The 57,671-nt window shown below is 60.0% G+C and carries 50 protein-coding genes (2 of these 50 cut by a window edge); 23 read left to right on the top strand and 27 right to left on the bottom strand.

Annotated elements, in window-relative coordinates; translation table 11 throughout:
- The 11 genes in view from QK296_RS01680 to QK296_RS01630 are tightly spaced (at most 39 nt apart) and all read right to left on the bottom strand, a layout consistent with a single transcriptional unit that may run on beyond the window.
- Positions 1-1,234, bottom strand: partial view of an aldehyde dehydrogenase gene (locus QK296_RS01680; protein WP_169912817.1) — the 5' portion only. The gene continues 263 nt to the left of window position 1, outside the view; the window shows 1,234 of its 1,497 coding nt (coding positions 1-1,234); the start codon lies at positions 1,232-1,234; the stop codon falls past the left edge of the window.
- 9 nt (positions 1,235-1,243) lie between these two features.
- Positions 1,244-2,047 carry an aspartate dehydrogenase gene (locus QK296_RS01675; RefSeq protein ID WP_003195676.1) on the bottom strand — a complete coding sequence of 268 codons (804 nt, stop codon included), beginning with the start codon at positions 2,045-2,047 and terminating at the stop codon, positions 1,244-1,246.
- Positions 2,048-2,057: 10 nt separating this feature from the next.
- Positions 2,058-3,743 carry a thiamine pyrophosphate-binding protein gene (locus QK296_RS01670; protein ID WP_032900944.1) on the bottom strand — a complete coding sequence of 562 codons (1,686 nt, stop codon included), beginning with the start codon at positions 3,741-3,743 and terminating at the stop codon, positions 2,058-2,060.
- Positions 3,736-4,533 (bottom strand): SDR family oxidoreductase, encoded by a 798-nt coding sequence (locus QK296_RS01665; protein ID WP_003195673.1) that lies wholly within the window; start codon positions 4,531-4,533, stop codon positions 3,736-3,738. Before QK296_RS01665 ends, QK296_RS01670 begins: the two co-directional genes overlap by 8 nt.
- 1 nt (position 4,534) lies before the next feature.
- Positions 4,535-5,368, bottom strand: a complete 834-nt coding sequence (locus QK296_RS01660; RefSeq protein ID WP_003195671.1) for an IclR family transcriptional regulator — start codon at positions 5,366-5,368, stop codon at positions 4,535-4,537.
- Entirely contained in the window at positions 5,365-6,243 is an 879-nt protein-coding gene (locus QK296_RS01655) for an alpha/beta hydrolase (RefSeq protein WP_034134084.1), read from the bottom strand. The genes QK296_RS01660 and QK296_RS01655 overlap by 4 nt, the downstream gene beginning before the upstream one ends.
- 4 nt (positions 6,244-6,247) lie before the next feature.
- Complete coding sequence (locus QK296_RS01650) at positions 6,248-6,787, bottom strand: cupin domain-containing protein (RefSeq protein ID WP_014720525.1); 540 nt, start codon at positions 6,785-6,787, stop codon at positions 6,248-6,250.
- A gap of 13 nt (positions 6,788-6,800) precedes the next feature.
- A complete protein-coding gene (locus tag QK296_RS01645) occupies positions 6,801-7,568 on the bottom strand; it encodes an SDR family oxidoreductase (protein WP_034134083.1) in 768 nt (255 codons plus the stop codon).
- The gene (locus QK296_RS01640; protein WP_034134082.1) at positions 7,565-8,341 is read right to left on the bottom strand and encodes an ABC transporter permease; all 777 of its coding nucleotides are present in this window, start codon (positions 8,339-8,341) and stop codon (positions 7,565-7,567) included. Before QK296_RS01640 ends, QK296_RS01645 begins: the two co-directional genes overlap by 4 nt.
- 27 nt (positions 8,342-8,368) lie before the next feature.
- Positions 8,369-9,361 (bottom strand): ABC transporter substrate-binding protein, encoded by a 993-nt coding sequence (locus QK296_RS01635; RefSeq protein WP_282390531.1) that lies wholly within the window; start codon positions 9,359-9,361, stop codon positions 8,369-8,371.
- Positions 9,362-9,400: 39 nt separating this feature from the next.
- Complete coding sequence (locus QK296_RS01630) at positions 9,401-10,237, bottom strand: ABC transporter ATP-binding protein (RefSeq protein ID WP_050499539.1); 837 nt, start codon at positions 10,235-10,237, stop codon at positions 9,401-9,403.
- A gap of 461 nt (positions 10,238-10,698) precedes the next feature.
- Between QK296_RS01630 and QK296_RS01625 the strand changes: the two genes are divergently transcribed.
- Genes QK296_RS01625 through QK296_RS29025 form a run of 4 tightly spaced genes read left to right on the top strand, consistent with a single transcriptional unit; the run spans position 10,699 to position 15,726 of the window.
- Complete coding sequence (locus tag QK296_RS01625) at positions 10,699-11,643, top strand: DUF4123 domain-containing protein (RefSeq protein ID WP_282390530.1); 945 nt, start codon at positions 10,699-10,701, stop codon at positions 11,641-11,643.
- Entirely contained in the window at positions 11,640-14,843 is a 3,204-nt protein-coding gene (locus QK296_RS01620; protein ID WP_282390529.1) for a T6SS effector BTH_I2691 family protein, read from the top strand. Before QK296_RS01625 ends, QK296_RS01620 begins: the two co-directional genes overlap by 4 nt.
- 2 nt (positions 14,844-14,845) lie before the next feature.
- Entirely contained in the window at positions 14,846-15,139 is a 294-nt protein-coding gene (locus tag QK296_RS01615) for a hypothetical protein (RefSeq protein ID WP_282390528.1), read from the top strand.
- Positions 15,127-15,726, top strand: coding sequence for a DUF6708 domain-containing protein (locus QK296_RS29025; RefSeq protein ID WP_348775203.1), 600 nt, complete (start codon positions 15,127-15,129; stop codon positions 15,724-15,726). Before QK296_RS01615 ends, QK296_RS29025 begins: the two co-directional genes overlap by 13 nt.
- Positions 15,727-15,825: 99 nt before the next feature.
- On the opposite strand, the gene aspA is transcribed toward QK296_RS29025, so the two are convergent.
- Positions 15,826-17,250, bottom strand: coding sequence for an aspartate ammonia-lyase (gene aspA, locus QK296_RS01605; protein ID WP_003195657.1), 1,425 nt, complete (start codon positions 17,248-17,250; stop codon positions 15,826-15,828).
- 181 nt (positions 17,251-17,431) lie between these two features.
- On the opposite strand from aspA, the gene QK296_RS01600 reads away from it, so the two are divergent.
- From QK296_RS01600 to QK296_RS01570, 7 genes are all read left to right on the top strand, one after another.
- The gene (locus tag QK296_RS01600; protein ID WP_003195655.1) at positions 17,432-18,352 is read left to right on the top strand and encodes a LysR substrate-binding domain-containing protein; all 921 of its coding nucleotides are present in this window, start codon (positions 17,432-17,434) and stop codon (positions 18,350-18,352) included.
- A 169-nt stretch (positions 18,353-18,521) separates the two neighbouring features.
- A complete protein-coding gene (locus tag QK296_RS01595) occupies positions 18,522-18,902 on the top strand; it encodes a helix-turn-helix transcriptional regulator (RefSeq protein ID WP_032900943.1) in 381 nt (126 codons plus the stop codon).
- A complete protein-coding gene (locus tag QK296_RS01590; RefSeq protein WP_282390526.1) occupies positions 18,899-20,203 on the top strand; it encodes a type II toxin-antitoxin system HipA family toxin in 1,305 nt (434 codons plus the stop codon). Before QK296_RS01595 ends, QK296_RS01590 begins: the two co-directional genes overlap by 4 nt.
- A gap of 195 nt (positions 20,204-20,398) precedes the next feature.
- The gene (purE, locus tag QK296_RS01585; RefSeq protein ID WP_003195648.1) at positions 20,399-20,890 is read left to right on the top strand and encodes a 5-(carboxyamino)imidazole ribonucleotide mutase; all 492 of its coding nucleotides are present in this window, start codon (positions 20,399-20,401) and stop codon (positions 20,888-20,890) included.
- An 11-nt stretch (positions 20,891-20,901) separates the two neighbouring features.
- Positions 20,902-21,987: a 5-(carboxyamino)imidazole ribonucleotide synthase gene (locus QK296_RS01580; RefSeq protein ID WP_003195644.1), complete on the top strand. Its 1,086-nt coding sequence runs from the start codon at positions 20,902-20,904 to the stop codon at positions 21,985-21,987.
- A gap of 105 nt (positions 21,988-22,092) precedes the next feature.
- Positions 22,093-22,338, top strand: coding sequence for a GlsB/YeaQ/YmgE family stress response membrane protein (locus tag QK296_RS01575; protein ID WP_005792540.1), 246 nt, complete (start codon positions 22,093-22,095; stop codon positions 22,336-22,338).
- 77 nt (positions 22,339-22,415) lie between these two features.
- Positions 22,416-22,952, top strand: a complete 537-nt coding sequence (locus QK296_RS01570; protein WP_003195640.1) for a DUF3299 domain-containing protein — start codon at positions 22,416-22,418, stop codon at positions 22,950-22,952.
- 115 nt (positions 22,953-23,067) lie between these two features.
- On the opposite strand, the gene QK296_RS01565 is transcribed toward QK296_RS01570, so the two are convergent.
- Both QK296_RS01565 and QK296_RS01560 read right to left on the bottom strand, forming a co-directional pair.
- Positions 23,068-23,967: a D-hexose-6-phosphate mutarotase gene (locus QK296_RS01565; RefSeq protein WP_003195637.1), complete on the bottom strand. Its 900-nt coding sequence runs from the start codon at positions 23,965-23,967 to the stop codon at positions 23,068-23,070.
- A 58-nt stretch (positions 23,968-24,025) separates the two neighbouring features.
- On the bottom strand, positions 24,026-24,430 hold the full coding sequence (locus QK296_RS01560; RefSeq protein WP_003176975.1) for an acyl-CoA thioesterase: 405 nt from the start codon (positions 24,428-24,430) through the stop codon (positions 24,026-24,028).
- Between the two features lie 561 nt (positions 24,431-24,991).
- On the opposite strand from QK296_RS01560, the gene QK296_RS01555 reads away from it, so the two are divergent.
- From QK296_RS01555 to QK296_RS01525, 7 genes are all read left to right on the top strand, one after another.
- A complete protein-coding gene (locus tag QK296_RS01555; RefSeq protein ID WP_282390554.1) occupies positions 24,992-26,272 on the top strand; it encodes an MFS transporter in 1,281 nt (426 codons plus the stop codon).
- 186 nt (positions 26,273-26,458) lie between these two features.
- Positions 26,459-27,445: a phosphate ABC transporter substrate-binding protein PstS gene (locus tag QK296_RS01550; protein WP_003195633.1), complete on the top strand. Its 987-nt coding sequence runs from the start codon at positions 26,459-26,461 to the stop codon at positions 27,443-27,445.
- A gap of 484 nt (positions 27,446-27,929) precedes the next feature.
- Positions 27,930-29,963, top strand: a complete 2,034-nt coding sequence (locus QK296_RS01545; RefSeq protein ID WP_169855745.1) for an ABC transporter permease subunit — start codon at positions 27,930-27,932, stop codon at positions 29,961-29,963.
- A 15-nt stretch (positions 29,964-29,978) separates the two neighbouring features.
- Positions 29,979-31,649 (top strand): phosphate ABC transporter permease PstA, encoded by a 1,671-nt coding sequence (gene pstA, locus QK296_RS01540; protein ID WP_003195629.1) that lies wholly within the window; start codon positions 29,979-29,981, stop codon positions 31,647-31,649.
- A gap of 164 nt (positions 31,650-31,813) precedes the next feature.
- Positions 31,814-32,647: a phosphate ABC transporter ATP-binding protein PstB gene (gene pstB / locus QK296_RS01535; protein WP_003195626.1), complete on the top strand. Its 834-nt coding sequence runs from the start codon at positions 31,814-31,816 to the stop codon at positions 32,645-32,647.
- A 70-nt stretch (positions 32,648-32,717) separates the two neighbouring features.
- Positions 32,718-33,479 carry a phosphate signaling complex protein PhoU gene (gene phoU / locus QK296_RS01530; protein ID WP_003195624.1) on the top strand — a complete coding sequence of 254 codons (762 nt, stop codon included), beginning with the start codon at positions 32,718-32,720 and terminating at the stop codon, positions 33,477-33,479.
- Between the two features lie 164 nt (positions 33,480-33,643).
- A complete protein-coding gene (locus QK296_RS01525) occupies positions 33,644-34,543 on the top strand; it encodes a response regulator (protein ID WP_003195622.1) in 900 nt (299 codons plus the stop codon).
- 132 nt (positions 34,544-34,675) lie between these two features.
- Here the strand turns inward: QK296_RS01525 and QK296_RS01520 are convergent, their stop codons facing one another.
- The 3 genes from QK296_RS01520 to phoB all read right to left on the bottom strand — a co-directional run bounded on the left by QK296_RS01520 (position 34,676) and on the right by phoB (position 38,345).
- Positions 34,676-36,016, bottom strand: coding sequence for a hemolysin family protein (locus QK296_RS01520; RefSeq protein WP_003195620.1), 1,341 nt, complete (start codon positions 36,014-36,016; stop codon positions 34,676-34,678).
- A 257-nt stretch (positions 36,017-36,273) separates the two neighbouring features.
- Positions 36,274-37,560, bottom strand: a complete 1,287-nt coding sequence (phoR, locus tag QK296_RS01515; protein ID WP_186354319.1) for a phosphate regulon sensor histidine kinase PhoR — start codon at positions 37,558-37,560, stop codon at positions 36,274-36,276.
- Between the two features lie 95 nt (positions 37,561-37,655).
- Positions 37,656-38,345 (bottom strand): phosphate regulon transcriptional regulator PhoB, encoded by a 690-nt coding sequence (gene phoB / locus QK296_RS01510; RefSeq protein ID WP_003195617.1) that lies wholly within the window; start codon positions 38,343-38,345, stop codon positions 37,656-37,658.
- A gap of 152 nt (positions 38,346-38,497) precedes the next feature.
- Here phoB and QK296_RS01505 point away from each other — a divergent pair, with 152 nt between their 5' ends.
- Complete coding sequence (locus QK296_RS01505; RefSeq protein WP_003195615.1) at positions 38,498-38,875, top strand: hypothetical protein; 378 nt, start codon at positions 38,498-38,500, stop codon at positions 38,873-38,875.
- Between the two features lie 122 nt (positions 38,876-38,997).
- Here QK296_RS01505 and ubiA read toward each other — a convergent pair whose 3' ends face one another.
- Positions 38,998-39,888 carry a 4-hydroxybenzoate octaprenyltransferase gene (gene ubiA, locus QK296_RS01500; RefSeq protein WP_094774010.1) on the bottom strand — a complete coding sequence of 297 codons (891 nt, stop codon included), beginning with the start codon at positions 39,886-39,888 and terminating at the stop codon, positions 38,998-39,000.
- Positions 39,888-40,451 carry a chorismate lyase gene (locus tag QK296_RS01495; protein WP_003195610.1) on the bottom strand — a complete coding sequence of 188 codons (564 nt, stop codon included), beginning with the start codon at positions 40,449-40,451 and terminating at the stop codon, positions 39,888-39,890. The genes ubiA and QK296_RS01495 overlap by 1 nt, the downstream gene beginning before the upstream one ends.
- Before the next feature lie 195 nt (positions 40,452-40,646).
- Here QK296_RS01495 and QK296_RS01490 point away from each other — a divergent pair, with 195 nt between their 5' ends.
- From QK296_RS01490 to QK296_RS01475, 4 genes are all read left to right on the top strand, one after another.
- Positions 40,647-40,814: a rubredoxin gene (locus tag QK296_RS01490; protein WP_002555879.1), complete on the top strand. Its 168-nt coding sequence runs from the start codon at positions 40,647-40,649 to the stop codon at positions 40,812-40,814.
- A gap of 36 nt (positions 40,815-40,850) precedes the next feature.
- Positions 40,851-41,999: an FAD-dependent oxidoreductase gene (locus tag QK296_RS01485; RefSeq protein ID WP_003195591.1), complete on the top strand. Its 1,149-nt coding sequence runs from the start codon at positions 40,851-40,853 to the stop codon at positions 41,997-41,999.
- Between the two features lie 190 nt (positions 42,000-42,189).
- Positions 42,190-42,465, top strand: a complete 276-nt coding sequence (locus tag QK296_RS01480; protein WP_003195589.1) for an HU family DNA-binding protein — start codon at positions 42,190-42,192, stop codon at positions 42,463-42,465.
- Between the two features lie 274 nt (positions 42,466-42,739).
- Positions 42,740-43,834 carry a type III secretion effector protein gene (locus tag QK296_RS01475; RefSeq protein ID WP_014720506.1) on the top strand — a complete coding sequence of 365 codons (1,095 nt, stop codon included), beginning with the start codon at positions 42,740-42,742 and terminating at the stop codon, positions 43,832-43,834.
- Between the two features lie 222 nt (positions 43,835-44,056).
- On the opposite strand, the gene QK296_RS01470 is transcribed toward QK296_RS01475, so the two are convergent.
- The 8 genes from QK296_RS01470 to tssE all read right to left on the bottom strand — a co-directional run.
- Positions 44,057-44,818 (bottom strand): pentapeptide repeat-containing protein, encoded by a 762-nt coding sequence (locus QK296_RS01470; RefSeq protein ID WP_169855613.1) that lies wholly within the window; start codon positions 44,816-44,818, stop codon positions 44,057-44,059.
- Positions 44,815-49,197: an RHS repeat-associated core domain-containing protein gene (locus QK296_RS01465; RefSeq protein WP_282390525.1), complete on the bottom strand. Its 4,383-nt coding sequence runs from the start codon at positions 49,195-49,197 to the stop codon at positions 44,815-44,817. The genes QK296_RS01470 and QK296_RS01465 overlap by 4 nt, the downstream gene beginning before the upstream one ends.
- 14 nt (positions 49,198-49,211) lie before the next feature.
- Positions 49,212-49,646, bottom strand: a complete 435-nt coding sequence (locus QK296_RS01460) for a DcrB-related protein (protein WP_282390524.1) — start codon at positions 49,644-49,646, stop codon at positions 49,212-49,214.
- Positions 49,647-49,661: 15 nt separating this feature from the next.
- Positions 49,662-51,608, bottom strand: coding sequence for a type VI secretion system Vgr family protein (locus QK296_RS01455; protein ID WP_282390523.1), 1,947 nt, complete (start codon positions 51,606-51,608; stop codon positions 49,662-49,664).
- Between the two features lie 157 nt (positions 51,609-51,765).
- Complete coding sequence (tssH, locus tag QK296_RS01450) at positions 51,766-54,420, bottom strand: type VI secretion system ATPase TssH (RefSeq protein WP_212613636.1); 2,655 nt, start codon at positions 54,418-54,420, stop codon at positions 51,766-51,768.
- A complete protein-coding gene (tssG, locus tag QK296_RS01445) occupies positions 54,413-55,456 on the bottom strand; it encodes a type VI secretion system baseplate subunit TssG (RefSeq protein WP_003195566.1) in 1,044 nt (347 codons plus the stop codon). The genes tssH and tssG overlap by 8 nt, the downstream gene beginning before the upstream one ends.
- Positions 55,420-57,279 (bottom strand): type VI secretion system baseplate subunit TssF, encoded by a 1,860-nt coding sequence (tssF, locus tag QK296_RS01440; RefSeq protein WP_282390522.1) that lies wholly within the window; start codon positions 57,277-57,279, stop codon positions 55,420-55,422. Before tssF ends, tssG begins: the two co-directional genes overlap by 37 nt.
- On the bottom strand, positions 57,276-57,671 hold the 3' portion of the coding sequence (tssE, locus tag QK296_RS01435; RefSeq protein ID WP_282390521.1) for a type VI secretion system baseplate subunit TssE. It continues 120 nt past the right edge of the window; the window shows 396 of its 516 coding nt (coding positions 121-516); the start codon falls outside the window, past its right edge; the stop codon is at positions 57,276-57,278. The genes tssF and tssE overlap by 4 nt, the downstream gene beginning before the upstream one ends.

The following is a 57,671-nucleotide window of genomic DNA, read 5'->3' as shown; positions in this document are numbered from 1 at the left end:
AGACGCTGTCGTTGGCCTGCTCCAGCAGTTGTGCTTCGTCGTCGAACGGCATGGCGACCAATACCGGCCCGAAGATTTCCTCCTGGCACACTTGCTGGTGGTTGCTCAGGCCCTCCAGGATGGTCGGCGGATAGAAGTAACCCTGGTCATACACATTACCGCTGGGGCGCTGCCCACCCAGGCGCAGGCGCCCACCTTCGGCCAGGCCGAGGGCGACGTAACGCTCCACCGATTCGCGGTGGCTGGCGCTGATCAACGGGCCCATCTGTGTATGCTCGTCGGCCGGGTCGCCCACCCGCAGGTTCGCGGCGGCAGCGACCAGGCGCTGCATGAACGGCTCGTACAAGGCGCGGGCGATGAACAACCGGGAGCCGGCGATGCAGGCTTCGCCCGACGAACTGAAGATGCCGTACAGCACCCCGGCCACCGCATGCTCAAGGTCGGCGTCCTCGAGGACGATGGTCGGTGATTTGCCGCCCAGCTCCAGGGACACCGGCATCATCTTGTCGGCGGCGATATGGGCGATGTGCTTGCCCGTGCGCGTACCACCGGTAAACGACACGCGCTTGATCAGCGGGTGGCGGGTGAGCGCATCCCCCAGCAACGAACCCTTGCCCGGCAACACGCTGATCAAACCCTTGGGCAGGCCGGCCTCTTCACACAGACGCGCCAGGCGCAGGGCCAGCAGCGGGGTGATTTCCGCCGGTTTGATCACCACCGCATTGCCCGCCGCCAATGCCGGAGCGACCTTCTGCGCCTCGCTGGCAATCGGCGAGTTCCACGGGGTGATCGCAGCGACCACGCCCATCGGCTCATACACGCTCATGCTGATGAAATCACCGCGTGACGGGGTGATGGTTTCTTCCAGGGTTTCGCAGGCCGCGGCGAAGAACTGAAAGGTGCCGGCCGCACTGGCTACCAGGGCGCGGGTTTCATTGATCGGTTTACCGTTGTCCTGGCGCTGCAGTTGCGCTAGCTCTTCGCTGTGCAGGCGGATCAACTCGGCGATGCGATACAACACGCCGGCCCGCTCGTGGGGTTTGCGCTGGGCCCAGCCGCTGTGCAAAAACGCCTGGTGCGCGCCCTGAATGGCTTCTTCCACATCCTGCAGGTCGGCGGCATTGAGCCAGGCCACGGCTTCGCCGGTGGCCGGGTAGCGGCTGGCATAACGCTCGCCACGGCCTGGGCGCCACTGGCCGGCGATGCAGATGGGTAATGTCTGTTCGGTGTTCATCGACGGCTCCTAAATGGAAATCGCGTGGGCATGGTTGCCCAAGGCACGGACCACGCTGTACACGGTCAGCGCCGAGGTCTTCGGGTTGGCCAGCAAGGGCTTGCCGCGCAGACTCAACTCGAAACGGCCAAAGGCGCCCCGGGCTTCGAAGTGGTGGACGTTTTCATCGCTGTGGGGGTCGGCGATCAACGTGACATGGGTGCGGTCCAGGCCCAGGCCGGCCAGCGACAGAGTGGCCGCGACGTTGGCGTTCTTGGGGTACAGCCGCGCCGCTTCGCGGGCGCTGCCCTGGAAGATCACCGTGGCTTGCTCGATGGTGTCCAGGTCACAGGCCTGCTCGCCGGGGGTGTTCTTCCAGGCGCGGGCCGGCTTGCGGCCGGTGTAGTTGACCGCGTCCAGCCCGCCGACCTTGGCCGCCGACAGCGCATCGATGCCGCCGATGGCGCCAGGCAGCAATTCGATGCGGGTCTTGCCGCGTTCCGCCGCCGCCTCCAGGCGCTCCACCAGGCCGATCTCGGACAACGCGCCCACCGACACAATCAGGCAGGCAATCCCACGCTCCAGCGCCGGCAGCACATGCTCTTCAATGGCGCGATGCCCGGCGCACTCCACCAGCAAATCCGGGCGGGCATCGGCGGGCAAGGCCGTCAGCACCTGCGGCGGCTGTTTGAAACTGGCCAGGCGCTGGCGCACCAAGGCTTCGGAGCCCTCAGACGCGATGACGTAATCCACGCACAGCTGTGGGTCGTTCTCCAGCAGCTCCAGCACACCGACGCCAATGGCACCGCAGCCGATCATGGTGATATGCAACATGGTGCGATCCTCAGGCGGTGGCCTTCTGGGCTTTGGTTTCGCTGTTGGGCGGGCCGGCAAACTGGGTGGCGAAGTTGCCGACGCTGAGCATGTCCACTTCCAGCAGGAACGGGCCTGGCTGGCTCAGGGCGCTGTCCACCACCGTGCCGAAGTCCTTGAGGTCGGTGACCAGGCCATGGCGCAGTCCCAGGGACTCGGCGAGCTTGGTGTAGTCCGGGGTGTGCAGGTCGACGTAGCAATGGCGGCTGCCGTAGACCGCGTCCTGGATATTGCGGATCACCCCGTAACGCTGGTCGTTCATCAGCAGGATCACCAGGTTGGCGCGCTCCTGGACCAGAGTCGCCAGCTCACCCAGGTTGAGGATGAAACCGCCGTCACCTGCGATTGCGAACACTTTGCGCTCCGGCGCCGTTTCCGCTGCGGCGACGGCTGCGCCGATGCCCATGGCCAATCCCTGGCCAATCCCGCCGCCCAAGGCATGCACACCCGCGCGTGGGTGATACAGGGTCAGCAGGCGGTTGCCCCAGATGCTGTTGGACAGGGTCACGTCGCGTACCCAGGAGAAGTTGCGCCCGGTCACGGCCTGCAATTGCTCGACCATGGCCGAGTACGGCCCGAGGTCGGCCATCAGTTGGCTACGTGATTGTTCGCGCACGGCTTTGAGTTCAGTGAGAAAGCTCGGGTCGGTGTGCAAGCGACCTTCCAGGCGATCCGCCAGGCCCTCGAGCGCCAGCGCCGCATCGCCGCAGACAAACAGTTCGCTGGCGTAACTGCGCCCTTCGATCGCCGGGTTGGCGTCGATGCGCAAGAGATTCGAAGGCAGTTTCAGTGCGTACTTGAAGGTTTCGTTACTGCGCAGGCGCGAGCCGGCGATCAGCAGCGCATCGCAGGTTTGCAGGAACTGTTCGACCCGCTTGTTCTGCGAAAAAGCCCCCAGGCAACGCTCGTCGTCTTCATTGACCACGCCGCGACCTTGCGTGGAGGTGATCACGCCCACGCCCATCGCCAGCAGGCGCTTGACCTGTACGCCGGCATGGCGGGCGCCGCCGCCGAGCCAGAGCATCGGTCGCTTGGCGCTGGCCAGGCGGTCGGCCATCAGGTCCAGGGCATCCGGCGCGGGCACGGCCACCGGGATCGGCAGGGGCGACAGGTCGGTGGGCATCGGGATAAAGGTGGACTGGATGTCGATGGGGATTTCGACGCTGACCGGCCCGGTGGGCGCGGTCAGGGCGGTCTGCACCGCGAGCTTCATGGTGCTCAGGGCGGTCTCGACACTGCGTACGCGAAAGGCGGCCTTGGACACGGCCTTGAGCATGTTCAGCTGGTCGCGGGCTTCGTGGATGTAGGCCAGCTCCTGGTCCAGGTACGGCGTTTCGATCTGGCCGGTGATGTGCAGCAGCGGGGTGCCTGCAGTTTGGGCTTCGACCATCGCGCCTGCGGCATTGCCGGCGGCGGTGCCGGTGGACGTCAGGCACACACCCAGGCCGCCGGTGGTGCGGGCATAGGCGTCGGCCATGTTGGCGGCGCCGGCTTCGCCCCGGGCCATGACGAAGCGGATATTGCCGCGCACTGCAAAGGCATCGAGAATCGGCATGTTGTGGATCGAGATCACGCCGAACACAGCCTTGACGTCGCATTGCTCGAGAAAGGCGGTGATGGCAGCGCCCACGGTGACAGTGTTGTTTTCATTACGCATGGCGGGACAGGCCTCCGGATACATCGATATGGCTGCCTGTGGTGTAAGCCGACAGAGGCGAGGCCAGAAACAGGATCGCGCGGGCCGCTTCAATCGGCAGGCCCAGGCGCCCCAAGGGAATGTGTTTTTGTTGTGCCAGCCGTGCGGTCCATTGCGCCCAGCCGAGGTCGCGTTCTTCGCGCGCTTCGAAACGCCTGCGCCATTGCCCGGATTCCACCAGGCCGATCAGGATGCCGTTGACACGGATGCCCTGCGGGGCGAATTCAGTGGCCATCGAGCGCACCAGGTTCTTGAGTCCGGCGCGTGCGGCAGAGGTGGCGACCATGTGCGGTTCGGGCTGGCTGGCCAGCAGCGAATTGACGCAGACGATGGCGGCGTCAGGCTGGTTTTCCAGCTGAGGCTTAAACGCGCGGACCGGGTTGATCACCGAGAAAAACTTCAGGTTCAGCTCTTCGGTCCAGGCGCTGTCGGTGGTGTCGGCAAAGGTCGAGACCCGGCCTTGCCCGGCGTTGTTGATCAGCACATTGGCCGCTCCCAGCGCAGCCAGGCTGGCGGCGGCAAACGCGTTGACCGACTCGGCATCGAGCACATCGCAGGCCTGGGCCAGCAGGCGGGCCTTTGGGAAGCGCTCGCGCAAACCGGCTTCAGCACCGCGCAGGCGCTCTTGATCACGACCGCAGAACGCCACCGCCGCACCGGCTTCCAGCAGCAGTTCGACACAGGCCAGGCCAATGCCCGAAGAACCCCCGGTGACAATGGCGACGCGGCCCTGCAATTGGTAAAGGCTCATGTCAGTCTCTCATCAAGGCGGTGACGCGGGGCTGCCCGTTGTGGGCGCCGCCGTTGTAGTTGAGCAGGCGTGACAGCTCGTCGGCGCTGCGCCGGACCTGATTCAAGAGTTCTTCAAAGTTGACGTGGCCGATCTGCGCGGTAGGGATGGTCACGCCCAGGGCTGCGACAATGCCGCCGCTCTGGTCACGCACCGGCGCGGCCACCGTGGAAATCGCCGACTCGAAAAAGCCTTCGCCGCTGACAAAACCGCGCTGGCGGTCGGCCTGGACCAGGTCGAACAAGGCCATCACGGTTTTTGGTGTGCAGGGCGAGTGTTGTTCCAGGTGCTCTTCGGGGTACAACTCACGCAACTCGGCCAACGACAGGTCTTCGAGCAGGATGCGCCCCAACACAGTGGCGTGGGCGGGCAGGCGAGTGCCGACGTTGACCGCGTTGGAGAACACCGACGGCGGTGAAACCTTGGCCACGTAGACAATCGAGCGACCATCACGCACCACCAGGTTGCTCGGGTAATTGACCCGGTCGCACAGGCGCGCCAGCAGCGGCTGGCCAAGCTCGGTCAGCTCCAGCGACGCCAGGTACTCGAAGCCCAGGCGCAGCACGGACATGCCGAGGCGGTATTCATTGCCGCTGCGGGTGACGAAGCCCATGGTCTCCAGGGTGGTCAGCAGACGGAAGATGGTCGAGCGAGGCAGTGCCAACCGGCGTGCCAGCTCCGGCGCGGTCAGGGTGCGGTTGCGTCGGCTGAACTCACAGAGCAGGAGCAGGCCGCGCTCCAGGCCTGGAACGATGTATTTGTCCTGAGCGTCTTTGAGCAGATCGGAATCGTTCATAGGGTTCTACCTGTCAGGGATTGATGAATGGCGCAGGCCAGGCGCCCGGCTACCACTTGGGGTTGCTCGATGGGGCTGGCGTGGCCGGCGTCGGCAATCAGGTTGAAGCTGGCGCCCAGCGCCTTGGCCACGCTCAGGCAGGCCTCGGCGGGGGTGATGCTGTCGGCTTCACCGCAATGAACCTCGCAGGGCATGGCCGGTTGGCCATGGCGCAGCAGGTCATCGCCGCACAGCAATTCAATGGCCTGGCGATAACCAACGGGGTTCAGGCGCGCCATGTTCCAGCGCACCCAAGCCAGGGCCTGGGGCGTGGCACGGGGCGACAGCATGTGAGCGCTGCGTTGTTCAGCCAGGCCGGCGATGCCCAGGCGTTGCAGGTTGTCCAGGCGTTGCTGACGCACCTGCTGGCGCTGTTGGCCAAGGGCTGGTGCGCCATAGCCGCGCGCCGGGCTGATCAGCACCAGCCGGTTGACGCGATGGGCCTGTGAACTACGGGCGAATGCAAGGGCGGTGAGGGCGCCGAGGGAATGGCCGACCAGCACACATTCCTCCACACCCAGTGCATCCAGCATCTGCGCCAGACGGGCTGCGTATTGCTCGGCCTTGGGCGCATCCGACTCCAGCGGGCTGGAATCGCCGTAGCCGGGAGCGTCCCAGGCGATGACCCTGGCCTGGGGCGCCAGTTGCCGCGCCACTTGCAGCCAGGATGCCGCTCCGGAGCCGATACCGTGCAGCAACACCACCACCGGCCCCGCGCCACATTCGCGCAATGCCTGCTGCCCACCGGCCGAGGCCACCAGGCGTTGGGGGAAATCACGCTCCAGTTGGGCTTGCAGGTCGGCCGTCGGCGCGGCTTGAGAAAGTCCTGGCAGCATGGGCTTATCCGCGCTTGATCGAGGCCAGAGGGTGCTCTGGCGGATAGGTCGGGGTGATGGGTTTTTTCGCACCGAGCATCACGCACATCAACGCGTCTTCGTCGCCGATGTTGATCTCTTCGCGGTACACGCCCGGTGGCACGGAAATCACATCGCGGTCAGTGAGGATGGTCTCGAAGCGCTCGCCGTCTTTTTCCAGCACCACCTTGAGCTTGCCGCGCAGTACGAAGAACACTTCTTCGACATCGATGTGCAGGTGCGGCGGGCCTTCGTGGCCAGCCGGGATCACCATGGTGGAAAAGGTGAAATGCTCCGACGGGATGGTGTTCATGTCGGTGCTGATGCCGGTGCCGCCGGTGCCGATGTAGCGCATTTGTGCGCGGCGGAACTTGGGGTCGTAGTCGGCCTGGAACTTCAGCGCATCCCAGTCGTACTTGCGCGTTTCGTAACGGGCGATACGGGTGTTCATCCAGCTTTCCAGGCTGGCGCCGGCCGGGCGGTCCCAGCTTTTCGGGGTGTCGTTTTGGGCAGATAGATCAGTCATGACAGTCTCCAGATCAAGGCATGACGAACCCGCCGTTGACCGGCAGGGTTTGTCCAGTGATGAAGCGGGCAAGGTCGGACAGCGCGAACAGCACGGCGCCGCTGACGTCTTCGGGCAATTGCGGGCGTTGGATGGCCCGCTGGTCGTTGTACAAACGGTGACGAGCCTCGGGCACGTAGGCGGTGGCTTCCACCAGCACCAGGCCAGGGGCGATGGCGTTGACCGTGATGTTGTCGGCGCCCAGCTCGCGGGCCAGGCTGCGGGTCATGGCGATGATTGCGCCCTTGCTGGCAACGTAGGCCAACAGGTTTGGCGCGCCCCACAGGGGCGTGTCGGAGGCCAGGTTGACGATGGCGCCGTGGCCACTGGCACGCAGTGCCGGCAGGCAGGCGGTAGTCATCAGCCAGGTGCCGCGCACGTTGACCTGCATCACCTGGTCCCAGGTGTCGATGCTCAGGTCTTCGCAGCCTTTGCCACCGGAGTTGGTGATGGAGGCGTTGTTCACCAGGCCATCGAGGCCGCCCAGCAAATCGAGTGTCGCGGTGATGCATGCCTGGATCGACTCAGGCTGGGCCAGGTCGACAGTGACAGCCTGCACGTCCAGCCCCAGGGCTTGCAGTTCACACGCCGCCTGTTGCACACGGTCTTGCAGCACATCGGCAATCACCACGCGAGCACCGGCCTGGCCGATGGCCTGGGCGAACCCGTAACCCAGGCCACGGGCGCCGCCGGTCACCAGTACGCGGCGACCTTCGAGCAAACGATTACGGTCGGTCATCATTGCGTGCTCAACATGGCTTTGGGCATGTAGTGCAGGACGCGTTTTTCTGCCCACACCACGGCGCCGTAGGCGACCACCCCAATCAGGGTGAGCATGACGATGGCGACGAATACACCGGCCGTGTTGCCTTGGCCCTCGGCGTCCACCAACAGGAAGCCCAGGCCCTGGTTACCGCCGACCAGCTCGCCGACGGTGACGCCGATCACCGCCAGGGTGGAGGCGATGCGCAGGCCGGAAAACAGCGCGGCCATGGCTGAGGGAAATTCCACCAGGCGGAAGATCTGCCAGCGGCTGGCGTTCATGGTGCGCACCAGGTTGATCATGTCCGGGTCGACCGTGCGGATCGCCGAGAGCACGTTGATCATCACCGGGAAAAACACAATCAGGATTGCGATCAGAATTTTCGGGTAGATGGTGTAGCCCAGCCACATCACGAACAGCGGCGCAAAGGCGACCTTCGGTGCAATCTGCAACGCCAGGATGTAGGGCGACAGCATTGCTTCCGCCGCGGGCGACAGGCCCAGGGACACACCAATCATCACGCCCAGCAAGGCGCCCAGGGCGAAGCCGACGACGATCTCCATGGCGGTGATCAGGGTGTGTTGCAGCAGGCCGCCGCTGTGCCACATCACCAGGCTTTCCTGGGCCACGCGGCTGAGTTTGGGCATGACGAATTCGGGCATGCCGAGCAGCCCGGGGCCCCATTGCCAGAGCGCCAGGAACAGGATCAGCAGCGCCACGCTACCGAGCACGGAGGGGTTCAGGTTTTTCATCGTATGCGTACCTTGTTGTCCGGTGCGTTATTGCGCGGCGACCGGGCTGTCGACGAATTGGTTGGTGAACAGCTCATCCAGCGGGGTTTCCCGGGGGACGATGCCTTCGCTCACGTAGAACTGGCGGACCTTGTCCAGGCGCTCGGGGTCGATGTGCCCCAGTACGCGCTGGTTGGCGTAGACGTGCTCGACATAGAGCTTGAAGATTTTCTCCAGTGAGTCTTCCTTGCCGGCGTAGGTCGGGACCGCTTTGGCAAAGGTGACGGCGGCGGCACGCGGGTCCTGGATAATGTCGTGCATGCCTTTGAGCGTGGCCTGCACCACACCGCGCACCACCTGGGCGTGGTTTTTGATGGCGTCATCCGAGGCGAGGATGGCCTGGGCCATGCTTTCGAAGATCTGCTCCTGGGGAATCAGCTTGATCTGCGCGCCGGCTTCTTCGGCGGTGACCATCCAGTCCGGCACGCCGGCCATAGCCTGGGCCTTGTTGGCCGTAAACAGTTGCCAGACGCCGGCAGGCCCAGCGGCCTGGATGTCCACGTCGTTCTTGCCAAGGCCGGCCTTGCGCAACGAAGCGAGCAGCGCGTAATAGGTGGTGTCGGAATACGACATCACCGTCATGGTCTTGCCCTTGAGGTCGCTGACGTTATTGATGTTGTCCTTGGAATGGGTGGCGATCATGGTCACACCGCCTGCACCCAGCACCGCCACGGCGCGCACCGGAATACCGTTGCCGCGCACCATGATCGGCGTGTCGCCGATGGCGCCGCCGAGCAGGGCATTGCCGGCGCCGATCTGCTTGGCCACGTCGACGCCACCTTTGGCGGCAATGAACGTGAGGTTCAGGTCCTGGGCCGCGTAGTAGCCTTTTTCCTTGGCGATGATCCACGGTGCAAAGGCTGGCAAGTTAGGTGGGGCCGGCAGCAGGTAGGTGACGTCGGTTGGCTGCGCCTGGGCCGCGCAGGTCAGGCCGAGGCCAAGGCTGAGCGCGCAGAAACGTTGGAACAGAGACTTGAGCATGGGAACTCCTGAATCGGTTGGGGGCCGCAAGCGCGGCAATCAGTGCAGTTCGGTGTCGGCGCCGACGTGCAGCAGCTCCATCAGGCGACCGACCAGCGGGCCGATCTCCGGTAGCTTGCGGCGCTCCAGCGGGTTGTCGCGAAACGGCAGGTCGATGCTGATTTCTTCGATGATGGTGCCGGGGCGGGCGCTCATGACCAGCAACCGGTCAGACATGGCGATCCCCTCGATCAGGTCGTGGGTGATGAACAGCGCGGTCTTCTTTTCATCGAACAGCATCCGCGCCATGTCCTGCTGCAGGATCATCTTGGTCTGAGCGTCGAGGGCGGAAAACGGCTCGTCGAGGAACAACACCTGAGGGTCGATGGCCAGGGTGCGTGCCAGGGCAGCGCGTTGGCGCATACCGCCGGAGAGCTGGAACGGGTAGTGATCGGCGAAGCCGTTGAGGTGGCAACGGTCGAGCAAGTCCAGGGCTACCTTCTGCCGGGTCGCGCTGGGCACGCCTTGAATCTCCAGGCCCAGTTCGACATTGCGGCGAATGCTGCGCCACGGCATCAGCAAATCTTTTTGCAGCATGAACGCGACTTGTGGCACGGGCCCGGTCACCGGTTCGCCGCCCACGAAGACTTCTCCTTCAGTGGGGCGATACAGGCCAGAGCCCATATTGAGGATGGTGCTCTTGCCACAGCCGGACGGACCGATGATCGACACGACCTCGCCGCGACGGATCTTGAAGTTCACATCGCGAATGGCAAATGGCGCTTCGGTTTTACCTTTGGCTGGGAAACATTTACCGACATTACGGAATTCAATTTCAGTCGGCTCCAGCTCTTCCTTAAGTGCGGGCGTATTCCATTGGGGCGTCACGGCGTACATCTCTTTCACAGCCATCAGGAAGGTACTCTGGTCTGTTTTATAGGTGATACGCCGTTTAGTGCATGAACAATGCCAGTGAGTTAATTCCTACAAGTTTTTGTTAAATTTCCTTTTAAATTAATTGGTTGCGAGACTAAGGTTAATTCTTGAGCGTTTCATATATGAAACCATTGTTTTTATATGGCACGAAACTGCACACCGTTTGTGTATTGGATGGGAAGACGCACTCGGTCGGTGCTTTATCAGGTAACGCGGGCAAGTTACGAAAGGGCTTGTTTGTTTTATATGTAAAACAAGCGACATGACGGTGCAGAGGGTCTTCTCCGTCGGGTAACGACTCCAGCCATTGATGTTGTACGGGGTTCAGGAAATGCCCGTCGTGAAACAAGGAATGTTCTGACAATCCTTAGCGATCTTGTTTGTTTACGCTCTGCACTCTTGTAAAACTCAGGAGTGAGGGGATGTTTATTGCTGCATCAGAGAGTGGTCCGCCCTCCATTACCGCCCTAAATCAATACCTGCATAAGGATGATCACCTCAGGGCTTTTTTACTGGTTGACCCTTACGCACACGAACCCTTGATGCAGGCGTTTATCGAAGAGTTTCCCTGCGAAACGTTCTGTGTTCCTCTCAAATTCGCCTCATTCAAAGGAGATCAACTTCCGCGACTTATCCAACTCAATCCCAAATCCAAGGCTTTAGTAGATGAAAGCGCAGCGCTAATGCTTGCTCAGCAAACACAAGTCATGGCCGGTTCCTCTTCAATTTGCGGTTGGTTGCGTTCCGAAGCCTGCGGCGCTGTGATTGCTCGTCATTTAGCCGCCTGCATGGAACGGACATTCTTTGAGGGCAATCGTTGGTGGTGTCTTCGCTGGCAAGATTGTCGTGTGTTGGAGTGGATCTGGCCGGCACTTTCCCCTCGTCAAAAAACCGATCTGCTAGGGCCGATCGTTGAGTGGTGGGCGCTTGATAGGCGAGGTAAGTTGCGCCAGTACTCATCCGCTACGCCCCGTGCGCTCCCGACCGGTCGGCCTGGTTTTTTGCTGGATGCGACGCAGCGAACACACGTCCGCCAGTGTGCGCTTGCCCAAACGATCATCAGTGGATGGCTGACATTTTCTCCTGAGTTGCCTCCCGACTATCTTCAAAGGGTTGAGGACATCCTCACCCTGACCACCAAACATGCTCTGGGAAAGCCTGAAGACGTTGCCCTATTGGCTGCCTATTCACTGCAAGTTCATTTGCGTCTACTGGCGCACCCCAAGATTCACGCCCTCATTCATCAATCCATGAAGGGAGCAGCCCTGCTCAGCACACTGCTTGGTGCTGTCAGTGATGTGCAGTGGGAGGCTATGCGCGCCGAACTGGACGATATTTATTTCGATGCCGAGAGCTCAAAATCATGACGGAACATCCTGTAAACCGTTATGCAGCCAACGCAGAGCGGGCGGCGGCGCTCGCTTCCAATGCCAGTGGCGACGCGCACGGTTGTGACGCCTGCCTGAAGTCCGGCTTGCCGATGCTACTGGTCCGCCCCGGCCTTGCCGACACCCGCTACGCGCAGGGTAAGCAACCCGTCATTGGCCCTTGGTTAGACGGGCAAAGCGCGCCGGTTGCGTTGAGCTATTCGCGTTATGTGATGCGTACGCTGCGCCAGGGTTATGTGATGGTTTATTACGAAACGCCTCACACCCCGCTTATCAAGGTGCAAAACGGATGGCAGGCGTTCCGGGTGTACGCTGGTGGCTACCTGACACCTCATGCGCTTAGTGGCCTTGCAATGAGCCCGGACAAGGCCGCGCAAGACTTCGCCTGTACCCGGACGAGTTCCTACGCCATTGCGATGCTGTTCGTCATTCCCTATGCCAAACATACCGGCAAGGTGTGGGTGACTTACAGCGACCATCCGTTCAGCGAGGGCGTACGTGATCGCTATGCACGCGATGCCGTACTCAGAAACCAGCGCATGAGCCAAGTTAACGCGCTGCAGGGCAGCAGCGCGCGCAGCCAAGCCATCAGCGAGTCGCTGATCAGTCAAGCCATTGCCGACTATGACCAGCATTTGCCCTATGGCGCGTTACGCGGCAATCCGCACCCATCACTTGAGTTAACCGATCAGCCCGGTATTGCACAAAAACGTCCGGAACGCGCGGGCGACCTGATGCAACAGGCTCAAGCCTTGTGTGAAGCCGGCGGGTATTCGATCCGCGATGTAAAAGTCGTTTGCGTGCCCGATGCGGTGGGCATTACCCACGAAGCTGCCACGTTGCGCAGTACGCTCTGTAATAGCGCAACCCAGTGGCTGGAGCAGCAGCCCGAGGGGCAATGGCGCTTGCAAACAGCAATGAGCATTGAGGGGTTGTTACGTGAAGTAGACGCACGCACTCAGGCGCGCAAAGCGCAGTTGCGTCAGTACGAAGAATGCCAAGGCAAGCCCATTACCAGGTTCGATTTCGAGTCCGCCAAACAGGCGGGAACGCTGCCACCGGACGCGCAATTTGAGCCGAACCTTATCGTGCACCGCTATGACCCGTCCACCTTCTATCCAGACCGCGACAACGGCACCGTTCGCTTACCCAGTGCGCGTTGGGTCGATGCCCAGTCTGCCAGCGTCAAAGAGGACCTGCTGGCCAAACTGGAGGGTGGAAAAGGTGACTACGCCTTTCGTGAGTTCCTTGGCAATTTCAACAGGCTGGCCAACGAGGATGAACAGCGCCGTCGCTCACTGGAGCCGGACTATGGCGCATGGTTACGCAGCGCCCCGCGTCGGTGCGTGACGGACAATGACTGCGACACGGCCAATCGAATGGACGGCATGCATTACGCCCATCTGGTGAGCTTGCTGACGGTAGGCGGCCCGATGACCGAACACAGTGTGCAGTGGTATGCCGATTTTCTGACGGAAGATCCGGAGGACAAGAACAATCTGTTGATGCGGGCACTGTTGGGTAACCAGGCAGATTTTTTTGAGTCGTTTAAAGCCGGGAAGTTGCTCAAGGAAGCCAAAACACTGCTGAAGCTATTTGAAGAATCCGCCCCGGAGGTTTCGCACACAAGTGTTCTGACAGCCGATCAGCGGGTGGCGCACAGCGTTTGGGGCGCGAGATTAATCAAAGAGCAAATGCCTACCTTGAAACTGGTGCTTTCTGGATATGGTCACGGGTTGATTCTATTGGTGGGCGCTACGGCTGCCATATTGGATAAACACAGCAAGTTGGGTGCAGATATGCGCAAGGCACTCACTGAACTGATGCAGGCGATTGTCGCTTCTACTGCCCCGCAAGGTGTCACCGCGCAACCTCTGAAAATGTCCCTGACTGACGCGCAACGTTGGTGGCGAGCGCAAGCCAATGCGATCAGCCAGCGAGTGCAGACGGTGGACAGGCAAGTGCGCAGCTTGGCGGTGGGTGGTGCACTGGCGCTGGATTTGATCGGGGCACCGAAGTCCTCGTCGAACCTCATAGAGGTCTACTTGCTGACTCGCGAGACCTTGCCCAAGACATTGACCCAGTTAGTGGGGCAGGGAGTCAAGGCAACTGAAGTCATGACCCGATTGGTTAATGAAAGCGCGAAAGTGCTGCGAGACGGCGCTGCGCCGCTGAGTGCGGCGGCGGGGGTGTTAAATGCATTGTCCCTGAATAAGGCCAGCCAGTTGTATGAAACGGGGACGCAAGAAGAGCGGCGTAAAGCGTCGTTTATGTTGTTGGGTGCGGGGCTGGGGTTGACGTCGGTGGTGTTGGAGTTGAGTGAGGCGGTGGCGAAGCAGCAGAGTGTGTCGGTGGCGAGGGGGTTGAAGATTGCGGCGGGTTTTTTTGGTGTTGCAGGGATTGCAGTGGAAGCCGTATTTTCAGTGCTTACAGCCAACTCCGAATTTCAAAAAAATGATGAAAAGGCTTTTGAAGCATTCGCTGTACAAACCGTTGCATTTGTTGGGGCAGGAGTGACAAATAGTTTGTCTATTGCATTAACCGCTAAGTGGATTACGACTGTTGGTGCGGGTTTGTCATGGACTGGCTGGACACTGATATTAGTTGCTGTTGGCATGACTGCCGGTTACATCGCCGCATTGCTGCAAGACACTCAGATGGAAGAGTGGATAGCGCGCAGTATATGGGGGCGTGCGGATGATCAGTGGGGCTCGATCAAACGAGAGCAGGAAGCACTAAATAAAATTTTGCTGGGGCTCAGTGTTGAGTTTGACTATAGCCAGAGTCTGCTCGATAACTTGAAGGCGTCAACGATAGCGGCGGACAATCCATTTGTGTTGGAAAATCAAGAAAAAATTTATTTTAAACAAGCCAGATTGCGCGTATTTATCCCGGAGTATTTGAGGAAAATAATGCAATGGAATATATCGATATATTTGCATCGCAATGATGGTAATAGAGTTTTAGTATACAGGGCAATCAATCCTGAACATTCCATGATCGTACAAAAGAATTTTGATGGGGTACTGGAACCGGAAGTAAATCAGTCAGAAAATTTGACAGTTGTGACCGTGCAGGCACAGATGTTGATGTATCCCGGAGCCTCTGCATCTTTTGATTTGTATGATGATCATACAGGTGGGCAGTTATTAATTGATGAGAGATTTTCAGAGCGCTGATCATGAACAAAAAAAATCCAGAATATGATGTTTTGTTACCGATATGGGAAAAGTCAGAACCTTGGTTTGATTTTGATGAAGAGCAGTGCCAAATGCTTATAGGGGGTGACCCATGGCGTCTAGGCTCACCAGATAGAGAGCGTTCTGTGCATGCTCAGGCTAGCAGCTGCAATGCTGTAACAAGTGTACATCCAAATGCGATGGTCGTGGGAGGGCCTGCAGGAACTGGCGAAATGACATTTATGAGCATTGTTATGATTTTTTTTCCGCTACTTTTGTTGTTATGGGGGGATTAATGCTAATGACCACGGGTTTTCATCATCTCTCAATACTGTCTCTTCTTCTGTTGGTTCCAAGCCTATTTTGCGTGTCATTTTTCACACGACTTTCCTTTTTTAAAGCCCGCGATATTCCTGTTCTTTTCAATCGAAAATCACGAACAGTTACTGTGTCAACGCCACGATCTCTGTCGTTTTTTAAATTTTGGCAGCCAGGAATAATCGCAGAAATGAAGACCTATTCATGGGATTGTATTCATGTGCGTAGCTATAAGTATATGCAAATGCTGGGTGAAACCGCCCGCGAGTCTTATAACTTAGCCCTACTGTGCGCCGACTCCGACAGTCCACGTACTCTTAAAGATTTCACTTATATCGGCTACGTAGAAACGTGGAACGACGCCCCCCTCTGGCGCCTCTGGGAACATATCCGGCGCTACATGGAAGAAGACGGCCCGCCGCTGCAACCGGGTGAGACATTGCGCACTTCAGGCACAGGCAAACTGCCAGAGTTTCCCCAGCACCTGATCGACGCTGCCGGTGGTGAAGCATTGAGTATCGAGGAAATTGAGCAGCTTACAGGTTTCGATCATCGGCCCTGGTAAGGCCCAGAGCAAAAAAAAGGGCCTGAAGAACGAGTCTTCAAGCCCTCAAAAGGTGAGAGGTGTCTAGTCCCTCAGCCTGGTGAGCGGTGCAACAAACGCTTAGGCCTTCAGCGGGACCAAGCGTGGGGCAATCATGTTTTCGGGGCGCAGGATGTCGTCGAGCATGGCGTCGTCGAGCAAGCCTTCTTCACGCACCAGTTCCAGCACGCCGCGCCCGCTTTCAAGCGCGATACGCGCAATGCGGGTGGCGTTTTCATAGCCGATGTATGGGTTCAGCGCGGTGACCAGGCCGATGGAATGTTCCACCAGTTCGCGGCAGCGGGCTTCGTTGGCGGTGATGCCGACGATGCAGTGCTCGCGCAGCATGTCCATGGCCCGTTGCAGCAGGCGGATCGAGTCGAAGATCTTGAAGGCGATCAGCGGCTCCATCACGTTCAACTGCAGTTGGCCGCCTTCGGCTGCCATGGTCAGGGCCAGGTCGTTACCGATGACTTGGAACGCTACCTGGTTGACCGCTTCCGGGATGACCGGGTTGACCTTGCCGGGCATGATCGAGCTGCCTGGCTGGCGAGCCGGCAGGTTGATCTCGTTGATGCCGGTGCGTGGGCCGCTGGACAGCAGGCGCAGGTCGTTGCAGATCTTGGACAGCTTCACGGCAGTACGCTTGAGCATGCCGGAGAACAGTACGAAAGCGCCCATGTCGGAGGTGGCTTCGATCAGGTCGGCCGCCGGTACCAGCGGCTGACCGCTGATGGTGGCCAGGCGTTGTACGGCTAGGGCCTGGTAACGCGGGTCGGCGTTGATGCCGGTACCGATCGCGGTTCCGCCCAGGTTCACTTCGGTCAGCAGCTCTGGCGCCAGGGTTTTCAGGCGGGCCAGGTCTTCACCCAGGGTGGTGGCGAACGCGCGGAATTCCTGGCCGAGGGTCATCGGCACGGCGTCTTGCAATTGTGTGCGGCCCATTTTCAGCACATGGCTGAACTCGGCGCCTTTGGCGGCGAACGCCTGGATCAGGCTGTCGAGGCTGGCCAGCAGCGCGTCATGGCCCAGCAGCAGACCCAGGCGGATCGCGGTCGGGTAGGCGTCGTTGGTCGACTGCGCCATGTTCACGTCGTTGTTGGGGTGCAGGTACTGGTATTCGCCCTTCTGGTGACCCATGGCCTCCAGCGCGATGTTGGCGATGACTTCGTTGGCATTCATGTTGGTTGAAGTGCCAGCGCCGCCTTGAATCATGTCCACCACGAACTCTTCGTGGAAATCGCCGCGGATCAGACGAGCACAGGCTTCGCTGATGGCAGCGTGCTTGGCTTCGCTGAGCTGGCCCAACTCGCGGTTGGCGTCAGCCGCTGCTTGCTTGACCATTGCCAGACCGACCACCAATTTCGGGTAATGCGAAATCGGAACGCCCGAGAGGCGGAAGTTATTCACCGCTCGCAGGGTCTGGATGCCGTAATACGCTTGAGCCGGTACTTCGAGTACGCCAAGCAGGTCTTTTTCGGTACGGAAAGATGCAGCAGAGGACATGACGGAAATCATCTCAATATGGACCCGGGACTGGCCGGAACGCTGCGAATGCTAGGCTTGTAGAACTTTTTGGGCCAATGCTGTTAAACACTGGCCTATGCACAAACGGCATAATGTGGATGTGACCCGGTTATCTTGGCGGGCGTGTGTGCCAAAATGGTGCATTCCGTGGGAGGCAGTGATGAACCTTGAGAGCAAGTGGTTGGAAGACTTCAGCGCCCTGGCGGCGACGCGTAGTTTTTCCCAGGCGGCTGAGCGGCGCTTTGTCACCCAGCCGGCGTTCAGTCGGCGTATCCGCAGCCTGGAAGCCGCGTTGGGGCTGACGCTGGTCAACCGTTCACGCACGCCGGTGGAGCTGACAGCGGCCGGGCAGTTGTTTCTGGTGACGGCGCGCACGGTGGTCGAACAGCTGGGCGAAGTGCTGCGCCATTTGCATCATCTGGAAGGCGGGCAGGGCGAAGTCATGCAAGTGGCGGCCGCCCACTCCCTGGCCTTGGGGTTCTTCCCACGCTGGATCGCGCAGTTGCGCAACGAAGGGCTGAACATTGCCACGCGGCTGGTGGCCACCAACGTCGGCGACGCCGTGCACGCCCTGCGCGAAGGCGGTTGCGACCTGATGCTGGCGTTCTATGACCCGGACGCGGCGATGCAAATGGACGCCGAGATTTTCCCGTCGCTGCACCTGGGTAACACCGAAATGCTCCCGGTGTGTGCCGCCGATGCCGATGGCAAGCCGCTGTTCGACCTGGAAGGCGAGGGCAGTGTGCCGCTGCTGGCCTACAGCGCCGGCGCGTTCCTGGGCCGCTCGGTGAATTTGCTGCTGCGCCAGCGGGCCCTGCGCTTTACGACCATTTACGAAACCGCCATGGCCGACAGCCTCAAGAGTATGGCGCTCGAAGGCCTGGGTATCGCCTGGGTACCGCAGTTGAGCGTACGTGCAGAGTTGGCACGGGGCGAACTGGTGGTGTGCGGCGGGCCGCAATGGCATGTGCCGCTGGAGATTCGCTTGTATCGCTGCGCGTTGGTGCGCAAGGCGAATGTGCGGTTGTTGTGGCGCAAGCTGGAAGGTGGGGCAGCGCAAGGAGATCGAGGTCTCGCTTGAATGAAATTGAGTGGTTTAGTGCTCAATAAATCGATTTTTATCATGTTTTGATCATTTTTCTGCCCAAAAAGTATTGTTCAATACGTGATCACTTGCCGGGATAAATATTGGCTAGAATACTGATCAGAGGTTTGTGTAAATCCATCTTTTGATCAGGAAACTGCACAAAATGCGAATGACGACGATGAGTGAGCAAGCTATCGCACAAACGATTGGCTCGCGCGTTGAAGCCTTGAGGGTGAAGAAGAACATCAATCAGGAAACGGTTGCCGAGGAGGCGGGTATTTCCCGCACGACGTTACGGCAGTTGATGGCGGGCAAGGGCACCTTGCTCAATCTGATTGCGGTATTGCGGGTGATCGGGGAACTGGATCGGTTGAGTTCTCTGGTCGAGGAGGTGCGTTCAAGCCCCATCCAGATGGCGAAAATGGCTGGGAAAAAACGTCAGCGCGCCTATACCACCCGCAAAGACTCATCCGAAACCACCTCTATACCGGGCCAGAAAAAGCGCCTTGTGCCCGACGCAGTCAAAAAGGACACCCGTTGGTGATTGCACAGATCTATTTATGGGGTTTATACGTCGGAGCGCTCAATTGGGACGAGACAACCCAGGTGGGCGAGTTCGAGTTTTCACCCGAGTTTGTCTCCACGGGGCTTGAGATCTCGCCCATTCACATGCCCGCCCGCGCCGAGTACACCTACGCATTCACCAACCTGAACCGGGAAACCTATAAGGCGCTTCCGGCGATTTTTGCCGACTCGCTTCCGGATGACTTCGGTAATGCCTTGATCAACGCATGGTTGGCGCAGCAGGGTCGCGACAAGCTTTCGTTCACGCCGGTGGATCGACTCCTCTACCAAGGTAATCGCGGCATGGGCGCGCTGGAATATCGGCCGGCCATGAACACTGAGGCCAATGAGGCCGAAACCATCGAGGTCGCGGCGTTGGCCCAGTTGGCTGGGGAGGTGCTCTCGGGGCGCCAAAGCCTGGAGGACCGGCTGACATCCAATGACCCTAGCGTGGACGACGCCGCGTTGCAGCGCTTGATCCAGGTGGGCACAAGTGCCGGTGGCGCTCGCGCAAAGGCGATCATTGCCATCAATCGCGAAGGGCATATCAGGTCAGGGCAGGTTCCAGCGCCCAAAGGCTATAGCTACTGGTTGCTCAAGTTCGATGTCGCAAAAAACACCGACGTGCTTGCCGATAGCCAGGGGTTTGGTCGCATTGAATATGCCTACCACCTGATGGCCAGGCAAGCCGGTGTGGTAATGACTGAGTGCCGTCTGCTTGAAGAGGGCGGGCGTGCTCACTTCATGACCAAGCGATTCGACCGCACCGATGAAGGTGACAAGATTCACACCGCGACCTTGTGTGCACTGGATCATGCCGACTACAAAAAACCAGGTGAGTACTCCTACGCCGAGGCTCTGAACGTGTTCAGGGCGCTGAAACTGGGGCGTCGGGAGGCGGAGCAGTTTTTCAGGCGCATGGTGTTCAACGTGATCGCCCGAAACCAGGACGACCACACCAAGAACATCAGCTTTTTACTGGACACTGACGGTACCTGGTATTTGTCGCCTGCCTATGACGTTACCTGGTCCTACATGCCTGGAAACTTCTGGGTCGACAGCCATCAGATGAGTATCAACGGTAAGCGCGACAATTTTGTGGTGGCTGACCTGCTCAGTGTGGGCAGCCAGATCAAAGGGCTGAAGGCCAAGCAGATCATCCGCGAGGTGCATGAAGCGGTGATGCAATGGCCCGTGATCGCTGCAAAAACGGGGGTCTCGTCGGTCATGATCGATGCCATTGCCAAGACCCATCGAATGGACCTCGCGCCTGACTCTTAAGTCAATAAAACCGCCACTTTGCGCCGCTAGACAGATGGTCATCCCAGGGGCTGTTTATCTGGATTATTACGGTATACTGCGCGGCCTTCGGCCGGTCCAACCGGCCTTAATTCGTACACCAAGCCACGCCGGTCTCCCGCGTGGCTTGTTGTTTTTTGACGCGCCTGCGGGCGCCCAGAGAGAAGAGGCACGACGATGAGTGCATTGGTTGGCGTGATCATGGGCTCCAAGTCCGATTGGTCCACCCTTAGCCACACCGCCGATATGCTGGAAAAACTCGGCATTCCGTACGAAGTGAAGGTGGTCTCCGCCCACCGCACCCCGGATTTGCTGTTCCAGTATGCCGATGAAGCAGAATCCCGTGGCATCGAGGTGATCATCGCCGGTGCCGGCGGCGCTGCGCACTTGCCTGGCATGTGTGCGGCCAAGACTCACCTGCCCGTGCTTGGCGTGCCGGTGCAGTCGTCGATGCTCTCGGGCGTGGATTCGCTGTTGTCCATCGTGCAGATGCCGGCCGGCATCCCGGTGGCAACCCTGGCGATCGGCAAGGCCGGCGCGATCAACGCAGCCTTGCTGTCGGCCAGCATCCTGGGCGCCAAGCACCCGCAGTTTCATGCGGTGCTGAAAAAATTCCGTGCTGAGCAGACAGACAGCGTGCTGGACAATCCAGACCCACGCATCGCCTGAGGTTGTTATTGATGAAGATCGGTGTAATCGGTGGCGGCCAACTGGGCCGCATGCTGGCTTTGGCGGGTACGCCGCTGGGGATGAACTTCGCTTTCCTGGACCCGGCGCCGGACGCCTGCGCTGCGGCCCTGGGTGAACACCTGCGCGCTGACTACAGCGACCCGGACCACCTGCGCCAACTGGCCGATGAAGTCGACCTTGTGACCTTCGAATTCGAAAGCGTCCCGGCTGAAACCGTGGCCTTCCTGTCGCAGTTCGTGCCGGTGTACCCGAGCGCCGAAGCCTTGCGCATCGCTCGCGACCGCTGGTTCGAAAAGAGCATGTTCAAGGACCTGGGCATTCCGACACCCGCCTTCGCCGATATCCAGTCCCAGGCCGACCTGGACGCCGCAGTCGCCAGCATCGGCCTGCCGGCGGTGTTGAAAACCCGCACCCTGGGTTACGACGGCAAGGGCCAGAAAGTCCTGCGCACCGCCGCCGATGTGGTCGGTACCTTTGCCGAGCTGGGCAGCGTCGCCTGCCTGCTGGAAGGCTTTGTGCCGTTCACCGGCGAAGTGTCGCTGATCGCCGTGCGGGCCCGTGATGGTGAAACCCGCTTCTACCCGTTGGTGCACAACACCCACGACAGCGGCATTCTCAAGCTTTCCGTGGCCAGCACCGACCACCCGCTGCAGGCCCTGGCCGAAGATTATTCCAGCCGCGTCCTCAAGCAACTGGATTATGTCGGCGTGATGGCGTTCGAGTTCTTTGAAGTCGACGGTGGCCTGAAGGCCAACGAAATCGCCCCGCGTGTGCACAACTCCGGGCACTGGACCACCGAAGGCGCCGAGTGCAGCCAGTTCGAAAACCACCTGCGGGCGGTGGCGGGCTTGCCGTTGGGCTCCACGGCCAAGATCGGCGAGAGTGCCATGCTCAACTTCATCGGTTCTGTGCCGCCAGTGGAGCGCGTGATGGCGATCAAGGATTGCCACGTGCATCACTACGGCAAGGCCTTCAAGGCCGGGCGCAAGGTCGGCCACGCCAACCTGCGTTGCAAGGACCGCGCGACGCTGCAGGCGCAGATCCTCAAGGTTGAAGCGCTGATCGCCGAACAATAAGCCTGGCCCTGGCGGGAACCATTGGGGTTCTGCGTCTCTCTGATTGCAGGATGCCAAAGCCTGACTAGGCTTTGGCATGACTCATACCAATCAGAGGGAAATGCCATGGGTATCATCGGAACCATCTTTATCGGCTTGATCGTCGGCCTCCTGGCGCGCTTCCTCAAGCCTGGCGACGACAGCATGGGCTGGATCATGACCATCCTGCTGGGTATCGCCGGTTCCCTGGCCGCGACCTACGGCGGTCAGGCCCTGGGGATCTACCAGGCAGGCCAGGGCGCAGGTTTCATCGGCGCGCTTGTGGGTGCCATCGTGTTGCTGGTGATCTACGGCCTGATCAAAAAGAAGTAATCAGCCGACAAAGTCCTCTGCGCTGCGCAGGCGCAGAGGGCTAGAATGCTCGGCACTTGTATTTGCCGAGCCTCTCCATGCGCCGTCTTCTGTTAACGCTTCTTCTGCTGGGCTCTGGCCTGGCGCACGCTGGCGAACTGCCGGAAACCGACTGGCTCGACCTGATGCCGCTGTCGGATCAGAAAGCCCTCGAGGCCATGCCCGAGATCGACCACAACTCCCCCGAAGCCCAAGGCACGTTCACCGAAAAGGGTGGCTTGAAGCAGAGCAAAGGTTTGCCTGCGGTGATGTATTCCACCAAGACCGTAGCGGCCATGAACGGCAAGAATATCCGCATTGGTGGCTACCCGGTGCCGCTTGAAACGGACGCCAAGGGCCGCAGCACGCTGTTCTTCCTGGTGCCTTACCCGGGCGCCTGCATACACGTGCCGCCACCGCCGCCTAACCAACTGGTGCTGGTGCGCTATCCCAAGGGGCTGAAGCTGGATGATATCTACACGCCGCTGTGGGTCACGGGCACGTTGAAGGTGGAGAAGGTCAATAACGACTTGGCGGATGCCGCGTATGCGCTGGAGGCGGGGAAGGTGCGGGTAGTAAAGGAATCTGATCTCTAACTGGCGCTACCAATCTCTGTGGGAGCTGGCTTGCCTGCGATGCAGACGACTCGGTGTGTCAGTTGCACTGAGGCGATGCTATCGCAGGCAAGCCAGCTCCCACATTTGATTGGGTTTACAAGGCCAGGGCCGTGATACGAACGCCCAAGGTGTGGCTTTCGCCGGGCGCCAGGTTCACCACATCATCCAGCACATTCGCTGTCTCGATGCACAACATACCCTGCCAGCCGTCATCGGCCATATCGTCGAAAGCCTTGGCGCGTTCGGTCCAGGGGTTCCAGACCACGGTGGATTTGGAGCCTTCGCTGGTGAGCTGGATACGGCGCTGCCAGTCGCTATCAACGATATTCAACTGTGCAGGCGTATTCAGGTAAATGCGGTCTGTCTCGGCGCGAAAGTGCAGCAGCCCGGCTTGCTGCTTCTCGGCCCACCCATCGGCGGTATCGATGTAATCCACGCCATCCAGGCCCTCGACCTGCACCTTGCGCACATCGCTCACCGCGAAGTAGGTGTGCAATGCCTGGCTGAGGGTCACGGTGTCGGTGCCACGGTTGTGACTGGTCAGGCGGATATGCAGGTGATCGTCCAGCAGCAGGCTCAGCGTCAGGTCTACCTGATGGGGCCAGCCTGGAAAGCCGCCCGCCGGCACCGGCAATACCAGGTCCACTCGCAGCGTCTGGCCGTCGAGTTCGGTGGTGGCCAGCTCCCAACGCGCGGTGCGCACAAAACCGTGGGCGCCGGCAGGCTGATCGCTCTGGCGCATGGCTCTGACGCTTTGCGGGTTGCGGTCGAACACCCCAAACCACGGCCAGCACACCGGTACGCCGGTACGAATGCCTTTGCCCTGCTTGAACACGGCCTCAGGGTTCGGCCAGATCAGCGGCTGTTCGCCCTCGCGCTGGTAACTGAAGATATGCGCACCCTGTTGGGCCACCATCAGCTCGGCACCGTTGTGGCGGATGCGCCAGCAGTCCAGCTCGTCGATTTTTACCGTCTCAACGTGGGGCGTAGGCATGACAAAGCTCTCTTAATGGCAGGCAATGGGGCAATTGACCGTTAAAACCCGGCGAGGTTTAACGCGCCCGTGACGGTACCGAACGCGTGCGGCCGCTGCCATCGATGGCGACGAACACAAATACGGCTTCGGTCACCTTGCGCCATTCGCTGGACAACGGATCGTCGCTCCACACTTCGACCATCATCTGGATCGAGCTGCGGCCGATTTCCAGGGCCTGGGTATAGAAGGAAAGCTGCGCACCCACGGCCACCGGCACCAGGAACGCCATGCGATCAATCGCCACGGTGGCCACGCGCCCACCGGCGACCTTGCTGGCCATTGCCGTGCCCGCCAGGTCCATCTGCGCGACCAACCAGCCGCCGAAGATATCGCCAAAGCCGTTGGTTTCACGCGGAAGCGCGGTGATTTGCAGGGCGAGATCGCCTTGCGGGATAGGATCTTCTTGTTCGAGTTCGATCATGCCGGGGGTGCCTCTGACCCGTGACTCTTGGACTATGTAATCGGTGAATAGCCGTCTTGGAAAAACGATTCAGCCCCGAACATACTACGTTCGTCACGTTTTTCGAAAGGCGCCTTGAGGGAAACTCTGCGAAATCGGCTGGCCGGTGCCAACGACGGTTTCGCGCAACTTCCACGCAATAGACAGGTGCAGGGCTGGGAGTATATCGGTCGATAGCCTGCGCGACGACCATCTGCTCCTGATTTTGTGCATCTATATAGACGAGTTTCCAGGCGTCAAAAAATTGGCCAAAACGGTCATTCAAGTTGAGGGGTTTGACCATTGTTTCTTTTTAGCGCTGGCCGTCAGTATCTGATGGCGTTTTCGGCCCCCCATAACAATTCGGAAAGGGAATAAGGCGCTTCGCAAGTGGGGATGCTTGCGAGGTGGCGCTGATGCGGCGCAAGGGTTTGGACTGTGCTTTTCCGGGCAATTTGCTATCGTGCCGGACCTGCCAGGCGCAAACCCACGCTGTTGCGGATTCCTGATCTGACTAATAAGAGAAGCCTTGCCATGACCACAGTGCCTTCAAGCATTGCGCCGCCCGCACGACCGCTTAACCGCAACGACTACAAAACCCTGTCGCTGTCTGCCCTGGGTGGGGCGCTGGAGTTCTACGACTTCATCATCTTCGTGTTTTTCGCCACCGTGGTTGGGAAGCTGTTCTTCCCCGTCGACATGCCCGAATGGCTGCGCATGATGCAGACCTTCGGCATCTTCGCCGCAGGCTACCTGGCCCGCCCCTTGGGCGGCATCATCATGGCGCACTTCGGTGACCTGCTGGGCCGCAAGAAGATGTTCACCCTGAGCATCTTCATGATGGCCGTGCCGACCCTGATCATGGGCCTGCTGCCCACCTACGCGCAGATCGGCCTGTGGGCGCCGGTCCTGTTGCTGCTGATGCGCATCATCCAGGGCGCGGCGATTGGCGGCGAAGTACCGGGCGCCTGGGTGTTCGTCTCCGAGCACGTGCCGCCGCGCCACATCGGCTACGCCTGCGGCACCCTGACCAGCGGCCTCACCGCCGGTATTCTGCTGGGCTCGTTGGTGGCTACCGCCATCAATAGCGCCTATACACCGGAACAGGTCTCTGATTACGCCTGGCGGATTCCTTTCCTGCTCGGCGGCGTATTCGGCCTGCTGTCGGTGTATCTGCGTCGTTGGCTGCATGAAACCCCGATCTTCGCCGAGATGCAGCAACGCAAGAGCCTGGCCGCTGAACTGCCCTTGCGCGCCGTGTTGCGCGATCACCGTGGCGCCATTGTGCTGTCGATGCTGTTGACCTGGTTGCTGTCGGCCGGCGTGGTGGTCGTCATCCTGATGACCCCGACCGTGCTGCAAACTATCTATCACTTCAGCCCCACGGTGGCACTGCAGGCCAACAGCCTGGCCATCGTGACCTTGAGCCTGGGTTGCATCGCCGCAGGTGCGCTGGCCGACCGTTTTGGCGCCGGCCGCGTGCTGGTCACCGGTTGCGCACTGCTGCTGGCGACTTCCTGGACGCTGTATCACAGCCTGATGGCCCACCCGGACTGGCTGTTCCCGTTGTATGCCTTGACTGGCCTGTTTGTCGGCACCATCGGTGTGGTGCCCTACGTGATGGTCAAAGCTTTCCCGCCGGTGGTGCGTTTCAGTGGCCTGTCGTTCTCCTACAACGTTGCTTATGCCGTGTTCGGCGGGCTGACGCCATTGGTGGTGTCGCTGCTGATGAAGGAGAGCCCGATGGGGCCGGCTTACTACGTGGCTATCCTCTGTGTGATGGGGATGGCGGTAGGCGGCTACCTGTGGAAACACGGCCGCTAAAACCCGCCTGATCACTGTGGTGGGGGAGTAGGCTGCCTCACCACAGTGAACGTGTTTGTTCTGTTTTTTACTTCGCTTCCCGATAGTGGCCTTTCATCTAATTGTCATATTTAAGACATAGAGTGTTCACACGGCCTGCCGATACTTGGCCCCGATCCAATTATCCCTATCTGCTAGGAGCAAGGCATGAAACTGAAACGTTTGATGGCGGCAATGACTTTTGTCGCTGCTGGCGTTGCGACCGCCAACGCGGTGGCCGCTGGTGTTGATCCGGCAATCCCGGCTTACGTCAAGACCACTGGTGTGTCGGGCAACCTGTCCAGCGTCGGTTCCGATACCCTGGCTAACCTGATGACCCTGTGGGCCGAGGGTTACAAAAAGGAATACCCGAACGTCAACATCCAGATTCAAGCTGCCGGCTCTGCCACTGCGCCACCTGCGTTGACTGAAGGCACCTCCAACCTGGGCCCGATGAGCCGCAAGATGAAGGACACCGAACTGGCTGCCTTCGAGCAGAAGTACGGCTACAAGCCAACGGCAATCCCGGTTGCGGTGGATGCTCTGGCGGTATTTGTGCACAAGGACAACCCGATCCAGCACCTGACCATGGAACAGGTCGATGCGATCTTCTCCTCGACGCGTCTGTGCGGCGCCAAAGCCGATGTGAAAACCTGGGGTGACCTGGGCGTGACCGGCGACCTGGCCAACAAGCCAGTGCAACTGTTCGGGCGTAACTCGGTATCCGGCACCTACGGCTACTTCAAGGAAGAAGCCCTGTGCAAAGGCGACTACAAGCCAAACGTGAACGAACAACCGGGCTCGGCTTCGGTCGTGCAGTCGATCAGCTCCTCGCTGAACGGCATCGGTTACTCGGGTATCGGCTACAAGACCGCCAGCGTGAAGACCGTGCCACTGGCCAAGAAAGGCAGCACTGACTACATCGAAGACTCTGAAGAAAACGCCCTGAACGGCAAGTATCCGCTGTCGCGTTTCCTCTACGTGTATGTCAACAAAGCCCCGAACAAGCCACTGGCGCCGCTGGAAGCTGAGTTCGTGAAACTGGTGCTGTCCAAGCAGGGCCAGGAAGTCGTGGTCAAAGACGGCTACATCCCACTGCCAGCCAAAGTCGCCGCCAAGGCCCTGGCTGACCTGGGTTTGAAAGAAGGCAACTAAGCCTGCGATACCTGATGTAGACGCATGCTTTTTTGTGGGAGCGGGCTTGCCCGCGATGCTGGCGACGCGGTTTAGCGTTGAAATCGTGTTGATGCCATCGCGGGCAAGCCCGCTCCCACATAAGCAGTCTGCATCCCTAATTTTTTATCCGCTGCCAGCCCTGCTTCGCGGCGGATTTGTTGCGTCACTGCACTGTCATCTTTCTGTCATACAGGATCGCTAGGGTGTGCGCATGAATGATCTGGCCAATTCCACCATGACGACGACTTCCCCTCCCAAGCGCATTGATTTCAATACGCCTGAGCTGCAACGCAAGCGCCGCATTCGCGCGCTCAAGGATCGCTTCACCCGTTGGTATGTGCTGGTCGGCGGCCTCGCCGTGCTGGCTGCCATTACCCTGATCTTCTTCTTCCTCGCCTACGTGGTCGCGCCCCTGTTCCAGGGCGCCTCGTTGACCAAGGAAGACGCGTTGACGCCCGCCTGGATGCAAGACGCCGGCAAGCCGTTGATGATTTCCCTCGAAGAACAGAACCAAGTCGCCATGCGGGTTTCCGACAAGGGCCAGGCGCTGTTCTTTGCCGTGGACACCGGTGCCGAGCTCAAGCGTGTCGACCTGCCGATTCCCGCCGGTACCAGCGTTGCTTCCATTGGTGAAGACCAGCCGGGCAGCCCGCTGGTGATCCTCGGCTTGTCCAATGGCCAGTCCCTGGTGTTCCGCCACACCTATAAGGTGTCGTACCCGGACGGCAAGAAAACCATCACCCCGGCAATCGAATACCCCTACGGCGAAACGCCGATCGTGCTGGATGACGCCGGTCGCGCTCTGGAACACGTCGCGCTCAACGCCACCGACACCTCGCTGGTGGTGGCAGGTTCCGCTGGTTCGCACTTGAACGTGCTGACCCTGAGCCGTGAAGAAAACATGATGACCGGTGAAGTCACCAGCGAGCAGAAACGTGTCGAGCTGCCGCAGATGACCGAGCCGGTGAAGGCGATCTTCATCGACCCACGCCAGCAGTGGCTGTATGTGATCAACGGCCGTGCCCTGGCCGACGTGTTCAGCCTGCGCGACAAGAGCCTCAACGGTCGCTACAAACTGCTGGAAGACGCCGACACCGAAATCACCGCCAGCACCCAGTTGGTTGGTGGTATCTCGCTGATCCTGGGTAACTCCAAAGGCGGCCTGGCCCAGTGGTTCATGGCCCGCGACCCGGATGGCGAACAGCGCCTGAAGCAGATCCGCACCTTCCAGATGGGCACTGCGCCCGTCGTCGAAATCAGCGCTGAAGAGCGCCGCAAAGGCTTCACCGCCCTGGATGCTGCTGGCCAGTTCGGCGTGTTCCACAGCACCGCCCACCGCACCTTGCTGGTGGACCCGGTGGTCGACGGCCAGGGCCTGTTCGGCATGTCGCCACGGGCCAACCGTGTGATCGTCGAGGCGGGTGGCAAGCTGCAACCGTTGCTGCTCGACAACCCGCACCCGGAAGTGTCGTGGAGCGCGTTGTGGAGCAAGGTCTGGTACGAGAACTACGACGAGCCTAAATACGTCTGGCAATCTACGGCCGCCAACACTGACTTCGAACCCAAGATGAGCCTGGCTCCGTTGACCTTCGGTACCTTGAAGGCTGCGTTCTACGCCATGCTGCTGGCGGCGCCACTGGCGGTTGCCGCAGCGATCTACACCGCTTACTTCATGGCACCGAGCCTGCGCCGCAAGGTCAAGCCGGTGATCGAGCTGATGGAAGCCATGCCGACGGTGATCCTCGGCTTCTTCGCCGGCCTGTTCCTGGCGCCGTATGTGGAAGGGCACCTGCCGGGCATTTTCAGCCTGTTGATGCTGTTGCCGATTGGCATCCTGGTCGCCGGCTTTGTCTTCAGCCGTTTGCCTGAGTCGATCCGCCTGCGTGTTCCCGATGGGTGGGAAAGCGCGATTCTCATCCCGGTGATCCTGTTCGTGGGCTGGCTCTCGCTGTACATGAGCCCGTACCTGGAAACCTGGTTCTTCGGCGGTGACATGCGCATGTGGATCTCCCACGATCTGGGCATTACCTACGACCAGCGCAACGCGTTGGTGGTCGGCCTGGCCATGGGTTTTGCGGTGATCCCGAACATCTACTCCATCGCCGAAGACGCCGTGTTCAGCGTGCCGCGCGGCCTGACCCTGGGCTCCCTGGCCCTGGGTGCCACGCCGTGGCAGACCATGACCCGCGTGGTCATCCTCACTGCCAGCCCTGGCATCTTCTCGGCGCTGATGATCGGTATGGGCCGCGCCGTGGGCGAGACCATGATCGTGCTGATGGCCACCGGCAACACCCCGGTGATGGAGATGAACCTGTTCGAGGGCCTGCGCACCCTGGCGGCCAACGTTGCGGTGGAGATGCCCGAGTCGGAAGTGGGCGGCAGTCATTACCGCGTGCTGTTCCTCTCGGCGCTGGTGCTGCTGTTATTCACCTTCATCATGAACACCCTCGCCGAGCTGATTCGTCAGCGTCTGCGCAAGAAATACTCGTCGCTTTAAGAAAGGTAGAAGTCTGTGAAACAGAACTCCCTGAATGGATGGTTCAAGAGCGGCGCCCCCGGCGTCTGGATCAGCGGTGGCGCGGTGTCCATCGCGGTCATCATGACCATTGGTTTGCTGGCTGTGATTGCGGTGCGGGGCCTGGGCCATTTCTGGCCGGCCGACCTGATCCAGGCCAACTACAACGTGCCAGGCCAGGCCAACCACATCGTGATCGGCGAAGTGGTGCAGAAAGAAGAAGTGCCGCGTGAGCGCCTGAAAAGCGCGGGCCTGCCGGTGCCGGACCAAGGCCCGGAATTCATGACCCGTGAGCTGATCAAGGTCGGCAACCGCGACCTGAACGGCAACGATTTCACCTGGATCGTCGGCGAGTGGCTGAAGGACCAGACCAAGCCTGCGAACCTGATGGCCATCGAGCGTCGTGAGTGGGGCAACTTCTACGGCACCCTGGTCAACGTCAAGCAGGATGGCAAGGTTATCGCTGAAGGCGAAGCTGCGTGGCCGGAACTGCAGGCGCGTGTCGAGCGTGTGAACAAGCTCGCCGCTCAGCTCAAGACCTTGGAAAAATCCGATATCGGCGCGATCAACGCCGGGCTGGAGCGCATCCGCCTGCACGGTCGCAAACTGGAACTGGAAGGCAAGCTCGACGCAGCCGCCCAGGCCGACATGGACGCCGACCGCGCTGAGCTGAACGCCCGCTACCAAGACATCGAAGCGCGCCTGGCCGACCTGCACGCACAGTTCAACCGCGACGCCCTCACCGCACGTGACGGCAACGGTAAGGAAGTGGAAATCGGTATCGGCAAAGTGGTGCACGCCTACCAGCCGAACGCCATGGGCACCATGACCAAAATCGGCTTCTACTTCAGCAAGGTCTGGGAATTCCTCAGTGATGACCCACGGGAAGCCAACACCGAAGGCGGGATCTTCCCGGCCATCTTCGGCACCGTGATGATGACCCTGATCATGGCAATGATCGTGACCCCGTTTGGCGTACTGGCCGCGGTGTACCTGCGTGAATACGCCAAGCAGAACACCTTGACCCGCATCATCCGCATCGCCGTGAACAACCTGGCCGGTGTACCGGCTATCGTCTACGGCGTTTTCGGCCTGGGCTTCTTCGTGTATGTATTGGGGGGCTCGGTCGACCGTCTGTTCTTCGCTGAAGCCCTGCCGGCGCCGACCTTCGGTACGCCGGGGCTGCTCTGGGCCTCGCTGACCCTGGCCCTGCTGGCGGTGCCGGTGGTGATCGTGGCCACCGAAGAAGGCTTGGCGCGCATTCCCCGCACTGTGCGTGAAGGCTCCCTGGCACTCGGCGCGACCAAGGCGGAAACGCTGTGGAAGATCGTGCTGCCGATGGCCAGCCCGGCAATGATGACCGGCATGATCCTCGCCGTGGCGCGTGCCGCCGGTGAGGTGGCACCACTGATGTTGGTGGGTGTAGTGAAGCTGGCGCCGTCGCTGCCGCTGGACGGTAACTATCCGTACCTGCACCTGGACCAGAAGATCATGCACCTGGGCTTCCATATCTATGACGTCGGCTTCCAGAGCCCCAACGTCGAAGCCGCACGGCCTTTGGTGTACGCCACTGCCTTGCTGCTGGTACTGGTGATCGCCACGCTCAACCTGTCGGCGGTGTGGATTCGTAACCACCTGCGCGAGAAGTACAAGGCGTTGGACAGTTAATGCGATCCAATGTGGGAGCTGGCTTGCCTGCGATGCAGACGACGCGGTGTATCAGTAAGACCGCAGTGATGCCATCGCAGGCAAGCCCGCTCCCACAGGCACAGAATTTGAGTAAGCCGCCCCGGCGGTTCAACGAAATGAATTGGTAGCACAGGGAGCATCCCATGCAACACGAAACCCAATCCCACGGCATCAACATGTCTGCCCTGGGTCGCGACAAGCAGAGCCTGAGCCTGGCCCAGGAAACCGTGGCCATCGAAGTCCCTGGCCTGAGCCTGTACTACGGCGACAAGCAGGCGTTGTTCGACGTCAGCATGAACATCCCCAAGCAACGCGTGACCGCCTTCATCGGCCCGTCGGGCTGCGGCAAGTCCACGCTGCTGCGAACCTTCAACCGCATGAATGACCTGGTGGACGGTTGCCGTGTAGAAGGTGCGATCAACCTCTACGGCACCAATATCTACCGCAAGGGCGAAGACGTGGCCGAGCTGCGTCGCCGCGTGGGCATGGTGTTCCAGAAGCCCAACCCGTTCCCCAAGACCATCTACGAAAACGTGGTCTACGGCCTGCGTATCCAGGGCATCAACAAGAAACGCATCCTCGACGAAGCGGTTGAATGGGCGCTCAAGGGCGCGGCATTGTGGGACGAGGTCAAGGACCGCCTGCACGAATCGGCACTCGGCTTGTCCGGCGGCCAGCAGCAGCGTCTGGTGATCGCCCGTACCATCGCCGTAGAGCCGGAAGTGTTGCTGCTCGACGAACCGTGCTCGGCCCTCGACCCGATCTCCACCCTGAAAGTCGAAGAGCTGATCTACGAGCTCAAGTCCAAGTTCACCATCGTCATCGTCACCCACAACATGCAACAGGCGGCGCGGGTTTCCGACTACACCGCGTTCATGTACATGGGCAAGCTGGTGGAGTTCGGTGATACCGACACCCTGTTCACCAATCCGGCGAAGAAGCAGACCGAAGACTACATCACCGGTCGCTACGGCTAGGAAGCTGTGGTTCTGATTGCACTGACGCTGCGGTTCTCCGCACCTTACCGGACGCTCCAAGGACGCCAACATGATTAGCAAAGAAGGCCTTACCCACCACATCTCCGCGCAGTTCAATGCCGAGCTTGAGGAAGTGCGCAGCCACCTCCTGGCGATGGGCGGGCTGGTGGAGAAGCAAGTCAACGATGCGGTCACCGCGCTGATCGAGGCCGACTCGGGCCTGGCCCAGCAGGTGCGTGAGATTGATGAGCAGATCAACCAGATGGAACGCAATATCGACGAAGAGTGCCTGCGCATTCTCGCCCGTCGCCAGCCGGCGGCCTCGGACCTGCGTTTGATCATCAGCATTTCCAAGTCGGTGATCGACCTGGAGCGCATCGGTGACGAAGCCACCAAGATTGCCCGCCGCGCCATCCAGCTGTGCGAGGAGGGTGAAGCCCCTCGTGGCTACGTGGAAGTGCGCCATATCGGCGATCAGGTGCGCAACATGGTGCGTGATGCCCTCGACGCCTTCGCTCGCTTTGACGCCGAACTGGCGTTGTCTGTGGCCCAGTACGACAAAATCATCGACCGCGAATACAAGACTGCGCTGCGCGAGTTGGCCACTTACATGATGGAAGACCCGCGCTCGATCTCGCGAGTCTTGAACATCATTTGGGTGCTGCGTTCCCTGGAGCGTATCGGCGACCATGCGCGCAATATCTCGGAACTGGTGATTTATCTGGTGCGCGGCACCGACGTGCGGCACATGGGCCTCAAGCGCATGAAAGCCGAAGTTGAAGGCACTGCTGATCTAATCCCTAATGTTTCGGGCGAATCTGACGATAAGTAAGGTTGCCCGAGAAATTAACGCCCGGCCTCTGGCCGGGCGTTTTCGTTTGTGGCATCTGAATTTTTTGCACAGCAGGCGCCATAAAGTCCTTCTGTGACCCGCGAGTTTTGGCAAAATGCCATCAGTCAGGCGTTTTGCAGACGTTTTTATAGGATGAAGGGTCGATGAGTAAAGTCAGTGTGTTGGTGGTGGATGACGCCTCGTTTATTCGCGACCTGGTGAAGAAGTGCCTGCGCAATTACTTCCCTGGGATCAAGATCGAAGATGCGGTGAACGGCAAAAAGGCGCAATCCATCCTGATGCGCGAAACCTTCGACCTGGTGCTGTGTGACTGGGAAATGCCGGAAATGTCCGGCCTTGAGCTGTTGACCTGGTGCCGCGAGCAAGCCCACCTGAAGGCCATGCCGTTCGTGATGGTGACTAGTCGTGGCGACAAGGAAAACGTGGTGCAGGCCATCCAGGCAGGCGTTTCCGGCTACGTCAGCAAGCCGTTCACCAACGAGCAGTTGCTCAACAAGGTCAAGCAGGCCCTGCACAAGATCGGTCGCCTCGATGCACTGATTGCCAGCGCGCCGACCAAGATGAACTCAGCCTTCGGCAACGACTCCCTGAGCGCCCTGACCGGCGGCAAACCCGAAGCGGTCAAGCCGGCCCCGGTGGCGGCGCCCAGCAAAGGCCTGCTCAACACCCCGCCCGTCAAGGCCCCCGCGGCAGCGGCGCCGGCTGGCAGTCGCGGTCAGGGCCAGTTGCGCCTCGCAAGCGGCACTCAGCAATGCGTGATCAAGGCCCTGAGCATCAAGGAGGCGTTGCTGGTGGTAAAGCGTGGCGAGGTCCTGCCTCAGGTACTGGAAAGCGCCGTGCTCGACCTTGAGCAGGGCGACAACGCCGAAGTCGCACGGCTCAACGGCTACCTGCACGCCATCGTCGCCTACGAGCCCAAGCCCGACAGCGACTGGTTGCAACTGACCTTCCGCTTTATCGACCAGGATGCGCAGAAGCTGGATTACATTTCCCGCCTGATCGCCCGTGGCACGGCGCAGAAGCATTTCGTGCCGGGTGCGTGACCCTTCAAGGCGACGCTTGGTCCATGTGGGAGCGGGCTTGCCCGCGATAGCAATCTATCAGTCAACGATGCGCTGGCTGACCCACCGCTATCGCGGGCAAGCCCGCTCCCACACACAGCACTGCGCCTGCAGTCAGTCCAGCAGCAGCACCTTGGCCAGTACGATCTTCGGCCCTTTCATCTTCTTGATGATGATCCGCAAGCCTTCCACTTCCAGCACTTCCTCTTCTTCCGGCACGCGCTTGAGCGTGTCGTAGATCAGGCCGGCCAGGGTTTCGGCTTCGATGTGGTCCAGGTCGACGCCCAACAGGCGCTCCACCTTGAACAACGGCGTGTCGCCACGCACCAGCAGTTTGCCGGGCTGGTAGGCGAGGATGCCGCGCTCGGCCTTGCGGTGTTCGTCCTGGATATCGCCCACCAGCACTTCCAGTACGTCTTCCATGGTCAGGTAGCCGATGATCTTGCCGTCGGCTTCTTCCACCAGGGCGAAGTGCGCGCCGCCTTTGCGGAACTGCTCCAGCAGTTGCGACAACGGCATATGCCGCGATACGCGTTCCAGCGGGCGGGTCAATTCGGCCAGGTTGAACGATTCGGGGATATGGTCCAGGGCCGCCAGCTCCAGCAGCAAATCCTTGATGTGCAACAAGCCGACAAACTCGTTGCGCACCGCGTCATACACCGGGTAACGGCTGAATTTGTGACGACGGAACAGCGCGAGGATTTCCTTGAGCGGGGCGTTGAAATCCAGGGTCACCAGGTCTTCCCGGGAGTTGGCCCAGTCCACCACTTCCAGCTCGCCCATTTCCACGGCGGAGGCCAGTACGCGCATGCCTTGGTCGCTGGGGTCCTGGCCACGGCTGGAGTGCAGGATCAGCTTGAGTTCTTCGCGGCTGTAATGGTGCTCATGGTGCGGGCCAGGCTCGCCTTGGCCAGCGATGCGCAAAATGGCGTTGGCACTGGCGTTGAGCAGGTAGATGGCCGGGTACATCGCCCAGTAGAACAGGTACAGCGGCACGGCCGTCCACAGCGACAGCAGCTCGGGTTTGCGGATCGCCCAGGACTTGGGGGCCAGTTCGCCGACCACGATGTGCAGGTAGGAAATCACGAAGAAGGCGGCAAAGAACGACACGCCCTTGATCACTTCCGGCGACTGCACGCCGACCGCGCCCAGCATCGGCTCGAGGATGTGCGCAAAGGCCGGTTCACCGACCCAGCCCAGGCCCAGGGACGCCAGGGTGATACCCAGCTGGCAGGCCGACAGGTAGGCGTCGAGCTGGCTGTGCACGGTACGCAGGATCTGCCCGCGCCAGCCGTTCTTATGGGCGATGGCCTCGACGCGGGTGGCGCGCAGTTTGACCATGGCAAATTCCGCCGCAACGAAGAAGCCGTTGAGCAGTACCAGGATCAGTGCAAAAAGAATCATGCCGAAATCGGCGAAGAGTGTAGCCAGGGTAATGCCAGGGGAAGGGTCCATGATGGGGTTTTGCAGGTTCCGTGTGTTCAATAAGGGGTGACAGGTGGGCCTGAAAGGCAGGCACAAGTCGGCCAATGTAGCGGCTGACGGGGCGCTTGCCTAGTGCCCGCTGCCGGGCGGGGCTGCAAAGTCGTGTCGCAGAGCCCGTGTGGGAGCTGGCTTGCCTGCGATGGCGGCCTGCCTGCTACCGATAATTTGGCTGACCCGCCGCCATCGCAGGCAAGCCAGCTCCCACAGTGGGCCGTGCTCACTTCCACTTAATCATCGGCCTCGACCGCTCGCGAACGGTTTACCTGCGCCGGCGGAAAGTGACAGGTAAAGGTACTGCCATGCCCCAGCACGCTGCTGATTTCCAAGCGGGCCCGATGGCGCAACAGCACATGTTTGACGATGGCCAGGCCCAGCCCGGTGCCGCCGGTATTGGAGTTACGGCTGGAATCGACACGGTAGAAGCGCTCGGTCAGGCGCGGCAGGTGCTTGGCGTCGATACCGATACCCGAGTCCTGCACACTCAGGTGTGCGCCATGCTCATCGGCCCACCAGCGAATGCGGATATTGCCCTTGTCCTGGGTGTACTTCACCGCGTTGAACACCAGGTTGGAGAAGGCGCTGCGTAGTTCGCCTTCACTGCCCTTGAGCAATACGGTTGGGTCGGCCTCCAGCGTGATCTGCTGCCCGCGTTCGCCTGAGAGCGCCTGGGCATCGTTCTTGATCGTCTGCAACAGGCTCTGCACAGCCACGGGGTGGTTGTCCGAGGGGTAGTCCGTGGCTTCAAGCTTGGCCAGCAACAGCAGGTCGTTGAGCAGGGTCTGCATGCGTGAGCCTTGCTGCTGCATCTGTTGCAGGGCGCGGCTCCAGCGCGGGTTGATCTCGTCGACATTGTCCAGCAGCGTCTCCAGGTAGCCGCAGATCACCGTCAGCGGTGTGCGAAGCTCGTGGGAGACGTTGGCGACGAAGTCTTTACGCATCTGTTCCAACTGATGGATACGGGTCACATCACGCACCAGCATCAAGTGTTCGTTGTTGCCGTAGCGCGTCAGGTACAACTGGATGCGAACGCGGTCGTTGGTAGGCGAGGGAATTTCCAGGGCTTCTTCGTAGTTGTCTTGCTCGAAGTATTCCTTGAAGCGCGGGTGGCGCACCAGGTTGGTCACCGGCTGGCCGCTGTCCTGGGGCGTCTTGAGGCCCAGTAGTGTCTCCGCGGCACGGTTCCACCATTCCAGGTTGCCGTCGCTGTCGAGCATGATCACCGCGTCCTTGAGCGCGGCGGTGGACTCCTGCACCCGGTCGATCACCGCTTGCAGCCGCCCGCGTACCCGTTGGTCGCGGCGTTGCAGGTGGTAGATGCTGTCGAACACCTCGCCCCACAGGCCGTAGCCATCGGGCGGTGCTTCATCGGGTTTGTGCTGGCGCAGCCATTCATGCAAGCGCAGCAACTGCTTGAGGGTCCAGCCCAGGTACAAGGCAATGCCCGCGGCCAGGCTCCAGCCGTAGTAGCCGCTGACCAGCCCCACCAACAGGCAGCCGGTGACCAGCAAGAGCATGTGGCGGATCAGGGTGCCATGCCAGTTTTGATTCACTTGAACATGCGTCCTTGTCAGCTGTTTAAGTCAGGCTATTGATTCACGAAACGGCTGGCTCAGCCTTTGGTAGAAAACCGATAGCCGGTGCCGCGCACGGTTTGTACCAGATTCTCGTACGCATCGCCCAAGGCTTTGCGCAGGCGGCGGATATGCACATCCACCGTGCGCTCTTCCACATAGACGTTGCCGCCCCACACCTGGTCGAGCAGTTGGCCACGGGTGTAGGCGCGCTCCTGGTGGGTCATGAAGAATTGCAGCAGGCGGTATTCGGTCGGCCCCATTTCCGCAGGCTTGCCGTCGATGGTCACGCGGTGGCTGATCGGGTCCAGGATCAAGCCGTCGACTTCGATAGGCGCTTCGCCATCGGTCGGGCCGGCACGGCGCAGCACGGCTTTGAGGCGTGCCACCAGTTCCCGTGGGGAAAACGGCTTGGTGATGTAGTCATCGGCGCCGACTTCCAGGCCCTGGATCTTGTTGTCCTCTTCGCCCTTGGCGGTGAGCATGATGATCGGGATATCCCCGGTCAGCTCGTCACGCTTGAGACGGCGGGCCAACTCGATGCCCGAGGTGCCGGGCAGCATCCAGTCGAGCAGAATCAGGTCCGGCTTGCGGTCGACGATAATGGCGTGGGCCTGCTGGGAGTTCTCCGCCTCCAGGCAGTCATAGCCGGCCATTTCCAACGCGACGGCGATCATTTCGCGAATGGGCGCTTCGTCGTCAACGATCAGAATGCTCCTGCCAACCATGCTCAATCCTCTTGTCATTTAACTGTCTTGCGCCGCATTAGATAACGGAATTATTGCAGTCGTGTGACAGTAATTTAGTCGCTTGGGCAATTAACGGCACTCTGGACTACCCTTTGGGTCCGAATCCTGACAACCACAAAAGGAAGGTTCCGATGACTTACAGCACTGTTTCCTGGAAAGCCCTGCTGGTATCTGCGGTGTTGACGCTGCCAGGCCTGGCGTTTGCGGCAGAGCCGGCGATGACCAAAGACGGGATGTTGGTGGATCACAAGGGGATGACGCTCTACACCTTCGACAAGGACGCTGATGGCAAATCAGTGTGCAAGGACCAGTGCGCGACCAACTGGCCACCGCTGAAAGCAGAATCCACCGACACCAAGACCGGCGATTGGACGGTGATCACCCGCGACGACCAGACCAGCCAGTGGGCCTACAAAGGCAAGCCTGTCTATACCTACAAGGACGACAAGAAAGCCGGTGACAAGACCGGTGATGGGAAGGGTAGCGTCTGGCACATCATCAAGCCTTAAGTCTGCGGCGCTGCTGAATCCATCGGGGGGCAAGCCTCTCCCAATTTTTTGATCTGCGAATACAGTCAAAATGTGGGAGCTGGCTTGCCTGCGATGGCGTCCCAACAGTCACCACAGAATCCTCAGCGAACCGCGTAATCCACCACAATCCCGATAAAAATCGCTAACCCGGCCCAGTGGTTATGCAAGAACGCCTTGAAGCACTTCATGCGGTCCCTGTCCCGTGTGTACCAGAACTCCCAGGCAAAACAGCCCGCTGCCGCCAGCAGCCCCAGGTGGAACCACCCGCCCAGCTCGAACCGCGCGCCGGCCAGCAACAGACACGCCAGCGCCAGGCCTTGCAACGTGAGGATGATCACGCGGTCGGCATCGCCAAATAGAATGGCGGTGGATTTCACCCCGATCTTCAAGTCGTCATCGCGGTCGGTCATGGCGTAATAGGTGTCGTAGCCCACCGTCCACAACAGGTTGGCGATGTACAGCAGCCACGCCGTGGCAGGCAAATGGCCGGTCTCGGCGGTAAACGCCATCGGCATGCCCCAGGAAAACGCCGCGCCCAGCACTACTTGGGGGTAATAGGTGTAGCGCTTCATGAATGGGTAACTTGCCGCCAGAGCCAGGCCGCCCAGGGAGAGCAGGATGGTGCTGGCGTTGGTCAGCAGCACCAGCAGGAAACTGATGCCCATCAGCACGGCAAAAAACACCAGGGCTTCTTTCGAACTGATCTTGCCGCTCACCAGCGGGCGTTGCTCGGTGCGTTTCACATGGCCATCGACCTTGCGGTCGGCCCAGTCATTGATCACGCAGCCGCCGGCCCGGGTGAGCACCACGCCCAGCACGAAAATCACGATATTGGTCAGCGACGGCGAACCCTTGCCGGCGATCCACAGCGCCCACAGTGTCGGCCACAGCAGCAGGTAGATGCCGATGGGCTTGTCCATGCGCGTCAACTGAATGAAATCCCAGGCCCTGGGGTTCAGGCGGTTCAAGGACTTGAGCAGACGTTGGTACATCAGCAGTTCTCCGGATGATCGTGCAACGCGTGCCAGAAACTCGGCAGAAAGACTTCCGCCACCAGCACGCTCAGCGCCCCGCGGTCGAAGCGCGAGCGGCGCGCCCACAGGTTATCGGCCTGGTCCGCTGTTGGCAGCCAGGCACGAGGGTAGTGACACACTTCAATAGCCTGGCGGGTAAAGGCGCGGTCGCAGAACAGCAACTCGCCCAGCGAACGGCTGCCCAGCTCGTCCATGTGCAGCCCGTCGCCCTGCAAGGCACTGCGGGCCGCCACGCTGCGGGCGAACACCCAAGGCTGGCCGTGCCCGCGCAAATACACCTCGCGTACCCAACCGATACTGGCCGGCGGCAGGTCCAGGGCGGCACATTCGTCGTCGCGCAACGGTTGCCAGCCTTCGAACAGCGGCGTCACGCTGAAACCCTCGTTGGAAAGCCACGTCAGCCGTCGCGTCAGCGAGCCTTCGTCAAACAGCCAATTGAGGGTCAAGGGCGTGGGCAAGGGGCTCAGAAGGCTCTGGGTCAGCCATTGGCAAGCATCGGGAAGGGCGATTGAGTGCGGCACGGTGAGTCAGTATTGGCAGCAAAAGAGGCCGCGAGCTTACCATGGCACCCTGGGCTTTTGCCGTGCCAAACCCGTCGTTTGCGTCGAACATGCTTGCATCTGCAGGCCCCGATCAGTACAAAACGCCCTGAGCCGCGCGGCAACGCTGGATCCATCGACCGCCGGCCAACACGCCTGAACCTGAGGAAGCACGTAATGAAGAAGTGGCAATGTATCGTCTGTGGCCTTATTTACAACGAAGCGGACGGCTGGCCGGATGACGGTATTGCACCAGGCACTCTGTGGCAGGACGTCCCGGAAGACTGGCTGTGCCCGGACTGCGGTGTGGGCAAAATGGATTTCGAAATGATCGAAATCGGCTAATCAACGAATTAAGAAACGTACTACAAGGAGAAGGGAATGAACGCACCTGTCGTGATCATCGGCACAGGATTGGCCGGTTACAACGTCGCCCGGGAGTTTCGCAAGCTCGACAGCGAGACCCCATTGCTGCTGATCACTGCCGATGACGGACGCTCCTACTCCAAGCCCATGCTCTCCACCGGCTTTGGCAAGAACAAGGAAGCCGATGGCCTGAGCATGGCCGAGCCTGGCGCGATGGCCGAGCAACTCAAGGCCCAAGTGCGCACCCATACACGCATCAGCGGCATCGACCCAGGCCACAAGCGTCTGTGGATCGGCGAGGAAGCAGTGACCTACCGCGACCTGGTCCTGGCCTGGGGCGCAGAAACCGTGCGCGTACCGGTCGAAGGCGATGCGGCTGAGTTGATTTTCCCGATCAACGACCTGGAAGACTACGCGCGCTTTCGTGCCGCCGCTGCCGGTAAACGACGCGTACTGCTGCTCGGCGCCGGCCTGATCGGTTGTGAGTTTGCCAATGATCTGATCCTGGGCGGCTATGAAATCGACTTGGTCGCGCCGTGTGAGCAAGTCATGCCGACCCTGCTGCACCCGGCGGCAGCCGCAGCGGTGCAAGCCGGGCTGGAAGGCATCGGCGCGCGTTTCCACCTGGGCCCGGTGCTCAATCGCCTGCAACGCACGGCTGATGGCCTTGAAGCGCACCTGTCGGACGGCGAAGTGATCCACTGTGACCTGGTGGTGTCCGCCATTGGCCTGCGCCCTCGCGTGGACTTGGCCGCAGCCGCCGGCCTGCAAATCAACCGCGGCATCATGGTGGACCGCCACCTCAAGACCTCCCACGCCAACATCTACGCCTTGGGCGACTGCGCAGAGGTTGATGGTCTGAACCTGTTGTACGTGATGCCATTGATGAGCTGCGCCCGCGCCCTGGCGCAAACCTTGGCCGGCAATGCCACGGCGGTGAGCTATGGGCCTATGCCGATCACGGTGAAAACCCCGGTGTGCCCGCTGGTGGTGTCTCCTGCGCCACGGGGCACCGAAGGTGTGTGGAGCGTCGAAGGGCAGGGTGCCGACATCAAGGCCCTGTGCCGCGATGCCAGCGGCCGCTTGCTGGGTTACGCACTGACAGGCAGCGCCGTCATGGAAAAACTGGCGCTGAACAAAGAACTTCCGCCGTTACTGGCGTAAATACCAGCCGTTCTGTCGCAAACATCACGTTCATACCCGGAGAAAGGCCGCCGCGAGACTGGCGCGGCGCCCGAGGGCATGCCATCCTCACTCCCGTCTGCCGCAGAGTAGAGCCTGCGGCGCCTTGGCGCTGCTCCACCAGAGAGCAGCACGGACATAACAACAAAAAACCGTCAAAGAGGCTTCACATATGCGTAAACCAGATCTCGCAGCCGCCATCGCTGAAAAAGCCGATCTCACCAAAGAACAGGCCAACCGCGTCCTCAACGCCGTCCTTGAAGAAATCACCGGCGCCCTGCACCGCAAGGACAGCGTCACCCTGGTCGGCTTCGGCACCTTCCTGCAACGCCACCGCGGCGCCCGCACCGGCAAAAACCCGCAAACCGGTGAGCCAGTGAAGATCAAGGCCAGCAACACCGTCGCTTTCAAGCCAGGCAAGTCGCTCAAAGACAGCGTCAACCCGTAAGTTAAGCGGTACCGTCTCGAAGGGAGGCGGGGCGGTAAAGAAAATGGGCACGCCGACTGGGTCGGGTGCCCATTTTTATTGTGCGAGAGAAGCATTTTTGCCACCACAACAGACGTTGCCTCTTGCGTAGATATAAGTGAGTACAGTAGCCATTGATCGAATCGATGTTATAGAGTTTCTATATTGACTCAGTGTGGAACTACATCCAAACGACAGGACACATATAGCGCGAGACTGCAGGGAGCGCTCTCTAAACTCATTTAGAGGTGTATATATGAAAGTTCTTGATCTGCCTTTTGTTCCACCTGTCCAATTACCCCACGAGAAAAAAGTAGAAGCGAAGGCTCCGTCGGCGTCGGGTGCTGCCGGAGCAGCCACCGCTAACGTTGAGGGCGTTTCGAGTGGCGCGGACGAGCAGGTATTTAAATGCATAGCAGCGACCCCGGAGGAGATCGCTGCTAAAAAAAGGCAAATGGGTGCTGCGATTGCTAATAATTTGGGACCCGATCAATTAGACCTTCCTGCCCCCGAAGATCTTAAATTCAAACCTGGCGCTCCAGGCAAACCTCACACTCCAGGCAAACCTAGAACTGGCGGAACTAATGGTGGATCTTCCCCTGCCGTGTCCACACCTAAGCCAACTGTGAAGCCTAAGCCAACGGTAACGCCTAAGCCAACTGTGAAGCCTAAGCCAATCACACCTACTCCAACAAAACCAACGGCTGTGCCGAACACTCCGAGTGGTGTAGTGAGCACCGCGCAAAACATTGTGAGTCAGCCACAGAACTTGCCGCCGGCCCCTCCATCAGTAGCGGCCAGTGTGCGTAATGCTTTTATAACGGCCAGTGCAAACAACATAATCAGCAGCCCCTTCACTGTCGGCCAGCAATTCACGTCTAACTACTTCCAGAATAAATTTACAGCGCAAAGTCAGATGCCAGGAGCGCCAGTACAGAATGCAGATGGCACGATTGGAACCGTAGACCCTGCCGCGACGAAAGAGCAAAAAATGGAGGCTCGCCTCACCGGTGCTGAAATAAAAAATGAGGCAACGGCCAACCTGTTTATTTTTCTCAACTTAGGAGCAGAAGCAAATGCGGTGCAGCCGAGCGATCAAGCGCCTAAGGACACAGATGGGCGCCTGAAGAACCTTGAGGCGTCGATGGATGCAATCGAAGAGCAAATGCCGGAGCTCGCTAAACGTTTCAAACTTCTTTACGAACCGTACGAAGCGGCCGAATCATCAGTGGCGCCGACTGAAGAATCTCGTATGGACAATATTGAAAAACGTCAGGAACACATAAATGAAATGATCAATTTATTGAAGATTGTTCAGAATCAGAGATCGCAGAAAACACCAGGCGTGTAAGGGAGATATAGTGTTTATTTAACAAGTGGGCAGGCAATGCGACGAGCGTTATTGGCTTAAATAACGTTGTCTCTTTTTATGGGCAAGAGCACCAATGAAGGTGACAGGTTTATCTGACTTTTGTGTCGACTTTGATCTGAGTGATCTGCCCATTTTTAGCGTCCTGTCATTAATTTTGGCTCCGATCATCAGAACTTTTAATTCAGGATTGCCCCTCTGTTTTTAAGTGCCCTGAAGAAACTCGATAAATTGTTTGGTGAATTCCGGCCCTTCGTACTCTTCAAGATTCTTGATATTGAAGAGTGCGCCTCGTTGCGTTGTGAGCTTTTGCAGACGGCGTTTCAATAACTTATTGATCGGGTTTTCTGGCTCAGAGATAATCAATGCGAGCGCTTTGCGGGCGCGAACAGACACGTCTTTGAAAAAAATGTGCTGGGGATCTGCAGGAGGAATGATCTGCTCAAGATCACAGTCTGTAAACGTTACCCAATCCAGTTTGCACAATTCAAAATCAACAAGAAGGGGGGTGTTGGGCGGTTCGGATATGAAACTTACCTCTTGTAATTTTCCCGAAAACTTGAGGTTTTTTATTTTGCTGGCATTGAACGAGTTGTCAATGATCTTGCACTGGGTAAATATGCAGTTGCTGAATTCGCAATCTTTCAAAGACGCTTCTCGAAAGTTGCACTTTATGAAAGTGCAGTTCTCGAATTTGCTGTTGCTGAAGCCTGAAGCCTGAAAGTCAACCGTCTTGAAGTGACAATGGGCTAATAAGGTCTTATTGAAAAATCTTGAACCGGAAAAATCACTTTTCTCAAAGCTGCAGCTTTCCAATATACACTGATCGAAAATCGGATCGGAGAGCTTCGCATCTTTTAATTTACAATCGATAACACGTTCTTTTTCAAAACGCGTTTTTTTAGGTAACACAAGCCCGTCTTGCTGTATGCCTGACAGTACGAATGATGGCATTTTGTCATTCACCATAATATTCCTTCATAACCATTGCCCCAGTCCCCATAACGCCGCTGATGCGTGCCTCTTTTCCAATCAGCCTTAGTCGTGAGGTCCCACCAGGTTTTAGTTTTAGTTTCATACACATCGGGAAGACGCTGCCCTGATTTCGATACCTCCAGGTGTCCCAATGATGGATCATTTTTTACTCTGGTTTTGAAGTTTGCATCAATTCTCTGCCCTACATACCTGCGATAGCGAGAACGTGCTTGTCCGAGATCGCCTCTATCATAGGCTCGTTTCACCGCTGCTCTTTGCCTCGGGGTCAATGACCTTTGGGGGTTACTGTAGACAGCCTTCTTCGCTGCATTGGCATGCGCTTGAAGCTTAGCAGTGGTTGAGCCGCAAGGTGCCCATCCCAACGGATCGATCCATCCCGAGGGGTTAGGAGAATACTGATAAAGGTTAAAACCTCCTGCTAGCCCGACAGGGTCCGGCGTTGTAAAACGCCCCACGTCGGGATCATAAAACCGGAATGTATTAAAATGCAGCCCCGTCTCCCGATCCAGATACTGCCCTTGGAATCGTAGATTTTGCTCTTCAATGTAATGTGGCTCCCGCACCTCTTCCAAGGTATTGCCCCACACCTGATAAGTCGCACGCCAGGTAATTTGCCCATCGGCCTCGGTCAGTCGCTCCGGCAGTCCGTTAAGATCATTGTGGTAGTAGCGGGTTTTTTGCAGTGGGCCGATGCCGTCAATCCTGGCCAGGGGCACGTAGCTTTCACCATCGTATAGATACAGACTGGTCTGGCTGTGTTTGAACTCCTGCAACAGACGTAAACCATCCCAGGTGAAACTCGTCTGGCCCAACGGGCGACCATTGTAATCATGCTCGGTTTTTTCGATCCGCCGCCCTAGGGGGTCATAGGTCATCCTGACCACGTGGCCGCTCTCATTTCGCACTTCAACCAGCCGGCTTTCCGCATCGTAGGCAAAGCGCTGCAAGCCACGAGCAGAGCTGCGTTTTTCGATCATTCTTCCTAAAGCATCATAGGCATACCGTATGTCTTGATAGACGAGCAGGCGATTATGTCGTATGAGACCACCTTGATTTGGGCGGTCCAGCAGATTGGCCGCAGCGTCATAGGCGTATGTTTCGGTCCGGCCAACTTGGTGGCTTAAAAGGATTCGGTCGGTGCTGTCGTAACCCAGATGTTCTTGATGATCATGTTGGTGGTTTATACGACGTCGCCCGATCAGGTTGTCACTGGGGTCGAAGCTATAGTCCGTCTCGACCAGGGGAGGCAACTGCCAAGGCTGGTCAATGCTGCGACGCTGTCGTGAGCGAACCCTGCCACTTCGGTCGTATGCGGTACTCGTTTTGAGTTGGCCCTGGGTACGCTGTACTTCGCGATGCAAGCGATCACGCTCAAAGTCGCTGATGACTTTTCCATCGATGTTCAACTGATGCAGGTGGCCGCTACCGTAGTACAGCCTGTTCAACCATCGACCGTCGGGCAAGCCGGTTTGAACCAGGTTTCCCAGCTCGTCGTAACGATGCTGCACAGACCCTGCCGAGCTTTGCTCCTCAAGCAGTTGCCCCAGCGCGTCATAGCTGAAACCGAGTAGCTGCTGGCGGCCATCAAGGGCGGTGAAGGTGACACCGACCAACTGGTCGTTCAGGTCGTGTTCATAGACCGTGGTGCCGTCCGCGGTGGTTTTACTGACCAGGCGGCCAACAGGATCGCGCTGAAACTGGTGCGACAACGGCGCTACCGGCTCGCCCTCTGTTCCCGGTAGATAGTCCACGGCAACAATATCGTCCAGTGAATCGTAGGTGTAGCAGCGTCGGCTTTGATCCAGATCCTGCTGCTGCACCATGCGGTCGGCTGCGTCCCACTCAAAGCGATAGCTCTCGCCATTCTCGTTGGTCAGCTTGCGGAGTCGTCCGTAGGCATCATGATCGAACATCACCGAACGGTTATGCGCATCCCGGCGTTGTTTGACCAAGCCACGAACGTCATAGTCATAGCGTGTGGTGCTGCCGGCAGGGTCAACGTGGGCAGTCAGATAACCATTTGCGCTGCGCTGGAACAGTTCGACGCGGCCATCTGGAAGCTGGCATTCCAGTAGTAGCCCCTGAGGACCGTACCGATAGCGCACCGATTCACCCTCGGCATTGGTCTGCACCACCAAATTGCCGAAGGCGTCGTACTGATAGCGAGTGGGATAACCCGAGCAGTCCACTTCTTCGACCAGTTGGCTCCATTCGTTCCAATGCAATGTTCTGGTTTTTTCGGTCGCATCGATGATGCGTACCGGCTGGCCGAAACCGTCATAGACATAGCGCGTACGGTTGCCCAGGGGGTTGATTTCCTCGATGCAGTTACCACGCTGGTCGTAGCGATAATGCCAGCTGTGGCCCGCAGTATCGGTTTCCACCTCGGGCAATGCCCAATGCGCCAGCCACTGCGTGCTGCTGGTTCTGGACAGTGGATCGATGACAGCGCTCAGGTTGCCGCACGCGTCATAGTTGAAACGCCACTGGCCGTTTTGCGGGTCAATCGCACCGAGCAGTTGGCGATCTTCGCTCCACTCAAACTGCCACGTATGGCCGAGGTTATCGATGTAGCGAGTGATCTGGTACTGCGGGTTCCAATGCCGTGTGCTGATCCGCATCAGCCCGTCGGTCACACGGGTAATGCCGGCATCGAGGTCGTATTCGAAGCTGTATTCATCGCCCGCATCTGTCCAGTGCCGACTGACGCGCCATTCCTGGCCGTCTGGTCCAGGTACTTGAGCCCATTGGTAGAAGCAGCGCATGCCACTCGGCAATCGGTGCACGGTCATGCGCCTGCCGCTGTCGTAGGCAAAGCTGCGAAGGGTCGTGCCCTGGGCGTCCAAGACTTCGGCAAGATCGCCGTTGCTGTCATAGCGATAGCTGACGAGCACGTCGCAGCGCCCATCGAAATGGTCTTGGCGCAGGTAACGGCGTTCGATATGGCTTACACGCCCAGGATGCTCTGCGGTGTAGCTTAGGTCGACGTGCATCAAGTCATGGGTGTCGCGCAGGCGGCACAGCCGTCCTTGGGCATCGTAATCAAGGAAGATCCGCCCTTCATTGCGATCACCTAGCAGTTGCAGACGCATTCGAGAGTGGTTCTGCGGGTCGAGTTCGAACAGCCGATACAGGCCGTCGGTACTCTCGATCAAGACCGCTGCGTCACCACTGCGCCTGACCGCAAGACCTTCGACTGGGTCGAATGCTCCGCCGGACGCAGGGATGTAACCGATCTCCAAGCGCCTTCCCTGTTCATCGATATAAAACAAGTTTTCGTCTTTATCGATCTCGACCGATACCTCATAGGCAACGCTCCAGCCCGCCCCAAAGAGACCGTCGGTCCGTGCGTCGAGGCTGCTGTAGAAACGCTGCCAATCGATGGGAAACAGCCCAGGAAGCACGAAATCCAGTTCATCCTCATCACCTAGAATCTTAGCGCCGGTCGCACTGTGCACGGGGTTGGGGGAGCCGTTCATGGCGCTCTTGAGCGCAGAGGTTATTTTGCTGGTGCCATAGGAGACTCCAGCCCCTACCACCACACTGCCGAACAGGCAGGGCAGTTTGCTCCAAAAGCACTTCACATTGCCGCGTAGCATCAACAAGGCAGTAATCGCCAGCCCCACCCCCGGCGTTTTCCCGCTACGAATCTCCTGCACCACAATGGTCTCACCACCAATGCGCACATCCGGCGAAATCAGGCCCTCAGCCGTCCCAATCTTGGCGTCACAGGTACTGCGATCACCGCTGCGTGCCGCAGGCTGCCCGTTGATGAACACCGAGCTGGAACCTTCGGCAATAAACTGCAGGGGCATGGGCGGATGCTTGTTGCACGCCACGGTGTCCAGCGGGCACGGCTCGGTGCCGGGGGCGGGCGAGGCGACGGTCGGGCGCCACATCTGCGAGAAAAACTCCCCGGCCATATCCAGGAAGCTCGGCGCTGCCGGCTCGCTGGGCGCGACCGGTACAGCCGTCATCTTGCCTGCGGCGCGGGCGGCCTTTTTGCCATTGATGAACACGTTGTGCGAACCGCTGGTGATGAAGGCATCGATCACCGGCGGGAACACCCAGTTGGCGGCGGACTCGCACCAACTGGATATCTTCAGGTCCGCCCCCGTGAGGCCCGCGGTAATGCCGACGACCGCGCCCACCACCAACACCAGGGCCACACCGCCGGTGGCGATGGTCGCACCGGTCGCGAGGAAAACCGCCCCGGCTACGGCCAGGCAGCCCACGGTAGTGATCGCCGCGTAGGCGGCCACTTCCAGTACACCACCGAGAATGTCGGCCATGACCGAGGTGTGCAGCAGTGCGTCGCCTTCGCGGGCGGCCCAAAGATCCTCACTCATTGCTCAAGCTCGACTCAAGGCGTGGCGAGAAAGTTGAGTGTGCTTTTCAGCGTTGCCCAGTGCGCCGCCTCGGCCGGGCCCAGGGGCTGGGCCTTGACGTAACTGAGGGCGACCAAGCGACGCGTGCCCGGTATCTGCATGGCCAGCTGATATTGGTAAATGTTGTCGCTGCCTTTGCTGAAGTGGTTCTGCACTTCAAACGCGTCGATGTCCTGCGCCGGGCCGACCTTGACCGCTTGCGCCGGGGAATAGCGAAGGTCCTGGACCTGCTGTTCGAGTTTTTTCAGCTGGCCTTCGAAATTGCTTTGCAGGCTCTCGCCATCGGCCAAGGGGCTGCGGCTCACCACCAGGGTGGTGCCCAGCTTGGCGAACTTGAGGATATTGATCGAGGTGTCCTGTACCTCGGCATCGGGTAGGGTGAATTGGGCTTCGTTGATCAGGTAGTTCATGGTGGCGAAATCTCGTTATTGACCAGCACCGGGCTTACCGGGAAATTTTGATTCGACGGCGGACTTGATCGTGCTTTGCACGCCTTGGGCACCGGGCGATGTGCCCTTTTCACTGCCCAGGTTGATGTCCAATTTTCCCTTTGTCTGGATCTTGCTGCTGCCGGTGGAAAACAGGTTGAACGAGCCACAGGTCAGGTTGATGTCGCCGCCAGCCTTGAGCTCAATCACGCTGTCGCCGCACACCAGGCGAATACTCTCGCCGGCCTCGATGGTGTAACTCGTGGCGGCGCTGTCGGACTTGGCTGCGCCCACGATCACCGTGTCGTTATTGCGCACAACCCGCAGACGGTTGCTGCCGATGGTCACCGTCTCGTTATGGCCAATGCTTTTATTGCGGTCATGCCCCACCGAGTGGCTTTCATCCACCTCCACGACGATGTCCTGGTTACGCTCAGCATGGATGTACAACTGCTCCAGCCCCTTCTTGTCTTCCATGCGGATTTCATTGAAGTTGGCCGGTGTGCCGCCTTTGCTGGAGCGACTTTTCATGCCGCTCTGGGTGGCGTTTTCCGGTAGGTCGTAAGGCACCGTCTGCTCGGCGTTGTAGACGCGGCCGGTGATGATCGGTCGGTCCGGGTCGCCTTCAAGGAAGCTGACAATCACTTCCTGGCCGATGCGTGGAATCTGCATCGAACCCCAGTTCTTGCCGGCCCAGGATTGCGACACACGAATCCAGCACGAGCTGTTCTCGTTGGATTGGTCGTGGCGGTCCCAGTAGAAGTGCACCTTCACGCGGCCGTACTGGTCGGTCCAGATTTCCTCGCCCTTGGGGCCTACCACCAACGCGGTCTGCGGGCCTTTGACGATGGGGCGGTGCGTGTTGGCCAGCGGGCGGAAACTCTGTTGGGCGTCGATGCAGGTCAGGCTGCTTTCGAACTGCGCCGAGCCTGAGCCGCCACCGCTTTCCAGGCTTTCCTGCACGATGAAGTAACGGCAACCGACGATCAGGTATTCGCGGTTCTGGTCCTGGCGGCTGAAGCCGGTGAGGCTGAACAGATGGCCCGAGCCCAGGCCGCGCGCGTTGCCGCTGAACTCGATCTGTTCATGCAGGGTTTGCAGGGCTTCGATGCGGGTGCGCGCATAGTGTTCGCCGTCGGCGCTTTGCACGTAGGTGCCGGGGTAGTCGTACAGCGGGTAATCGCCGGCGGTGTGCGGGCGCGGCATGGCCGAGCGCACGTCGATGCTCGCGCTGGGGCGCTGGAAGTCGTAGTCGTTCAGCTCCAGTGAGCCTGGCTGCACCTCCTGCGCCAGGTGCCAGTTGTGCATATGGTCGCGTTCGCGCTGCTGCTCGTCCTTGGGGTAGTAGGGGATCGACGCATAGCCAGGCACGTTGGTGTGAGCGCCATAGGCGTCGGCCAGCACCAGCACATGGCGATCCTGTTCATGGCGGAAGAAGTAGTAGATGCCTTCCTGTTCCATCAACCGGCTGACGAAATCGAAGCTGGTCTCGCGGTACTGCACGCAGTATTCCCACTCGCGATATGGCCGGCTGAGGGCGTCTTCGAAGTCGGAAAAACCCAGGTCGCGGAACACCTGCTTGATAATCTGCGGGATGCTCAGGTTCTGGAAGATACGGCAATCGGAGGTACGGCTGAGCAACCACAACCAGGGGCGCAGGGTGGCCTGATAACTGGCGAACTGGCCCTGGTCGATGTTCTGGCTGCAGCGCGCGACGATGCCATGAAAGTACCGTTCGCCACCGTCGGCCAGTTGCAGGCCCACGCTCATCGGTTTGCCCAGCAACTGGTTGAGGTCGATGTTGGCGTCCAGGGACGTCAGTTGCAGCTCATAGTTGAACAGCCGGCCCAGCTCTTCACCGCCGCCCATTTCGTTGAGCAGCAGCACATCCGGCCCGAGGGGGCTGGTGATCTTGGCCAGGCGTGAGGCTTGGTTGAATAGCATCGGTAGTCCCGTAAATACCTTAATAACTGAAGAAACCGAATCCAGTGTGGGAGCTGGCTTGCCTGCGATGGCAGTGGTTCAGTCAACATTGATGTTGAATGTCAGACCGCTATCGCAGGCAAGCCAGCTCCCACAGTTTTGACCGTGTTTCTTCAGGTCAATCGTTGAACTGGTAGTGCAGTTCATTATCCCGACTGCTGATCCGCACCCCCGCCAACGCCTTGCCTTCCAACATGCGCGTGAGGAACTCGCGGCTCATGTCCGGCAGCAGGCTGTTGGTGAGGATGGTGTCGATCATGCGCCCGCCGCTTTCAGTCTCGGTGCAGCGCGAGACGATCAGGTCGACCACGGCGTCGTCATACTCGAACGCGACTTTGTGGGTATTCTCCACGCGCTTCTTGATGCGGTTCAGTTGCAGGCGGGTGATCGCCTTGAGCATCTCGTCGCTCAGCGGGTAGTACGGGATGGTCACCAGTCTACCGAGCAAGGCCGGTGGGAAAATCTCCAGCAGCGGCTGGCGCAGGGCCTTGGCGATTTCCTCGGGCTCGGGGATGTTCGCCGGATCTTTGCAGACGTGGGAGATCAGCTCGGTACCGGCATTGGTGGTCAGCAGGATCAGGGTGTTCTTGAAGTCGATCACCCGGCCTTCGCCGTCTTCCATCACGCCCTTGTCGAACACCTGGAAGAAAATCTCGTGCACGTCCGGGTGGGCTTTCTCCACCTCATCGAGCAGCACCACGCTGTAGGGCTTGCGCCGCACCGCTTCGGTCAGCACACCGCCTTCGCCGTAGCCGATATAGCCCGGTGGCGCGCCTTTGAGTGTGGACACGGTGTGGGCTTCCTGGAACTCGCTCATGTTGATGGTGATGACGTTCTGCTCACCGCCGTACATGGCTTCGGCCAGGGCCAGGGCGGTTTCGGTCTTGCCCACACCCGAGGTGCCGGCCAGCATGAATACGCCAATCGGCTTGCTTGGGTTGTCGAGGCCGGCGCGGGAGGTCTGGATGCGCTTGGCGATCATCTGCAGGGCATGGTCCTGGCCGATGATGCGTTTCTTCAAGTGTTGGTCGAGGTTGAGCACAGTCTCCAGTTCGTTGCGCGCCATGCGGCCCACCGGGATGCCGGTCCAGTCGGCGACCACCGAGGCCACGGCCTGGTAATCCACGGTCGGCAGGATCAACGGGGTTTCGCCTTGCAGGGTGGTAAGGCGTTGTTGCAGGTCGACCAGTTGTGCACGCAACGCATCGTTGCCGCTGTCCACCACACCGGCTTTTTCGCGCAAGGTGGCACGGGTAGCCAGCAACTCATCTACCAAGGCTTTTTCTTCAGCCCAACGGCTTTCCAGCGTGGCCAGACGCTCACGCTCGGCGGTCAGCAGCGCTTCGCTATTGGTTTGACGCGCACCAATGGCAATGCCGATCGCATGCTCACGGGCGATGATTTGCAGCTCGGTTTCCAGGGCCTCGATACGGCGACGGCTGTCGTCCACTTCCGCCGGCACAGCGTGCAGGCTGATGGCGACGCGGGCGCAGGCGGTGTCGAGCAGGCTCACGGATTTGTCCGGCAACTGGCGCGCCGGAATATAGCGGTGGGAGAGCTTCACCGAGGCTTCCAGAGCTTCATCGAGGATCTGCACCTGGTGGTGTTTTTCCATGGTGGACGCCACGCCGCGCATCATCAGCAGGGCCTTGTCTTCCGACGGTTCGGCAACCTGCACCACCTGGAAGCGGCGGGTCAGGGCCGGGTCTTTCTCGATGTGTTTTTTGTACTCGGCCCAAGTGGTGGCAGCCACGGTACGCAAGGTGCCACGGGCCAGGGCAGGCTTGAGCAGGTTGGCCGCGTCACCGGTGCCGGCGGCGCCACCGGCACCCACCAGGGTATGGGCTTCGTCGATAAACAGGATGATCGGCTTGGGCGAGGCCTGCACGTCTTCGATGACCTGGCGCAGGCGCTGTTCGAACTCGCCTTTCATGCTGGCGCCGGCTTGCAGCAAGCCCACGTCGAGGCTGCGCAGTTCCACGTCTTTCAAGGCGGGCGGCACGTCACCGGCGACGATGCGCAGGGCGAAACCTTCGACCACGGCGGTCTTGCCCACCCCGGCTTCACCGGTGAGGATCGGGTTGTTCTGGCGCCGACGCATGAGGATGTCCACCAGTTGGCGGATCTCCTCGTCACGGCCCACGATTGGGTCGAGCTTGCCGCTGCGGGCCTGTTCGGTCAGGTCGACAGTGAAGCGCTTGAGCGCTTCCTGCTTGCCCATCGCGCTGGGCGCCATGGCGCCGCTGGCCTCGCCAGGGACACCGGCATTGAAGCCGTCGCTGGCGCTCAAGGCGTTTTCCGGCGAGTCACCGATGTATTCATCAAAGCGCTCGCTCAAGGCCTCGGCCTTGATCTTGTCGAACTCGCCGGACAAGCCCAGCAGCGCATGGCGCAGGCTCGGTGTCTTCAAGATGCCCAGCACCAGATAACCGGTGCGCACCTGGCTTTCGCCGAACATCAGGCTGCCATACACCCAGCCGCGCTCTACGGCCTCTTCCACATGGGAGGACAGGTCGGTGATCGATGTGGAGCCGCGCGGCAGGCGGTCCAGGGCTTCGGTGAGGTCGCGGGCCAGGCGCGCCGGCTCCACGTTGAACTGACGGATGATGCGGTGCAGGTCGGAGTCCTGCAGTTGCAGCAACTGGTGAAACCAGTGGGCCAGTTCCACATACGGATTGCCCCGCAACTTGCAGAACACGGTGGCGGCTTCGATGGCTTTGTAGGCCACGCTGTTGAGTTTGCCGAACAGTGCGGCGCGACTGATTTCACCCATGCTCTGGATTCCTTGAGGTGGTGGCGTGGTCGGCGTAATGCCGGGCCAGGATTAGGTCGTTGGCGTCATGCGCAGGTTGGCCGAGCCAGGTGTTGAAGCCCAGGCGGAACTGGCCGTTGAGTTGCAGCGCCGGAACTTCGGGTTGTTGCAAAACCAGATTCAAGTCCCAGTCCAATTCATGGCCCAGGTACTCGGCCACCCACGCCACCAGCTCGTTGAACGGCTGTTGGCCGGGCAGCATGCCCATGTAGTCATCCAGCGTGAGCGGGCCCAGGCGGATGCGGAATTTGTGCTGGCGGTCCCACACGTGGCTGCCCAGGCAGAAGTCCACGCCCAACTGGTTGGCGCTGACCCCCACGCGGCTGCGTTCGGGCAGTTCCAGCCATTGGCCCACGTATTCCTCGATCTCTACCGGCAGGCCGAAGTACTCGCTGAGGATCGCTTTCAAGCCATCCGGGTAGCGGGTTTGCGCCGACAGATGGCCGCTGTAATGCAGCTTCGCGGTATCGGGGATCAGCCCTTGATTGAGCAGGCTCGGCATCCCGCGGCCACTCAGGGCGGCGAGGCGGGCGGACCAGTAGTCATCGTCCGGGCGGTCATGGCTGACCGTTGGCCGCGCCTCGGCCCAGGCCCGATAGAACAGGGTCAGCAGACGATGGTGGAACACATCCAGGAACTGCTTGCTGGTGCTGTCGGCGTTGTTGCGCTGGCGCTCGCGCACGTACTCGGTGATGTGCAGCGGCAGCGGGCCGTTGGGGCCGCCGAGGCCGAAGAAGAACTGCTCCAACCGCGCCGGCTTGCCATCGCCTCCTGGCTCGACCGAGGCAAGGGTGGCGGGTGCGAAGGTGCAATCGGCCTGCTGCCCCAGGCGCAGCGGATCATCGGCCAGGCGCAGGGAATGGCCCAGGCGTGGCAGCTCGGGCGTTTCGCACTCGATGCGCCGCAATGCCTGGAAAAAGTCATATTCCCAGGGCTCCTGGTGCATCGCGTCCAGGGTTCTCACAGGGTCGGACGCCGTCCGGGCTTGGCTTTCCATCGCATGATCTCGCCGCGTTCGGTGGTACGGATCACCGTCTCGGTAAAGCTGTTGATCGACACGTAGCGTGCCAGGAAGCGCTCCAGCACGGCACCGAGCAGGAACACGCCGGTGCCGCGAAACGCGTTTTCATCGAACTCCAAGGTGATTTCCAGGCCGCGACCAAACACAATCGGGCCAGGCATCGGCAGGCGTCGGGTCACCGCCTTGCTGCTGACTTCGCGCAGACCTTCGATCTGCAATTGCAGGGCGGCGTCATTGCTGTCGCCGTACAGGCGCAGCAGTTCGCGCAAGGCGCCGGCGCCCTGGCCCTGTTCGCTCAAGGACAGGTAGTTGAGCGACAACTGGCTGATCAGGCGCCAGGCCTTGGCGTCATGCGCATGGCTGGCACGCGCGCGGCTTGGCCCGGCGACGCACCGCACGGCCAGCACCGGCGCACTATCGGCCAGGGTGAAGTCGGTCTTGCCGTTGCCCACGCTCATGAACAGCGGCAGGTCGCGGTTGGTACACAGCGCCGTCACGCCCAGTTGGCGCAGGTCATGGCGATACGGCGCCTGGCGGCTGTCCACCAAGCTGACGAAGGTTTCACTGCCCACATAAGTGGAGCGTGGGCCATTGCGGCGCTGATCGCTGGACAGCACCCGCGGCTCGCGGCGCACGCTGTAATAGGCCTGGTCGCGGCCATAGCGCGACGGATCGCGCACCGCATAGAACGGCAAGAACGGCTGCTCCGGCCCGGTGCCATGGCCGGTGATGCCGCTCAACGAGTGAATCTCGAAATCCATCGGCCGCGTACGGTCGGCGATCACGTGGTGTTCATTGACCCGGTCGGACAAGTGGATGCGGTCCACGCGCTTGGGGAACAGGTTGATGGCGGGCGTGCAGAACGGCAAGAACTGCGCCGCGCCGACACTGCCTTCCAGGCTCGGTTCGTGGCGGTCGAACAGCACGATCAGTTCCAGCTCCTGGCCGTCACACCGTTTGACTGCACGGCTCAACTCGGCGAACTCAACGAACAGGAAGCGATGGGGCAGGGCAAAGTATTCCTGCAACAGGCGATAGCCCTGGAACGCCCGCGCCACCACCGGCATGGCCGCATCGGCATCATCGAACCCCCGCGAGCGCAACGCGCCCTGGGGCAGGCGCTCGACCCAATCGCCACCGGGCTGGCGCGCAAACACCGCGCAGGCATTGCCCAGCAGTTGTTCGTAGAGGCGAAACGGTTGTTCATCGGCGCCGCTCAGGTACAGCGGCAAGGTGTCCAAATCGAGGCTGTTGAACGGCAGCTCGGCACCGGTGCGCAGGGTCAGGCGCAGGCCGGCCTTGGCTTTCGGTTCGCTGGCGGCCAGGCGGCCGAGCACGGCGGCGGGGTTGCCGAAGTACTCGGCGTTGCTGACCTGCAACGGCCACAGCGTCACCGGGTGCGCGGTGCGGTACTCGCAGCAGGTCTGGGTTTCACGGCCCAGGGCGGCACGCAGCACGGTGTCACGGGGTAGCGGGAAACCGCCGGCCAGGGAGCCTTCATCGGGGTCGGTCTGCAGTTGCACTACGGTCATCGACGGCGTCGGTGCCAGGTAATGCGGGTAGGCGATTTCCAGCAAGTTGTGGGTGAAGGTCGGGTACTCGGCGTCGAGCTTGAGCTGCACGCGGGCGGTGAGATAGGCGAAGCCTTCAAGCAAACGTTCGACGTATGGGTCGGCGCAGTCCATACCGGACAGGGTCAGCCGACTGGCGATCTTCGGGTATTCCTTGGCGAACTCGGCGGCGCTTTCGCGCACATGGTGCAGTTCCTGGTTGTACAGCTCCAGCAGGCGCGGGTTCATGGGTGTCTCCGCTGGTCGGCATTGAGCACGCGCACATGGCCGGACTCCAGGTCCACGTCGGTCTGCAACAGCAAACGCAACGGCACCGGCTGTGCCCACAGGTCGCCTTCAATCTCGAAACTCAGGGCATTGTGATTCATCTCGCCATGGCCCATGCGCGCCTTGACCCGCAATGTGTGGCGCAAAATACGCGGCTCGAAAGTGGCGATGGCCTGGTAAATCAAGGCTTCCAGGGCTTTGATATCAACGCTCGAAGCGCTGTTGCCCGCCAGTGCCGGCAGGCCGTAATTGACCACCGACGTACCGGCCGGGGTGTGCAGCGTGGCATCGGTATCGAGTAACGAGGTGGTGTTAAGCAACCACGCCAGGTCACGCAGCACCGAGGCCTTCAA

It is taken from the genome of Pseudomonas sp. AL10 (genome assembly GCF_029960685.1).
Lineage (GTDB): Bacteria > Pseudomonadota > Gammaproteobacteria > Pseudomonadales > Pseudomonadaceae > Aquipseudomonas > Aquipseudomonas lactis.
The sequence above is the reverse complement of the archived record's forward strand: the minus strand, read 5'-3'. Positions and strand labels throughout refer to the sequence as shown.

Bases quoted from the DNA above. Each gene is read 5' to 3' on its own strand.
- QK296_RS01520 (WP_003195620.1), bottom strand. From the start codon at position 36,016: ATGGACCCTTCCCCTGGCATTACCCTGGCTACACTCTTCGCCGATTTC.
- QK296_RS01630 (WP_050499539.1), bottom strand. From the start codon at position 10,237: ATGTACGCCGTGACGCCCCAATGGAATACGCCCGCACTTAAGGAAGAG.
- QK296_RS01645 (WP_034134083.1), bottom strand. From the start codon at position 7,568: ATGATGACCGACCGTAATCGTTTGCTCGAAGGTCGCCGCGTACTGGTG.
- QK296_RS01615 (WP_282390528.1), top strand. From the start codon at position 14,846: ATGAACAAAAAAAATCCAGAATATGATGTTTTGTTACCGATATGGGAA.
- QK296_RS01475 (WP_014720506.1), top strand. From the start codon at position 42,740: ATGAAAGTTCTTGATCTGCCTTTTGTTCCACCTGTCCAATTACCCCAC.
- QK296_RS01655 (WP_034134084.1), bottom strand. From the start codon at position 6,243: ATGCTGCCAGGACTTTCTCAAGCCGCGCCGACGGCCGACCTGCAAGCC.
- QK296_RS01665 (WP_003195673.1), bottom strand. From the start codon at position 4,533: ATGAGCCTTTACCAATTGCAGGGCCGCGTCGCCATTGTCACCGGGGGT.
- QK296_RS01460 (WP_282390524.1), bottom strand. From the start codon at position 49,646: ATGAACTACCTGATCAACGAAGCCCAATTCACCCTACCCGATGCCGAG.
- QK296_RS01640 (WP_034134082.1), bottom strand. From the start codon at position 8,341: ATGAAAAACCTGAACCCCTCCGTGCTCGGTAGCGTGGCGCTGCTGATC.
- tssG (WP_003195566.1), bottom strand. From the start codon at position 55,456: ATGGAAAGCCAAGCCCGGACGGCGTCCGACCCTGTGAGAACCCTGGAC.
- QK296_RS01465 (WP_282390525.1), bottom strand. From the start codon at position 49,197: ATGAGTGAGGATCTTTGGGCCGCCCGCGAAGGCGACGCACTGCTGCAC.
- QK296_RS01570 (WP_003195640.1), top strand. From the start codon at position 22,416: ATGCGCCGTCTTCTGTTAACGCTTCTTCTGCTGGGCTCTGGCCTGGCG.
- QK296_RS01620 (WP_282390529.1), top strand. From the start codon at position 11,640: ATGACGGAACATCCTGTAAACCGTTATGCAGCCAACGCAGAGCGGGCG.
- QK296_RS01485 (WP_003195591.1), top strand. From the start codon at position 40,851: ATGAACGCACCTGTCGTGATCATCGGCACAGGATTGGCCGGTTACAAC.
- phoR (WP_186354319.1), bottom strand. From the start codon at position 37,560: ATGCTCTTGCTGGTCACCGGCTGCCTGTTGGTGGGGCTGGTCAGCGGC.
- QK296_RS01545 (WP_169855745.1), top strand. From the start codon at position 27,930: ATGCAAGACGCCGGCAAGCCGTTGATGATTTCCCTCGAAGAACAGAAC.
- QK296_RS01580 (WP_003195644.1), top strand. From the start codon at position 20,902: ATGAAGATCGGTGTAATCGGTGGCGGCCAACTGGGCCGCATGCTGGCT.
- QK296_RS01560 (WP_003176975.1), bottom strand. From the start codon at position 24,430: ATGATCGAACTCGAACAAGAAGATCCTATCCCGCAAGGCGATCTCGCC.
- QK296_RS01565 (WP_003195637.1), bottom strand. From the start codon at position 23,967: ATGCCTACGCCCCACGTTGAGACGGTAAAAATCGACGAGCTGGACTGC.
- aspA (WP_003195657.1), bottom strand. From the start codon at position 17,250: ATGTCCTCTGCTGCATCTTTCCGTACCGAAAAAGACCTGCTTGGCGTA.
- phoB (WP_003195617.1), bottom strand. From the start codon at position 38,345: ATGGTTGGCAGGAGCATTCTGATCGTTGACGACGAAGCGCCCATTCGC.
- QK296_RS01490 (WP_002555879.1), top strand. From the start codon at position 40,647: ATGAAGAAGTGGCAATGTATCGTCTGTGGCCTTATTTACAACGAAGCG.
- ubiA (WP_094774010.1), bottom strand. From the start codon at position 39,888: ATGTACCAACGTCTGCTCAAGTCCTTGAACCGCCTGAACCCCAGGGCC.
- QK296_RS01650 (WP_014720525.1), bottom strand. From the start codon at position 6,787: ATGACTGATCTATCTGCCCAAAACGACACCCCGAAAAGCTGGGACCGC.
- QK296_RS01575 (WP_005792540.1), top strand. From the start codon at position 22,093: ATGGGTATCATCGGAACCATCTTTATCGGCTTGATCGTCGGCCTCCTG.
- QK296_RS29025 (WP_348775203.1), top strand. From the start codon at position 15,127: ATGGGGGGATTAATGCTAATGACCACGGGTTTTCATCATCTCTCAATA.
- QK296_RS01660 (WP_003195671.1), bottom strand. From the start codon at position 5,368: ATGAACGATTCCGATCTGCTCAAAGACGCTCAGGACAAATACATCGTT.
- tssF (WP_282390522.1), bottom strand. From the start codon at position 57,279: ATGAACCCGCGCCTGCTGGAGCTGTACAACCAGGAACTGCACCATGTG.
- purE (WP_003195648.1), top strand. From the start codon at position 20,399: ATGAGTGCATTGGTTGGCGTGATCATGGGCTCCAAGTCCGATTGGTCC.
- QK296_RS01635 (WP_282390531.1), bottom strand. From the start codon at position 9,361: ATGCTCAAGTCTCTGTTCCAACGTTTCTGCGCGCTCAGCCTTGGCCTC.
- tssH (WP_212613636.1), bottom strand. From the start codon at position 54,420: ATGGGTGAAATCAGTCGCGCCGCACTGTTCGGCAAACTCAACAGCGTG.
- QK296_RS01480 (WP_003195589.1), top strand. From the start codon at position 42,190: ATGCGTAAACCAGATCTCGCAGCCGCCATCGCTGAAAAAGCCGATCTC.
- QK296_RS01455 (WP_282390523.1), bottom strand. From the start codon at position 51,608: ATGCTATTCAACCAAGCCTCACGCCTGGCCAAGATCACCAGCCCCCTC.
- QK296_RS01550 (WP_003195633.1), top strand. From the start codon at position 26,459: ATGAAACTGAAACGTTTGATGGCGGCAATGACTTTTGTCGCTGCTGGC.
- QK296_RS01505 (WP_003195615.1), top strand. From the start codon at position 38,498: ATGACTTACAGCACTGTTTCCTGGAAAGCCCTGCTGGTATCTGCGGTG.
- pstB (WP_003195626.1), top strand. From the start codon at position 31,814: ATGCAACACGAAACCCAATCCCACGGCATCAACATGTCTGCCCTGGGT.
- phoU (WP_003195624.1), top strand. From the start codon at position 32,718: ATGATTAGCAAAGAAGGCCTTACCCACCACATCTCCGCGCAGTTCAAT.
- QK296_RS01675 (WP_003195676.1), bottom strand. From the start codon at position 2,047: ATGTTGCATATCACCATGATCGGCTGCGGTGCCATTGGCGTCGGTGTG.
- QK296_RS01525 (WP_003195622.1), top strand. From the start codon at position 33,644: ATGAGTAAAGTCAGTGTGTTGGTGGTGGATGACGCCTCGTTTATTCGC.
- QK296_RS01600 (WP_003195655.1), top strand. From the start codon at position 17,432: ATGAACCTTGAGAGCAAGTGGTTGGAAGACTTCAGCGCCCTGGCGGCG.
- QK296_RS01625 (WP_282390530.1), top strand. From the start codon at position 10,699: ATGTTTATTGCTGCATCAGAGAGTGGTCCGCCCTCCATTACCGCCCTA.
- QK296_RS01670 (WP_032900944.1), bottom strand. From the start codon at position 3,743: ATGCGTAATGAAAACAACACTGTCACCGTGGGCGCTGCCATCACCGCC.
- QK296_RS01595 (WP_032900943.1), top strand. From the start codon at position 18,522: ATGCGAATGACGACGATGAGTGAGCAAGCTATCGCACAAACGATTGGC.